The organism is Massilia eburnea (genome assembly GCF_009720745.1).
In the GTDB taxonomy this organism is placed as follows: Bacteria; Pseudomonadota; Gammaproteobacteria; order Burkholderiales; family Burkholderiaceae_D; genus Rugamonas; species Rugamonas eburnea.
The window spans coordinates 56,268-112,025 of sequence record NZ_WNKX01000001.1 but is presented as its reverse complement, the minus strand read 5'-3'; the positions used below and the strand labels follow the sequence as shown (position 1 = coordinate 112,025).

Below are 55,758 nucleotides of genomic sequence, written 5' to 3'. Positions count from 1 at the left end.
GCCAGCACCGGCAAGGCCACCTGCATGGTGCCGCCGATCAGCACCGATACCAGGCCCCAGTAGGCGAAGCAGGTGCGCATTTCCACATCGCGCCACACGGCCATCAAGCCTTCGCCGACGGCGTGCAGCACGTTTTTCGGCACGACTGGCGCAGCGCCTGGCAAAGGCAGCACGCGCGACAAGGTCCATGCGGAGATGACGAAGCTCAGGCTGTCGAAGGCGAAGGCGAGGGCCAACGCACGCATGCCGCCGTCGCTGCCGGCTTCGCCAATTGCCAGCAGCAGCGCTGCCAGCAACGGGCCGGCCAGCATGCCGACCTGGCGCACACCCATCATGGCGCCATTGGCAGCCTGCAGCAGTTCGCCCGGGATGGCGCGTGGCATGATCGAACTGCCGGACGGGTAAGCAAATGCCTGCGCCAGGCCGATGCCAAGCGACAGTGCATACACCAGGGGCAGCGTCGCCGCGCCGGTGAACGTGAGCACGGCGAGGGCGCCGACCAGCAGCGCGCTGGCGTGCTTGGTCAACATCAGGACGCGCTTGGCCGAGTAGCGGTCCACCACGGCGCCGCCAATCAGGATGAAGATTGCACGTGGCACGCCGAGCAAGGCAAGCACGAGGCCTAGCGAGAGCGGGTCGCCAGTCAGTTTCAACACGAGCCAGGGCAGGGCGATCAGGGTGAACTGGTCGCCAAGCATGGAGAGGATGCCGCCGGACATCAGCCAGCGGAAGTTGGCATTGGTTTTAAGCGTCGGTGTCATTATTGAGGTCCGATCAGGTTGGCGAGAACAGCGTTCAACGGCGCCAGTTCCTCGTCTTTCGAGTGCCGCAGCAAGTCCGCTGCGTATTCGGTCGCGGTGCGCTGGGCATTGTCCAGCAGTGCATGGCCGGCGGCCGTGATGACGGCGTAGCCGACGCGCGCATCGCGTTCGTCGGCCTGGCGCGCCACCCAGCCGGTCTTCTCCAGCGGCAGCAGGGTGCGGGTGACGCCGGAGGCGGTCAGGCCAAGACGCTCGGCCAGGTCGACGCGGCGCAGGCGGCCGCCAGGCGCGTTGGCCAGGCTTTGCAGCAGCATGAAGTCGCCGAAACTGAGGCCGTGGTGGCCGCCCAGGACGGTGTCCAGGCGGCGAATAATGGTGGCGTGGGCGCGCGCCAGGCGCAGGCAGAATTCGAGTGCGTTATCCATGATTATTCATTGAAGGATGCTTGAGTGATCAAGTATATCGAAACTTCTTGCCGCGCGCCATAAAATCTTTTAATCGGCGTCAGCGGTAAACTAGAGACATGAATCAGCGCAGATCATTCCTCAAGAGTTCCGTCGCGCTGGCATCGGCGCTGGCCCTGCCATCGCTGGCGCGCGCCGCCATCGCAGCGCCGCACGAACGCAGCCTGCGTTTCTACAACACGCATACCGGCGAGACGCTGCGCACCATGTTCTGGGCCGAAGGTCAGTTCATTCCCGCGGCCCTGCAGGACATCAACCACCTTCTGCGCGACCATCGCAACGACAAGGTCGCCACCATCGATCCGGAATTGATCATGCTCCTGGACCGCGTCAGCTCGCAGTTCAGCAACAACGAAGTGATCCACGTGATTTCGGGCTACCGTTCGCCGGAGAGCAACAAGATGCTGCACGAATCGACCGGCGGCGTGGCCAAGCACAGCATGCATATGGAAGGCAAGGCGATCGACGTGCGCATACCGGGGCGTGACCTCGAGCGCCTGCACCAGGCCGCGCTGGCGTTAAAAGGCGGCGGCGTTGGCTACTACCCCGACTCGCAGTTCGTGCATATGGACACGGGCCGCGTACGTCACTGGTGACCAAGCAAAGGGTAAGGATTAACGGGCTTTCCCTGCCACCAGTTCTTGTCCGGCCCCAGTTCAAACATGGCAAAGTGCAGGTGCGGCGTGGCAGGATCGGCGTTGCCGGTGGAGCCGACATAGCCAATCACGTCGCCGCGTTTGACCTGCTGGCCTTCTTTCAAGTTGCTGGCGTAATGATCCAGGTGTGCGTAGTAATAAGAGAATTTCTCGCCTGGATCGAACTGGTAGATGGTCAGCCCGCCAGGTTTGCTGGTGAACAGCTTGGCGATTCTGCCATCGGCAACCGCGTACACCGGCGTGCCGTTCGGCGCGGGAATGTCGAGCGCCTCGTGTTTGCGTTCAGCGCCGCGCGGCTGGTTGTAGGTGTCCTGCAGCTGCGCCGATTTCACTCCCGCGACAGGGATCAGCAGCGAAGAACCGCTGCCGCCGGCGGCCAGTCCGCCCGTGCCGCTGCTGTCGGCTGCCTGCATCCCGGCCAGCGAATCGCCGGCCGACTTGCCCGGGCCGGGAACCGTGGGCGCGGGGCCGCCGGCGGTGCGCTGCTGTTCGTCCGGTTGCGCCTGGGCCGGCGTAAGTGGCGGCGATGGCGCAGGCGAACGCTCCGTGGCGGGCGGGTTGGCAGTGATGGCAGCCGGCGGTGCAGCCTGGCGGCCGATGGGAGTGGAGATGGATGCGGTGTCGTGCTGGTTGAGCGGCACGCGGCTTAACAGCAGCAGCGTGCCCCCGACACCAAGCACGATGCCGATGATCAGCGTTCCAAATACGCCTTGTGGTCTCATGATGGCCTCCGTCATTCCTGCAGCACGGCTGGCGTCCCCGGTTTGATGGCATCGGCGACGCGGATCACGTCCCAGTTGGTAAGGCGGATGCAGCCGTGCGACTGCGTTTTGCCGATTTTGCCCGGTTCGGGCGTGCCGTGGATGCCGTAATGTTCCTTCGACAAATCGATCCACGCCACGCCAACCGGATTATTCGGCCCGGCGGGAATGGTGGCCTTGCTGTCGCCCGGCCGCGCATCCCAGAATAGTTGCGGGTTGTAGTGGAAGGTCGGATTGCGCGATACGCCGTTCACCTTCCAGTTCCCGACCGGCAGCGGGTCGTGATCGCTGCCTGTACTTGCCGGCATTTGCGCGATCACCTTGCCGCCCGCATCGAGCAAGCTCACTGTGCTGTCGCTGCGGTCCACGACAAGGCTGGCGGCTTGCGGTAAGGGCTGCGAGGCGCCGACATTCGGCACGGTGATCTGGGCGCCGGCCTGCTCGATATCCTTGCCGGGATTGAGCTTGCGCAGCAGGGCGGGACTGGCGTGGAAGCGCTCCCCCAATGCCTCCGCCGCGCTGGCAAACCCCAATGCCTGAAGCTTGGCCTTGTCGGCCATTTCCTCCGGCACTGGCGTGAACGGACCGGCGACGTCCGCATCGCTCACGGTATAAGTCGTGAGCACCGGCTGGCCGTCGTCCAGCGCAGCGAGCGTGGCGTTATCCGCCTTGCCTGTCTGCGGCAGCTTATGCGCACGCTGGAAGCCGATCAAGGCCTGGCGCGTATTGCCGCCGGCGGCGCCATCGATCTCTCCAGGCGAAAAGTTGGCCCGGTCAAGCAGCACCTGGGCGCGCACGGCTGGGGAGGGCGAATCCTGGGCAGCGTGCGCGCCCGTGCTGGCTATCAAAAGGGCTATCAGTGCTATTCTCATGGGCGCAGTGTCGCGCCGATTCGCAGCCCATTCCGTTCGCTAACGTACAAAGAAAAAAGGCCGCCGGATTACCCCAGCAGCCTTCGATCAGACAGGGTCTGGCCCTTGGGCCAGACCCAGGTTTGCCGGGTCAGCGGTCACCCCAAGGACGACGCGGCGCATCAGTGCGCTGGCCCTTGAAGCCACCCGCATCGCGCTCACGATTACGGAAGTTGCTTTCGCCACGCTCGCGGAAACCGCCTTCCTTGCGGAAGCCGCCTTCAGCCGGACGCTCAGCGCGGAAGCCGCCTTCGGAGCGGAAACCGCCGCCGTCGGCGCGGTTGCGGAAACCGCCTTCGGCAGGACGCTCCGAGCGGAAGCCGCCTTCATTGCGGTTGCCGCGGAAGCCGCCATCCGAACGCTCGGAACGGAAACCGCCTTCAGCACGGAAGCCGCCTTCATTGCGATTGCGGTAGCCGCCTTCGCTGCGCTCGCGGAAACCGCCTTCCTTGCGCTCGCCGGCAAATGGATTGCCTTCGCTGCGATAGTGGCCGCCTTCCGAACGCGGGTTGGAGAACGAGCGCTGGCCTGGTTTGGCGTTGCGGCCATCGCCCGGCTTCCAGCCTGGACGCGATGCCGAACGCGAAGGCGCTGCACGCTTAGGCTCGAAGCCCTCGATCACTTCGACCGGAATCGGCTGGCGGGTCAGGCGCTCAATGCGGCGCACCAGCATGTTTTCAGCGTGGTTCACCAGCGATACGGCGACACCGTTACGGCCGGCGCGGCCGGTACGGCCAATACGGTGCACGTAGTCTTCAGGGAACTTCGGCAGGTCGTAGTTGAACACGTGGGTGATGTTCGGCACGTCGATGCCGCGAGCTGCAACGTCGGTCGCAACCAGCACCTTCACGTTACCGCGGCGCAGGCCGTCCAGGGTGCGGTTACGCGCGCCCTGGTGCATGTCGCCGTGCAGTGCAGCGGCGGAGAAGCCAGCGATATTCAGGCGGTCGGCGATGGTGTCGGCATCACGCTTGGTGGCGGTGAAGACCACTGCCTGGTCCATGGTTTCGTCGCGCAGCAGGTGATCCAGCAGGCGGTTCTTGTGCGACAGGTCGTCCACGAAGTGCACGCGCTGGGCGATGTTTTCGTGCTTGGTGGTCGCGGTGTTGATCTGGATGACCAGCGGATCCTTGGTGATGCGGCGGGCCATATTGCCCACCACGCCGTCCAGGGTGGCCGAGAACAGCATGGTCTGGCGCGATTCAGGCGTCGCAGCAACGATCTTCTCGATGTCTTCGATAAAGCCCATGTCCAGCATGCGGTCGGCTTCGTCCAGCACCAGGATTTCCAGTTGCGAGAAGTCGATCTTGCCTTGATCCATATGGTCGATCAGGCGGCCTGGGGTCGCTACCAGGATTTCCGGATTGCGCGACAGCAGCTGCATCTGTTTCGGGTAAGGCATGCCGCCGAGGATCGCGACCGACTTGATGTGGCGCAGGTGGGAGGTGTACTTGGTGGTGTTGGTAGTGACCTGCAGGGCCAGTTCACGGGTAGGGGTCAACACCAGCATTTTTGGCTGGGCAGGGCGGAAGCGCGGACGCTCGCCGCGGGCGCGCGCCGACTGGGCTTCCTGCGCTGCGGTCTTGCCTGCGCCGCCGGTGTACGGGGCGCTGGCCAGGCGGTGCAGCGATGGCAGCATGAAGGCCGCGGTCTTGCCGGAGCCGGTTTGCGAGGAAACCAGCAGGTCCTTGCCTTCGATCGCTGCAGGCACTGCCTGCTGCTGGACTGGAGTCGGCGCGGTGTAGCCGGCTTCGGTCAGTGCGTTGAGGATGGACGTGTGGAGACCAAGTGCTTCAAAAGTCATGTATATCTTTCGTAAAAAGCGAAAAAAGCTACGCTAAACCAAAACGAAACGACTCTATTTTGTATAGAAATTTCGGCACAAAAGCTTTGCGCCGGGACGGTGTCATTGAAGACGACACACAGGGCGGGGGGGCTTTTTAGGCGGCATCCGGTGTTTCAGGATGCGGCAGATAGTTTTCGCGAAGCTGCTATTTGTGTTTTTATTTTCAGCTGCGTTGATGTGTTGCAGCGCACAAGCGGTGAATTATACACGGAATCCCGGCCACGCGGTAGCTTTCGTTTGAATTTGCGGCAGAGCAATATTGCATTGTTTGCGAAACGATCATTCGGCATATTAAAGCGACAGGTCGACTCCGCGCGTTTGCTTCATATGCTGCTTCCAGCGTGCCATCAGCGTCCTTCTTTGCAATTCATATGGTTCGCCGATGAACCAGGCCGCGCTAATACGATCCATCCTGAAGTGCCGAAATTCCTGCCGCAGTTCGCACCATGCAGCAAGCAGCCGGACCGTATCGGCGTACCCGATGAGCACCGGCCATATCGTGCGTTCGCTTACGCGCCCTTGTTCGTCGCGATAGCCAATCCGCAGTTTGCGGCCCACGCGTATCCATTCCCGCAATTGCACGGCGTTGAGCACATCGGCCGGCGCCGATTGTGGCGGCGGCGTGGCGCCTGTCGGTTCGGTGATGTATGGGCGCAGGCGCTCCGGTACCGCTGCCGTGATCTTGGCGATCAAGTCGCGTGCCGCCCTTGCCAGCGCTGGATCGCTACGCTGGGCGACCCATTGCGCGCCGAGGACGGCGGCTTCCAGTTCATCTGGCGTCAGCATCAGGGGCGGCATGTCGTAGCGGCGGTCGAGCACATAACCAATGCCTGCTTCGCCGGAAATGGGCACGCGCTGCGCCATCAGGTCCGCGATGTCGCGATAAACAGTCCGCACGGAGGTTTCCAGTTCTTCGGACAGGGCGCGTGCAGTCAGCGGCCGTTTTGCACCGCGCAGGATCTGGATGATCTGGAAAAGTCGATCTGCGCGCCGCATGGCCAATTCACTGCTGACAGGATGGTGGCAGCAGGCCTTTTATAAGATGTTTGAACGCTGCCCACCGAGATAGTGGCGGCAAGATGAATTAACTACCAGAGGAAAAAATGGACTTTGTCTCAACCCGCATTATAACGGACGACATCAAACGGCTTGTTCAATTCTATGAAGACATTGGCCTGAAGGCGACATGGTACACAGAGGAATTCGCTGAGCTGTCGACGCCCGTCTGCACGCTGGCGATTGGCAGCAAGCGCACCATGGATCTGTTCGGAGCAGGCGCTGCGGTTCCGAAAAACAATCAATCGCTTATTCTCGAATTTCGTGTAAGCGATGTCGATGAGGTTTTCAGCCGCCTCGGCACGATTCTCGACGATGTTGTGCAGGCGCCGACCACACAGCCATGGGGAAACCGTTCGCTGCTGTTCCGCGACCCGGACGGCAACCTGGTGAACCTCTTTACGCCAGTCAGCCCGGAGGCGATTCGCAAGTATTTGAATTGAGGGATCTTCAACTTCCCAGCCGCTGCCGGGCAGTCATGGGGCAACTGAGAAATCGAGGGTCTGCTTACCGATCCATTGTCCTTCGAGCTTGTCGCCTTTGATGGTGGCGCGGATCAGCGGTTTGGGCGTATCGATGCTTTCGGACTCGGTCAGCTCGACGGTGTTGCCGTTCACCTGTCCGCGCAGGGCGATGAGTTTGCGGTATTTGTTGTAGAAGTATTCGCCGGTCACCGCGCCGTCGATGCCTGGAGCAGACAATGTCAATGTGATCGCCGCCTGTCCCACACGACCTTGCAGGAATTGCTGATAGGGCTCCGCCCGGCGCTTTACCGGCGGGCCATCCATCAGCAAATATCTTCCATAGGGAGTGATATGCGGCGCGAGGTCGGTGTTCTTGTAACTCACTTCCTGTTTGTCGACTTCGTCCAGCGCGTGCATGGCGTGGTTGCTGCAGCGCTGGTACAGGAAGGTAATGGCGCCGTACTCAATTCTCACCGGCGCATTCTCCAACTTGAAGTCGCTACCGTAATCGGGAGACTGCATCGATTCCATGCAGTGCCGGTACATGGCGATGGTATCCATGATGCGTGCTTCCTCGTCATCCTGCCTGCCGTCAGTCCTGGGCTGCGGCCAACTCGTCGAGATATGGTTCTTCTTGCGGTGGGCGGTGCCAGCCCGGTTCAAGCCGGCAATCGCCTGCTGGTATTGGGCCAGACGTTTCGCCAGGTTCTGCTTGAATAGTTTTGCGCCGCCCGCCGGGGTAAATATGTCCGACGCTAAAATCGCACGCCCGGTAACAGCGTCGAAATTGTACTGATCCCAGCTATGCTCGCAATAAGCGCCGCAGACCTCGGAATCGATTTCAAGGGCCAGCACCCGCTGGTCGTCGCGCGTTACCTTGAAGCCGAAGTCATTGACGCCCATTTCTTCCTGCTCTTGGGTTTCAACGACCCTATCGGTGTATTTGGCTGGAGCAGGTTGCCCTGTCAGGGCCAGAAAGACGGAATGGTTGATGCGAGCATCGCGCCGCGGATCGGCGGAGACGACATAAGGCAAAGATCCGCGGTATGCGACGGTCTTGATGTCAATCGGTGCTGGCTGTGCTGCACCAACATAAGCCGGCAGCGCGGCGGCGAAACAGGCGAAGAATGCGCGCACGTCGAAATTACTCTTCATTGGAGGGAGGGATTCGTTGCGGTTTCGGCTTGATGCCTCGGTGCGCCAGCGCCTCGCGCAGCAGGAACTCGATTTCCGCGTTCACGCTGCGCAAGTCCTGGGCGGCCAGGCGTTGCAGTTCCTCCCACAACGCCGGGTCGATCCGCAGGGGAAATGCTTTTTTGCCGGGGCTTGCCATCTTTGCTTAGTTATACAGGGTGCCTGTGTTGACGATAGGCTGGGTTTCCTTGTCGGAGCACAGGACCACCAGCAGGTTGCTCACCATTGCTGCCTTGCGCTCGGAATCCAGCTCCACGATTTCGCGCTCGGCCAGGCTGTTCAAGGCCGCTTCGACCATGCTGACGGCGCCGTGCACGATCTTCTGGCGCGCGCTGATGATGGCCTCGGCCTGCTGGCGGCGCAGCATCACTTGTGCGATTTCCGGCGCGTAGGCTAGATGGGTCAGCTTGGCGTCCACGATTTCTACGCCGGCGGCGGCAATGCGCTCGGTCAGTTCGGCCTTCAGCGCGTGGGCCACTTCATCCATGCCGGAACGCAGGGTGGTCATCCCTTGCGGCAGGTCCTCGCCTTCATCATAGGCGTATTGGGAAGCAAGGTGGCGGATCGCCGCTTCAGCCTGCACCGCAACGTAGCGCTCGAAGTCATCGACATCGAATACTGCTTGCGCGGTGTCGCGTACGCGCCAGACGATGGCGGCGGAAATCTCAATCGGGTTGCCGCGCTTGTCGTTCACCTTCAAGGTCGGTGCGATCAGGTTGCGGGCGCGCAGCGACAGGCGCTTCTTGATATACAGAGGGAAGGCCCAGCGCAGGCCTTCGCTGCGGTCGGTGCCGATGTAATGGCCGAACAGCATCAGCACCGCGCTTTCATTCGGCTGCAGCATGTAGAGGCCCGGTGCCAGGAAGATCGCCGTTACCGCGCACACGGCTGCGAGACCTGGCTGGAAGGCGCGCAGCATAAGGAAGGCAAGAATCGCCAGCGTAATCACTACGATCAGGGCCAGGTAGCCGCTGTAAGACGAGAACTGCTTTTCGTTGCGGGTCATGATCATTCCTATGTGAGGTAAATCAAAGTGATATCACTTTAGTCTCACTTTTTGGCGTTGTCAAATTATTCTCTGTTCATGGGCGAATTTAGTGTTTGGGCAGGATCTGATCGCGGTCGAATACTGCAATACTCCGCTCCTTTACTCGGCCATGTTCGTTGTCGGCGATATAGCTGGTCACTCCATAGTAATAATCACCGTTTTTGAAGTAGAGCTCGTTGAGCTCGCTATTGTCAGGCTTTGAAATGGCCTGGTTGAATTCGAATTTTTGCAAGGACTCAAACGGAAGGGCGGGATAAATCAGCTCGATATGCTTGCTCGTTCCGAACCTGTATTCCAGTCTGGGTCTTTCGAAGTCGCGGACGTCGCCGCAAACTGAAGCCGTCTTGTGCGAGCCCGCAACGGGGCAGCTGAAGTAGGTCTTCTCGTTCGTTTGGCAGAGCGGCTGGGCCGTCGCAGAGTGCGCTAATAAGAACAGCAGTAATCCTTGCAAAATGTGGCGAATTTTAGCTCTCCTTGGGGGATCAGGGTGACTTGCTGATGTATCGCAGGTACGTAAACGAAGAAAGCCGCCAGGTGGCGGCTTTCATTTGGCGGAATGCGAGGATTACTCGTAATCGCTCGAGTTCAGGCCCATCACGTGCGAGAAGCCGCCGTCGACGTACATGATGTCGCCGGTGATGCCGGAGGACAGGTCGGACAGCAGGAACGCTGCGGCGTTACCCACTTCTTCGATGGTCACGTTGCGGCGCAGCGGTGCGTGGCCGGCGGCGAAGCCGAGCAGCTTGCCGAAGTCCTTGATGCCGGAGGCAGCCAGGGTCTTGATCGGGCCGGCGGAAATGCCGTTCGAGCGGATGCCGTGCTGGCCCAGGTTCTCAGCCAGGTAGCGCACGGAAGCTTCCAGCGATGCCTTGGCCAGGCCCATGGTGTTGTAGTAGGGGATCGCACGAACCGCGCCCAGGTAGGACAGGGTCAGCACGGAGGAACCTGGCTTCAGCAGCGGCAGGGCGGCTTTCACCATGGCCGGGAAGCTGTATGCCGAAATATCGTGGGCCACGCGGAAGTTTTCGCGGGTCAGGCCGTCCAGGAATTCGCCGGCGATCGCTTCGCGTGGGGCGAAGCCGATGGCGTGCACGAAGCCGTCCAGGCTGTCCCAGCTCTTGGCCAGGTCGGTGAACAGGTTGGCGATTTGTTCGTCGCTGGTGACGTCACAGTCGAAGACCAGGTTGCTGCCAAATTCTGCCGCGAATTCAGTGATGCGGTCTTTGAAGCGCTCGCCAACGTAGGTGAAAGCCAGTTCGGCGCCTTCGCGGTGGGCAGCCTTAGCAATGCCGTAAGCGATGGAACGGTTGGACAGGACGCCAGTAATCAGGATTTTTTTGCCTTGCAAGAAAGCCATATCTACTCCAATGGGGTTATACCGCAAGAACGGGATTGTAAACGTCAGGACGCCAGCCCTGCAAGTTTGGCAAGGGCTGGCGTGCCGTAAAAACGTTTAATTGCTCCGGTGCGACTTCGATTTGCCAGCTTCGTCACGCTTCACGCGTGCCTTGACCATGCTGACCGCAGGCTTGGAATCGCTGCGGGAAGAGGATGCTTGACGGTAGTTGCTGCGTTTTGGCGCACGTTCGGTATCTACCGCCAAGGCGGCGTTTTCGATGATGTCAGCCGAGATATCCGGGCCAATCGCAGCGGAGGCGGTCGGCACCAGGATGGTGGAACCGGCTTTCAGTACCGATCGCTGCGGAATATTGTTGGCCTGGCGGATTGCATCCGGCGTGGTGCCAAACTTGCGGGCCAGGGAAGCAATGCTTTCGCGGGCGCTGGAAATCTTGTGCGTGGTCCAGCTCGACAGTGCGTGGGTCCAGGAGGCCAGGTTGGCGGCGAACTTGGCGGCATTCTCGGTCGGCAGCAGGATCTTGGTCTGCTCGTTGCCGGTAATGACGGGCTTTTTGAACTGCGGGTTCAGGGCTTTGAATTCGTCGACCGAGATTTCAGCAAACTTGGCGGCCAGCGCCAGGTCGATATCGCGGGTCTTGTCGATCGCGGTGAAATACGGCTCGTTGTCGATCACCGGCAGGTGTACGGCGTACTGGGCCGGGTTGGCGACGATATTCTTCACCGCCTGCAGCTTCGGCACGTAGTTGCGGGTCTCGGCTGGCATCAGCTCGGACAGGCTTTCGAAATCGGTCGGCTTGCCGGCAGCGCGGTTGCGTGCGACAGCCTTCTGCACATTGCCTTCGCCCCAGTTGTAGGCGGCCAGGGCCAGCTGCCAGTCGCCGAACATGGTGTACAGGCGCTGCAGGTAGCTCAGGGCGGCATCGGTGGAGGCCAGTACGGAACGGCGGTCATCCTTGAATGCGTTCTGCTTCAGGTCGTAGTCGCGGCCGGTGCCCGGCACGAACTGCCAGAGGCCCGCCGCGTTGGCGTTGGACAGGGCTTGCGGGTTGAAGGCGGATTCGATGAACGGCAGCAGGGCCAGTTCGGTCGGCATATTGCGCTTTTCCAGCTCTTCCACCACGTGGTAGAGGTAGAGCGAGGCGCGCGCCGTGGTGCGGTCGATATAGTCCTGGCGGTCGGCGTACCACTTGATATGCTTGGCCACCAGGGCGTTGTTCACGTCCGGAATGGCGTAACCGGAACGGATGCGGCCCCAGACATCGGTTTCCTTGTAGTCTTCTACGGCAGGCTGCAGCACAACGGATTTCGGCGCTTCAGCGGCTGCAAAAGCGGAGGCTGCTGGTACCGCGGCGCTCAGTGCCAGGGCGATCAGGACAGCATTTTTGATTCGATCTTGCATAGTGTTTCGCAGTTGTCGTGAAGAAACAAAGGACGGACTATCTAAGCCGGGAGTGTAGGGTCGAACGCCGGTCGAGTCAAGAAAAAATTCGCTATGTGACTGATTTTCTTGGATAAATATGTCGAACTGGCTATATAATTGGCTCCTTGGATAACGTTTTTTGGATGTATAAATGAGCAATGCCCCAGTGGATTATGAGGCCGTGATCGCGGCTACCGAGCAATGGCTGGAGAAGGCCGTGATCGGCCTGAACCTGTGCCCCTTCGCCAAGGCCGTGCACGTGAAAAAGCAGGTGCGCTATGTGGTGTCGGAGGCTTCTTCGCCGGAAGAATTGCTGGAAGACTTGATCAAGGAGCTGGAATTCCTGGCTGCTGAAGATCCGGAAGTCGTCGATACCACCTTGCTGATCCACCCGCTGGTGCTGCAGGATTTTGAGGATTACAACGAATTCCTGGACGTGGCCGATGCTGCGCTGGAGGAGCTGATGCTGGATGGCGAGCTGCAGGTGGCCAGTTTCCATCCGGATTACCAGTTTGCCGATACGGACAAGAACGATATCTCCAACTACACCAACCGTTCGCCTTACCCGACCCTGCACCTGCTGCGCGAGGCGTCGATCGACCGTGCGGTGGAGGCGTTCCCCGAAGCGGCCGATATCTTCGAAAAGAATATCGAGACCATGGAAAAGCTCGGCCATGAGGGCTGGGATAAGCTGGGTTTGCAGGTGAAGTGATGGCGGACGATAAAGTACCTGAGCGGCCGGATACGCCTTGCGTGGCGGTTTGCTCGACCACGTTTGATGAAATTTGCCGGGGGTGTGGGCGGACTTATATCGAAGTCGCGCACTGGGTGGCGATGAGTGCGGAGGAAAAGGAGAAGGTTTGGCAGCGGATTTTGGCGCAGGGGTATCCGCGGCGCAACACCTGAAAACCGGTAGATCGGCCGGATGGCCGTCCCGTCTGATCCGCAGGGTCAGACACCCCGCGGCGGTTGAATAGATGGTGCCTGACCCTGCGGGTCAGGCATCGGTTTACCGGTTTTACTCAGCCTTCCAAGACCCAATAAAGTCCTTCTTGCCAATATCCAATCCATTATGGCGCAGGATGTTGTAAGCCGTAGTCGCATGGAAAGTGAAATGCGGCAACGCATAGTGCATCAAATACTCCTGCCCCACCCACTGCTTGGCCTTTTCCCCGCTACCGGTAGTCACCGAGCGCTGGGCCGAATCCTCGATCGCCTGGCGCGGCAGGGAATCCAGGAAAGTCAGCGTGCGCTGGATGCGCAGTTTCAGTTCACCAATGGTCTTTTCAGTATCTTCATAAGAAGGCACATCCGCCCCCGCCAGACGCGCGCCAGCCCCTTTGGCGAAGTCGGCGGCAATCTGGATCTGGCGGGTGAAAGGCAGCATATCCGGGAACAAACGGAATTGCAGCAGGGCATTCGGGTCGATTTTTTTCGCTTCAATATGTGCCTCGGTCTTGTCGAGGATGGCCAGCAGGCTGCCCAGGATCTGGCGGAACACTGGAATCGAAGCGGAATACATGGAAAACGACATAGGGAAACTCCTCTGATATAGAGTGGCGATGATAGCAAGTTACGTGCATAATTGCTGCTGGATAATCTTTTTCCACCAGACCCGCTTTGATGGCTCGGAATTTTTATAACAAACTAAGGTCCCGCCTGAGCGCACTGTATGGCTTGTCCATTTATGGCGCCTTGTTACTAGTGGTATTCGGCGGCCTGGTGATTCCTGCGATTATCGGCTCTTATCTGCTGATCGGCGTGCACGAACAGAAATCGGCGCAGACAGCCCTCAACGAATCCCTGCAGCGCAACGCCGACATCCTGGCCCTTGGCATGCAGGAATCCCTGTGGAATATGAATGCCGATTCGGCCCATTCGCTGGTCGAATCGGTGATGCGCGACCGTTCGGTGCTGCAGGTGCAGGTTACCGGCCAGGCCGATACCCAGTTCATCCACGTGGAAGCGCCCAAGCGCGCCACCGGCAACATCGTGCGCGCCGAGCGCGAGATCACGGTGCGCGGGGAAAAGATCGGCAAGATCATGGTCGAAATGGACGACGCGCGCAGCCAGCAGGAGCTGCGTGAGAAGCAGCTGTCCTATGTCTTCGTGCTGGCGGCCCAGCTGACCGTTTCGCTGCTGCTGATCGTGCTGTTCCTGAACCAGCGCCTGCTGAAACCTTTACGCAAGCTGATGCGCTTCTCGGATCGGCTGTCGCACGGCGATTTCGAAACCCGCATGGAATTGAGCGGCAGCGACGAATTGGGCCGCCTGGCCGGCCAGCTCGACCAGATGCGGGTGGCGATCAAGCACCTGTTCGAAGACATCGCCCAGCGCGAGGAGCGTTTCCGCACCATCGTGACGCAGGTGCCGGGCGCCGTGTTCCGCTTCCGTCCCGATGGCCCGATTGATTTCGTGTCCGACGCCATCGAAGAAATTTCCGGCTACTCCGCCGCGCAATTCATGCGCAGCACCACGCATGCCTGGGCCAACCTGATTTGTCCGGAAGACCGCAAACGCCAGCGCCGCTGCGTCGTGCAGGCGATCCAGGACGGCAAGCCTTACGAGATCGAATACCGCATCATGGACTCTACCGGCACTGAGCGCTGGGTCGCCGAAAACGGCCAGCCGCAGGCGGCGGAGGCGGGCGGGGCGCCGTGGGTGGACGGCATCATCTACGACATCAGCCAGCGCAAGCACAACGAGATGCGCATCGAAGCCCTGCTGGCGGAGCAGAGCGCGATCCTGGACAATGTGATGTTCGGCGTGATGTTCGTGCGCCACCGCACCATCGTGTCCGTGAACCGCCGCTGCGAAGAGCTGTTCGGCTACGAGCCGGGGCAGATGATCGGCGCTTCCACCGCCATCGTGTTCCCGACCGCTTTCGATTTCGAATCAGCCGGCGCGCGCCAGTATTCCACCCTGGGCAGCGGCGAGTACTTCAGCGAGGAACGCAATTACCGCCGCAAGGACGGCTCGCTGTTCTGGTGCATGGTGTCCGGCTGCGCCATCGACCAGAACCGCCCGAACGAAGGCTCGATCTGGGTCTATGCCGACATCAGCGCCCGCAAGGAAGCGGAAGAAAAACTGCGCCTGTCGGCCACCGTCCTGGAGCACATCGCCGACGGCGTGATGGTGATCGACGACAAGGGTACTATCGTCGCCGTCAATCCGGCCTTCACCCAGATTACCGGCTACACGGAAATCGAAGCCCTGGGCCACGACGTCGGGCTGACCCGTTCCGGCCGCCATGACGACGGCTTCCACGCCCAATTGTGGAAGGAGCTGGTTGAACATGGCTACTGGCGCGGCGAAATCTGGAGCATGCGCAAGAGCGGCGAGCTGTTCCTGGAGTGGCTGACCCTGACCGCCGTGCGCGACTTGCGCGGCGCCACGACCCACTATGTCGGCGTGTTCAGCGACATCACCCTGGTCAAGGAATCGCAGGAAAAGCTGGACCACCTGGCGCACCACGATCCGCTGACGCAACTGCCGAACCGCCTGCTGTTCCACGACCGCCTGCAGCACGCCATCCAGCGCGCCACGCGCGGCAACGAGCAACTGGCGCTGCTGTTCATCGACCTTGACCGCTTCAAGAACGTCAACGACACCCTGGGCCACCATATCGGCGACGAGCTGCTGAAGCAGGTGGCGCATGCGCTGACCGAAAAGCTGCGCGAGGGCGACACGCTGGCGCGCCTGGGCGGCGATGAATTCATCGTCCTGCTGGAGGATGTGGAGGGCCAGTACGGCGCCGGCCAGGTGGCGGAAAAACTGGTGGGCATGTTCGAACATCCGTTCATGGTGGCCGGGCACGAGCTGTTCGTCACTTGCTCGATCGGCGTGTCGGTGTTCCCGACCGACGCCAGCGATTTGAATATGCTGATCCGTAACGCCGACGTGGCCATGTACCAGGCCAAGGCGCGCGGCCGCAACGGCTACCGCTTCTACCAGCCGTCCATGACGGGCGAGGGCGTCGAGCGCCTGCGCCTGGAAACCTATCTGCGCCGCGCCATCGAAAAACAGGAAGTGTTCCTGAACTTCCAGCCGCAGGTGGAGATCGATACCGGCAAGCTGCTGGGCGTGGAAGCGCTGGTGCGCTGGAACCACCCGGAACTTGGCCTGGTGCCGCCGGTGCGCTTCATCCCACTGGCGGAAGATACGGGCTTTATCGACCAGCTGGGCCAGTGGGTGCTGTACGAAGCCTGCCGCCAGATGGTGCGCTGGGACGAAGCCGGCCTGAATGTGCCGAAGATGGCGGTCAACCTGTCGGCCCGCCAGTTCGAGCGCGGCAGCATGGTCACCCGCGTGGCCGATATCCTGCGCGAAACCGGCCTGGCGCCGAACCGCCTGCAGCTGGAGGTCACCGAGTCCGTGATCATGAACACCGGCGATGCGCTGGCCTTCATCAACGACCTGCATGCAGTGGGCGTATCGCTGGCGATCGACGATTTCGGCACCGGCTATTCCTCGCTGGCCTACCTGAAGCAGATGCCGGTGCAGACGCTGAAAATCGACCGTTCCTTCATCAAGGATATTTCGACCGACGCCAACGACGAGGCGATTGCCATTGCCATCATCCAGTTGGGCCGCAGCATGAACCTGTCGGTCATCGCCGAGGGCGTGGAGACGGAACAGCAGGCGGCCTTCCTGCTGCGCCATGGCTGCAACCAGGCGCAGGGTTTCTATTACAGCCGCCCGGTCATGCCGGACGATTTGCTGCAGCGCTGGCTGCCATAACGAGAGTGCCATGCTGACACCGAAAAAGATTTCCCGCCGCCGCTTCCTGCTAAGCGGGGTTGCCGTTGCCGGCGCCATGGTGGTTGGCTGGGGCGTGATGCCGCCGCGCCAGCGCGTGCGCGGCACCGCGGCGCTGCCGCTGGAAAACGGCGCCGTTGCGCTGAACGGCTGGATCGCCATTGCGCCGGACGGCAGCGTGCAGCTGGCCATGCCGCGCGCGGAAATGGGGCAGGGTGTGCATACCGCGCTGTCCATGCTGGTGGCGGAGGAACTGGATGTCGCGCTGGATGCGATCACATTGATCCAGGCGCCGGCCGACAAGATCTACGCCAACCTGGCCGTGATGCGCGAGACCTTGCCCTTCCATCCGGACGACACCGGCCGCACGCGCGCCTTCGCCAGCTGGATGCTGGGCAAGGTGGCGCGCGAGATGGGCGTAGTGATCACCGGCGGATCTTCCAGCGTAAAGGATGCCTGGACCTCGATGCGCGAAGCCGGCGCCACAGCGCGCGCCATGCTGGTGGCGCAGGCGGCCCTGGACTGGAAAGTGCCGGCGGAGCAGGTGCGCGCCGAAAATGGCGTGCTGTATCACGACATCAGCAAGAAATCGCTTGGCTACGGCGCCATTGCGGCGCGCGCGGCGCTCGGCCAGCCGGGCAAGGTGACGCTGAAGGATCCGCACAGTTTCCGGCTGATCGGCACCAGCGTGGGGCGCCGCGATTCGCGCATCAAGTCCGAAGGCACTGCAACGTACGGCATCGACGTGCGGCCGGAAGGCATGGTCTACGCCGCGGTGCGCATGTCGCCCGTGGTAGGCGGCAAGATCGCCGGCATCACGCCGACCGAAGTGGTAAAGATGCCGGGCGTGCTGGCCGTGGTCGATTTTTCCAACGCCATCGAAGAGCATTATGGCGCCGGTGCAGGCGTCGCCGTGGTCGCAAGAAGCTTCTGGCAAGCCAAGCAGGCCGCCGCCGCGCTGCCGATCCGTTGGGACGAGGGCGCCAATGCCAAGCTTTCGAGCGAGGCTATTTACGCCTCGCTGTCAAACGCGCTGGAAACCGACGACGGCGACAATTACCATCAGCGTGGCGATATGGCGCATGCGGCCAGCGCGCTGCGCACCGTCAAATCGCTGTACCGCGTGCCTTACCTGGCGCATGCCTGCATGGAGCCGATCAACTGCACCGCGCAGGTCAAGGATGGCAAGGTTACCGTGTGGGTGGGCACCCAGGCGCCGACTTTCGCCCGCCGCGCGGCGGCCCGGGTGGGCGGCGTCAGCGAAGCCAATGTCATCCTGCATGAACACCTGCTGGGCGGTGGTTTCGGGCGCCGCCTGGAAATGGACATGGTGGCGCAAGCCGTCGCCATCGCACGCGAAGCGAAGGGCTTGCCGGTGCAGGTGATCTGGACCCGCGAAGACGACACCACCCACGATGTGTACCGTCCCGCCGCGCTGGCGCGCATGACGGCCGGGCTGGATGCTGCCGGCAATATCATTGCCTGGGAAGCGAAGACGGCCGGCGGTGCGCTGACCCACCAGTTCACCAAGCGTAACCTGGGCATGCCGGGTGCTGGCCCGGACCGTTCGACCGCCGAAGGCGTGTACGACATGCAGTACGAGATTCCGAACCAGTCGATCAACCACGTGGTGGTCGATGGCCCGGTCGCGCTGGGCAACTGGCGCTCGGTCGGCCATTCGCAGAACGCTTTCTTCAAAGAGAGCTTCGTCGACGAAATGGCCAGTGCGGCCGGCAAGGATCCGGTGGAATTCCGCCGCACCATGCTGCTGAACCACCCGCGCCACCTGGCGGTGCTGGAGGCGGCCGTCACCAAGGCGGGCCAGGCGCCGGAAGGCCGGGCCCATGGCGTGGCGCTGCATCAGTCCTTCGGCACCATCGTCGCGCAAGTGGCGGAAGTATCGGTGCAGGACAAGCAGATCCACGTGCACCGCGTGGTATGCGCGATCGACTGCGGCATTGCCGTCAACCCGAACATCATCGCGCAGCAGGTCGAATCGGCCGTGGTGTACGGGCTGTCGGCGGCGCTGGGCGGCGAAATCACCATCAAGGACGGCAAGGTCGTGCAAAGCAATTTTGCCGACTATCCGGTGCTGCGCATGAATGAAGTGCCGATGGTGGAAACGGTGATCGTACTGAGCGCTGAGCCGCCGGAAGGCGTCGGCGAACCCGCCACGCCGCCAATCGCTCCGGCCGTGGCCAATGCCGTATTTGCGCTGACGGGCCAGCGCTTGCGCAGCCTGCCGCTGCGACTAGCCTAACAATACGCGCAGGTTGCAATCCTGCTGCCATTGGCGCCGTTCTTCGGTGGAGGCGGCCTGGCGCGCCAGTTCCTCGTCACTGAGTTCGGCCTGCGATTCGATCAGCCGGTGGGCGACATTCGGGTCAGGCAGCATGGTGCCGAAGAAGGCCACGTGCTCGTGGCGCTGGATCAGCAGGGTGGGAAAGTTCTCGACATCAAGGTCGCCCACCAGGTCCGCATGGTCTTCGATATCGACCCACAGGAAGTATTTATCCGGGTGGCGGCTGGCCAGTTCCTCGAATACCGCGCGGTAGGATGCGCAGGTGCCGCACCAGGCGGCGCACAGGCAGGCCACGACCAGGTGGTCTTGCGCCAGCGCTGCAGCCACTTCGGCGCGGTTGTCGGCATGTAGGGTAGTGCTGTGCATGGGGTGCTATTGTACATGCCCACAGGGTAAAATACCGGCCATGGCTACCATTCTTGCAATCGAAACATCCTCCGAAATGGCTTCCTGCGCCTTGCTGCGCGGGGAGCGCGTGTATTTCCGCGAATCGTCCGGCGTGCGCACCCATTCCCAGGCCGTGCTGCCCATGATCCAGGAATTGCTGGCGGAGGCGGGCATCGTCCTGCGCGATTGCGATGCGATTGCTTATGGCGCCGGTCCCGGCTCCTTCACCGGCGTGCGCACCGCATGCGGCATCGCCCAGGGCCTGGGTTTTGGCGCCGGCTTGCCGCTGCTGCCGGTTGTGACGCTGGACGCCATGGCCCTGGCTTGCCGCGAGCGCCACGGCGCCGATGACGTCCTGACCGTCCTCGACGCCCGCATGAACGAAGTCTATTGGGCGCAGTACCGCTTTGAAGGCGGCCAGCCGGTCGCCGTACTGCCTCCAGCCCTGTCCGCGCCCGATGCGGTGGCTCCGGCAGGTCCGGCGCGTGCCTGCGGCAACGGTTTTGCTGCTTACGCCGAAGCATTTGCGGGCAAAGCCTTTGCCGATGGCGCCGATGGCGAAATCATGCCCCATGCGGTGCAGATTGCGCAGCTGGGCCGCGTTGCCTTCGCCGCCGGCCATGCCGTGCCTGCCGCGCAGGCGCAGCCGCTTTACCTGCGTAACAAGGTGGCCTATACCAAGGCCGAACGCGAAGTGATGAAAGCGGCGCAGGCATGATGCAGCAGACTTGGGATCTGGCCCGGCTGATTTACGAGCCGATGCAGGAAAGCGACCTCGATGAGGTGGTGGCGGTGGAACAGGAGGTTTATCCCTACCCGTGGAGCCGTACCAATTTCGCCGATTCCCTGTCGCAGGGCTACCACGCCTGGGTGCTGCGCGCGCAGGACCGCGAGCTAATGGGCTATTTCCTGGTGATGGGGATTGTCGACGAAGCGCATTTGCTGAACGTCGCGGTGTCGCGTTCCTGGCAGGGGCGTGGCGTGGGGCGCCTGCTGGTGAACCAGGCCGTCGCCTTGTCGCGCGGGCTGGGCATGGAGTCGATCCTGCTGGAAGTGCGGCCTTCCAACGGCCGCGCGCTGGAAATCTACCAGCGCTACGGTTTTTCTGAAATCGGCCGCCGCAAGGGCTATTACCCTGCGGCCAATGCAACCCGCGAGGACGCTATCGTGATGCGTTTTGGGCTATGAGTGATCGTCGTAACGCTGTCTTCCTGGACGAGATGGGCGTAGGGCCGCAATGGCGCTTGCGCAATCGCCCCGCATCCGCGTCCGCCGGCGCCTACGCTTATGCCGACGTCGACGTTGACACCGGCGTCCCGGCCGGCTACGCGGCCTCGCCCGAAGCCGGCCCCGGATCCGCGCCCCAGCAAGCTGCCACACCCCAATCAGCGGCCCAGCACCCTGGCGCCCAGCCCGCTGCCGACGCGCAGCGCATGGCAAATGCGCAGCCTGCACAGGGCGCCGCGCACTACGAGCCGACCGCGCCATCGCCCGCATCCGCGACCGCCACGCACCAATCCCCGGCCGCCGCTGCCGCACGCGCCGCGTCCGCAGCGCCGGTAGGTCTCGCCGACGCGCGCCAGGTCCCGCCAACCGCAGCAACCGCGCCTGGCCGTGCCGGCGACGCGCGCCAAGCGCCTCCGGCCGCAGCGACAGCCCATGGCCATGCCGACGACGTACGCCAAGCCCCGGCTGCACCGAATGCGCCAGCCGCGCCAACGCGCGTCCCCGGCACGCCGAGCATCGCCTCGACAGGCGAGGACATGTCCTGGTTTGACGACGCCCCGACGCCGGAATACAAGCCGCAGCGCAAGAAAGTAGCGGCGCCCGAGCAGCCCGCCGCAGCGCAGCCGCAGCGTCCTGCCCCAGCCGCGCAAGCAATGCAGCCCGCCGGCCCGGCAATGCCGCCGCGCGCCGCAAGCGCGCCACCGCCCGCCATGGCCGACGATGTGCCGGCCTTCGACGACATCCCGATGGACGAACCGCCATCCTGGTTCGACGATGAGCAGCAGGCAGCTCCCGTCACCGCACGCCGCGACGCGCCTGCGCCAGGCGGCGGCGAGCCAGCCTCGCACGTTCCCGGACCAAGGCCAGGCCGCGTCACCGACGAAGAAATCGCCCAGATGGACTGGCCGGCCCTGCAAGCCGCCGTGTCCAGCTGCACCCGCTGCGCACGCTGCGAAACCCGCCAGCAAGCCGTTCCCGGCCGCGGTGACGGGAAGGCGACCTGGATCGCCCTCGACACCGCGCCGGGCCAGGCCGAAGACGCGGAAGGCTACCAATTCGCCGGCGACCCGGGCTACCTGCTCGACAACATGCTGAAAGCCGTCGGCCAGACAACGGAGAAGGGCGCCTACCTCACCAGCCTGGTGAAGTGCCACGCTCCAAGCGCGCCAAGCGCCGAAGAGCTGCAAGCCTGCCGCCCCTACCTGCAGCGCGAGCTGGAACTGACGCAGGCCAAGGTCATCGTCGCCTTCGGCCATACCACCGGAAAAGGCCTGCTGGGCGGCGCCGCACGCGGCCGCATCATGCTGCATGGCGAAATCCCGGTCGTCGCCACCTACCACCCGGCCGACCTGCTGAAAAAACCGGAAGAAAAGGCCAAGGCATGGCAGGACTTGTGCCTTGCCAAAGCCGCCCATGCCGGCCGACGCTAGGACATTCCACCGCAAATGGGGCCACCTCGCGCGGCCCCACGTCCGCGCGCTGGCCTGGCTGCTGGACTCGCCCGACCTGCTCGATCCCGGTAGCCCGCACTGGCACGGCAAGATCGCCACGCTCGGCCCCGTTTCGCCCGCCGTGGCCAACTGGCTGGACGACCTCGACGCAGACCCATCGCCGCTGGACGCGGCGCTTGGCAACCGCTTCTACACCCGTCTCGGCCTGTACGCCGAAAAGCTGATGGCCTTCTACTTCGCCCAGCGCGGCACGCTGGCCGCCCACGGCCTGCAAGTCCGCGACGGCAAGAACGGCACCATCGGCGAATTCGACTTCCTGCTACGTGAAGAGGGCCGCGCAAGCCTGCGCCACATCGAATTCGCCACCAAGTTCTATCTGCTCGACGGCGATCCGGATAGCGGAAACTACAACCGCCTGGTCGGCCCCAACCTGGCCGACACGCTTGGGCTGAAAATGCGCAAGATCTTCAACGCGCAGCTGCAACTGGCCCAGCATCCCGCCGCGCAGCAGGCCCTGCCCGCGCCCGTCACAAGCGCCCAGGCATTGGTCAAAGGCTGGCTGTTCTATCACGCAACCGAAGCCGCGCCGCAAATCGAAGGCATCTCGCCGGACCACTGCCGCGGCTATTGGCGAACGCACAGCGAGCAGGCCGGCGCTGCTGGCGAGCGGTTCATCGTCATGCCGCGCCTGCAGTGGCTGGCGCCCCTGCGCACATCGCTTGAGCGCAGCGAAGCCACGCCAACGCCGGCACCGCTCACGCGCGGCGCATTGCTGGACGTGCTGGCGGAAAAATTCGCCATCGATCCCGGCCCGGTATTAGTGGCAACCGTGCAGGAAGAGGGGGCCTGGCTGGAAGAAGTGGAACGCAGCTTTGTGGTTCCGGATGACTGGCGCGCCCGAGCCCAGGCGCGCCGAGGAAGCGGGGCCTTGCCCGCTTAGTGTTTGTGCTCGCCGATCAGCGCGAGAGAATCCTGCACGCGCTGGTTGGCCGCATGCAGCGCCATGATGGCCAGCATCGATCCCGCCAGGAATAAGCCGAACAGCACGATGATGGTGTTCAGCGCCAGGCCAAGCTTTACCATCCCGGCATAGACAGCCAGCATCGTCAGGATGGAAAGGTTCTCATTGAAGTTCTGCACCGCGATTGAATGGCCTGCGCTCATCAGCACGTGGCCGCGGTGCTGCAGCAATGCGTTCATCGGCACTACGAAGAAGCCCGACAGCGCCCCAACCACCAGCAACAGGACGTAGGCAATGCGCAGGTCGTGTACGAAGATCATCGACATCACGATCACGCCCATCGCGATCCCCAGCGGGATCACCGACAGCGCCTTGCGCAAGGTGATGAAGCGGGCCGACATCACGGCGCCCAGCGCCACGCCGACCACCACGATGGCAACGGTGCTGGTAGCGCGATTGAGCGGCATACCCAGCGACTGCCTGGCCCATTCCAGCACGATGAACTGCAAGGTCGCGCCGGCGCCCCAGAACAGGGTGGTCACGGCCAGCGAGATCTGGCCAAGCTTGTCGCGCCACAGGATGCTGCAGCATTCCGCGAAATCGCGCACCAGCAGGAAAGGATTGCGTTCCTGGCGCTCGTAGACATAGCCGGTATCCGGGATACGCAAATTGAAGAGGGTCGCAAGCAGGTAAATCATGCCCACCCACGCCAGCGCAATCTCGCTGACCGTATCGAAGCCAGTGTCGATGCCCGGCACGTCAAACGCCAGCAGGGCCGCCGATACCGGGCCGCCGATCAAGGCTCCGCCCAGCGCAGTGCCGAGGATGATGGAGCTGACGGTCAATCCTTCGATCCAGCCATTGGCGGCCACCAGTTTTTCCGGCGGGAGCAGTTCGGTCAGGATGCCGTATTTGGCTGGCGAGTAGATGGCGGCGCCCAGGCCGGCGACGGCATAGGCGGCCAAAGGATGCACGCCGTAGAAGAACAGCCCGCAGCCGAAAATCTTGATCATGTTCCCGATCAGCATGACGCGGCCCTTGGGCAGCGCATCCGCAAAGGCGCCGACAAAAGCCGCCAGCAGCACGTAGAACAGGACAAAAGTCTCCTTGAGCATCGGCGTCATCCAGGCCGGCGCCTTCATGGTGCCCAGCACGTAGATTGCGACGATCAGCAGCGCAGCATCGGCCAGCGACGAGAAGAACTGCGCCGCCATAATGGTGTAAAAGCCTCGTTTCATTGCGCTTAGTGCTTATGCTCTCCGATCAGGCTGAGCGAGTCGTGCGCGCGCTGGTTGGCAGCATGCAGGCGCATGATGCCCAGCATGGAGCCGGCGACGAACAGGCCAAACAGCACGATGATTGTATTCAGGCCCAGATGCAGCTTCACCATCAGCGAATACACCGCCAGCATGGTGAGGATGGACAGGTTTTCATTGAAATTCTGTACCGCGATGGAATGGCCTGCGCTCATCAGCACGTGGCCGCGATGCTGCAGCAGGGCGTTCATCGGCACCACGAAGAAGCCGGACAGCAGGCCAACAAGCAGCAGCAGGGGATAGGCCAGGAGCAGGTCGTGCACGAAGACCATGCCCATCACGATCACGCCCATGGCGACGCCGAGCGGCACCACCGACAGCGATCGGCGCAGGGAAACGAAGCGCGCCGACATGCCGGCGCCGATGGCCACGCCGACCGCCACGATGGCGATGGTGCTGGTAGCCTTGTTCAGCGGCAGGCCGAGGGACTGCTTGGCCCATTCCAGGACGATGAATTGCAAGGTGGCGCCGGCGCCCCAGAACAGGGTGGTCACCGCCAGCGAAATCTGGCCCAGCTTGTCGCGCCAGAGGATGCTGCAGCAGCCTGCGAACTCGGTGATCAGGCGCAGCGGGTTGCGCTCCTGGTGCTCGTAGACGTAGCCGGTGTCCGGAATGCGCAGGTTGAACAGCGCCGCCAGCAGGTAAGTTGAACCAACCACGGCCAGGGCGATCTCCTCGGTCGTATCGAGGCCGGTTTCAATGAATGGCATGTCGAAGCGCAGCAGGGCTGCGGCGACCGGTCCGCCGATCAGGGCGCCGCCCATGGCAATGCCGAAGATGATGGAGCTGACGGTCAGGCCTTCGATCCAGCCGTTGGCGACCACCAGCTTTTCCGGCGGCAGCAGCTCGGTCAGGATGCCGTATTTGGCCGGCGAATAAACGGCGGCGCCAAAGCCGACTACGGCATAAGCGGCCAGCGGGTGCACGTGATAGAAAATCAGCGCGCAGCCGAAGATCTTGATCAGGTTGGAAATGAACATGACCCGGCCTTTCGGCAGGGCATCAGCGAAAGCGCCCACAAATGCTGCCAACAGCACGTAAAACAGCACAAAAGTCAGCTTCAGCAATGGGGTGACCCATGCCGGAGCTTGCATGGTCAGCAGCAGGTCGATTGCCACGATCAACAGAGCATTGTCTGCCAGCGACGAAAAGAACTGCGCGGCCATGATGGTATAGAAACCACGATTCATTCAGGACGCCAGATAATTATCTCGGGATGCTTTATACCATGGAAAGTAAGGTTTCCCAAGAATCCGGCCAGCATTCGGCTGGCACAAAAGGTAGAATGCTGCATTCTTATTCTGCCGGTTTTTGTCATGCCAAGGCCCATCGTCGCCCATATCCATCTCGCTGCAATGCAGCATAACCTGGCCCGCGCCAAAGCCTGTGCGCCGGGCGCCAAGGCCTGGGGCGTGGTTAAAGCCAATGCATACGGTCATGGTTTGGAGCGCGGCATGCGCGGTTTCGCTGCAGCAGACGGCCTGGCGCTGATCGAGCCGGACAACGCGGTTCGCCTGCGCGAGCTGGGCTGGACCAAGCCTATCCTTCTATTAGAGGGATGGTTCGACAGCGCGGACTTGCTGGCGATGGCAGAACATGATATCGAGGGCTCGGTGCATTGCGTCGAGCAGTTGGAAATGCTGGAGCGCACCCCGCTGGCGCGCCCAATCAATGTGCATTTGAAGATGAATACCGGCATGAACCGCCTTGGTTTCAGGCCGTCGGACTATGCCGCCGTGCATGCCCGCCTGCGCGCCATCCCGCACGTTGGCAGCATTACCCTGATGACCCACTTCGCCAATGCCGACGAGCTGCACCACCCCTGCATGCCGCTGGCCGAGCAGGTGCGCCGCTTCAACGCAGGGGCGGCCGGCCTGCCCGGCGCGCGCAGCCTGTGCAATTCAGCCGGCATTCTGCACATGCCGGAGCTGGGCGACAGCCTCGCCACCGACTGGATCCGCCCCGGCATCATGCTGTATGGCGGCACCCCGGGCGGTAAGAGCGCCGAGGAATTCGGCCTCAAGCCGACCATGACACTGACTAGCGAATTGATCGGCGTGCAGGAAATCGGCCCTGGCGATTACGTGGGCTATGGCAGCCGCTTCAAAGCCGAGCAGGCCATGCGTATCGGCGTGGTGGCCTGCGGCTATGCCGACGGTTATCCGCGCCACGCACCCGTCGATACCCCGATCCTGGTCGATGGTGTCCGTACTCGCCTGGTCGGACGCGTTTCGATGGACATGCTGACCGTGGACCTGAGCAATGTGCCGAACGCCCGCGTCGGCAGCAAAGTGGTGCTGTGGGGCGAGGGCATGCCGATCGACGAGGTCGCAACGGCTGCCGGCACCATCGGCTATGAATTGATGTGCGCCCTGGCGCCGCGCGTGGCCGTGGTCGAGGCCTGATTACATGGCCAAGGCAAAGACCAATTACACCTGCAGCGAATGCGGGGGCATCAGCAGCAAGTGGACCGGCCAGTGCTCGTCCTGCCAGCAGTGGAACACCATGGTGGAGACGGTAATCGAAGCCGCCGGCGCCAACCGCTTCTCGCAAGCCCAGCACCAGTCGCTGGCGCAGACGGCGCCCGTGCTGTCGCTGCAGGATATCGAAGCGCTGGACGTGCCGCGCTTCGGCACCGGCATTGAAGAATTCGACCGCGTTCTGGGCGGCGGCCTGGTGGCGGGCGGCGTGGTGCTGATCGGCGGCGATCCCGGCATCGGCAAATCGACCCTGCTGCTGCAGGCGCTGGCCAATATGTCCAAGGTCAAGAGCGTGCTGTATGTCAGCGGCGAGGAATCCGGCGCCCAGATTGCGCTGCGCGCCAAGCGCCTGGCGGTCGATGCCAAGGAATTGAAGCTGCAGGCCGAAATCCAGCTCGAGAAAATCCTCGGCACCCTGGCCGACCTCAAGCCGCAGGTGGCGGTGATCGACTCGATCCAGACCCTGTATTCGGACGCGCTGGCATCGGCCCCGGGCTCGGTGGCCCAGGTTCGCGAATGCGCGGCCCAGCTGACCCGCTTCGCCAAGATGAACGGCACCACCATCATCCTGGTCGGCCACGTCACGAAGGAGGGCTCGCTGGCCGGCCCGCGCGTGCTGGAGCATATCGTGGACTGCGTGCTGTACTTCGAAGGCGACAACCATTCCAGCTTCCGCCTGGTACGCGCCATCAAGAACCGCTTTGGCGCCGTCAATGAGCTGGGCGTGTTTGCCATGACGGAGAAAGGCCTGAAGGGCGTTTCCAATCCATCCGCATTGTTCCTGTCTTCGCACGAAAACCAGGTGCCCGGCTCCTGTGTGATGGTGACGCAGGAGGGAACGCGCCCACTGCTGGTGGAAGTGCAGGCCCTGGTCGACACCAGCCACCTGCCGAACGCGCGCCGCCTGTCGGTCGGCCTGGAGCAGAATCGGCTTGCCATGCTGCTGGCCGTGCTGCACCGCCATGCCGGTATCGCCGCCTTCGACCAGGACGTGTTCATTAACGCCGTGGGCGGTGTGAAGATCACCGAGCCGGCGGCCGACCTTGCGGTGCTGATGGCGATCAACTCCTCGATGCGCAACAAGGCGCTGCCGAACGGTTTCGTCGTCTTTGGCGAGGTTGGCCTGGCAGGCGAGATCCGTCCTGCGCCGCGTGGCCAGGAACGTTTGCGGGAGGCGGCCAAACTTGGCTTCTCGATCGCCATGATTCCGAAGGCGAACGCGCCGAAGCAGCCGATCGAGGGCATGACGATTATTGCTGTTGAGCGCATCGACGACGCTTTCAACCGCCTGCGCGAACTGCAGTGATATAGATTTTTACGAAATATTAGCTACAATATCAGCCTCGAACTCAACCATTCAACGGGCAAGAAATTGTTAGTAGATTCAAGGCAAGGTGCACGCAAGATCCTTCGCGTGCGGGCAATGATTGTGATGGACGGCGGCCACCCGATGGCTGCGCGGACTTTCGATCTCGGCCTGGCAGGCATTTCCCTGACCTCCGAAAATAAGGTCACGGTGGGCGCCACCGGCCAGATCGTGTTTGAGATGCTTGTCGATGGCAAGCCACAAATCGTCAACACGCGCGGCAAGGTCAACAATTGCATCTTCAGTGGAGACGAGTTCAAGATCGGCTTCACCTTCCTGCCCCTTGACAACGAAGCAGCCGGAGCAATTACCAAGTTCATGCGCTAGACTGAAGGCATGGACATGTATGTGAGCAGCCTGCTGAGTACGCTGTATGGCTCCTCGCTGGCACTGGGTAATGCCAGCGTCGCCGGGACGCCATCGACCGATGTGCTGGCTCAGGTGGAGCAAACCCTGGCGCCGCAGCGCGCCGCTGCAGCCCAGCTCAACGCAAGCATCAGTCTCAGCCAGGCACGCTTCTCCGGCCTTGGCCAACTCAAGTCAGCCTTGTCGGTGTTCCAGGATCTGGCGGAAAGCCTTGCCGGCGCCGGACTCAGCACACGTGGTAGCTCCTCATCCAGCGATGTGCTCAGTGTGACGACCGGCGCTACTGCGGAAGCCGGTTCGCACGATGTCAGCGTCAGCCAACTGGCCCAGCAGCAAATCCTCGTCAGCCAGGAAGTGGCTTCTCCCGATACGCCGCTCGGCACCGGTTCGCCGACCGTGATCCGTATCGGCACGGGCGAGACCAGCAAAAGCATTACCATCAATAGCCAGGACAATACCTTGCAGGGCATCGCCGATGCGCTCAAGGAAGCGGGCTTTGACGCCAGCCTGGTACGTTCGCCCACGGGCACCGCGCTGGAACTGCGCAGCGCCAGTGGCGAGGGCAACAATCTCAGCGTCAACGTGGCGGGCGACGCCACGCTCCGCGGTTTTTTCGCAGGGCTGGAGCAAACCCAGTCGGCGCAGGATGCGATCCTGACGGTCGATGGCAAGAGCGTCAAGAGCGCCGATAACAAGGTCGAGGGCGCGATCAAGGGCGTCACCCTGAACCTGAATGACGTCGGCGACACTACGGTTACGGTGGCGCAGGACGATGGCGAGATTGCGAAGAATGTCGCGGCCTTCGTCAAGGGCTTCAATGCTTTGCAGGATCGCCTGGATAGCCTCACGAATGGCGCGCTGAAAGGAAACTCCGCACTTGCGCAGGTGCGCACGCAACTGGACCAGCTGGTGCGTTCTGCGGGCGGCAGCAGCGACGAATTGGCCAACGACGGCCTGACGGTCAGCAGCAATGGCCGCCTTCAACTCGATACGAAAAAACTCAATGCCGCCATCGCGGCGGATCCCACTGCATTGGCCAAGCTGTTCACGGACGAGGGCAGGGGGCTGGCGGATGCACTGGGCTCGCGGCTTGAATCGTTGGATGGACAGCGCAGCGTGGTTGGTTTCGCCCTGACGCAGGCTGACAACGAACTCGAAACCCTGCAAAGCCGCCGCTCGTCATTCGCGCAGATGCTGACGGTCCAGGCACAGGCCCTGGTGCAGCTGTATAGCCAGCAAAACGAATTCGGCGGCGCTTCTTCGATCCTCGACCTGTTTGCCTGACCCAAAAAGACTGAAGGCTCCAACGACAGAGTCCCGAAGGCGCTGTCGTGGAGCCTCGCTTCTGTGAAGCGCAGTGCTACTCGTGGTAGCGGTCGACCAACCTATGATGTCCGCCGCGATATTCAGCAATAACTTCGAACGCGATCAACGCGATCATTGCACCGAATATGCCCATGGTGAACAGTACCCACATAACTAACCAGCCAGCGTTTCTGAAGGCTGCTCCCTAGAGTTGATACAATTAAACTCTAGCATCCAATTAAGCAATTACAAGCCCAACAGAATTATCTATTTCATGACCAGGTCAGGCTGCATCACCGCCTTCAGGTAAAGGCTGGCGGGATCATCCGGTTCTCGCTGCACGAACCACCACGCAGCGCCTTTTTTCATCTCCCAATCGCTGTCTTCGCCCGTCATCAGCAAGGCGGCGGCTTGTCCCAATGTCGGCTGGTGGCCGACCACCAGCACTGCTTCTTTTGATGCAGGCCAGTTGGCCGCTTTCAGGATATCGCTGGCGTCGGCGCCGGGCGCCAGGTCGGGATGGACTTTGTATTTGCGGCCCAGGCCGGCTACCGTCTGCACCGTGCGCGTGGCAGGGCTGACCAGGATGCGGCAATTTTCAGGCAGCACGGAATCGAGCCACTGGCCCATGCGGCGCGCCTGTTTATGGCCTTTCGGCGTCAGCGCGCGTTCCAGGTCGTCCAGGCCGGGCTGGGCTGGTTCGGCTTCGGCGTGGCGCCACAAGATCAGGTCCATGCTTCCTCCCTCGAGCTGGCTTCAATCCCCGGCCAGATCGGCCGGCGTACCAAGCGACTCCATCAGGTGCTGCTGGGCGCTGTAAGGCTTGACCTTGCCGCGTGGCTTGCGGCGATGGTAATGGCCGTGCTCGTCCAGCTCCCAGGCGTTGGAGTTGTCCTTCAGGTAAGGCGTCAAACCTTCCGCAATCACGCGCCGTTTCAGGCCCCGGTCCAGTACCGGGAACGCCACTTCAATGCGGCGCAGCAGGTTGCGGTTCATCCAGTCCGCGCTGGCCAGCATGACGTCGTGCGCCAGGTCGTTACGGAAGTAATAGATGCGGCTATGTTCAAGGAAGCGGCCGATGATGGAGCGGACCCGGATATTTTCGGACAGTCCCGGCACGCCCGGCATCAGGGTGCAGGCGCCGCGTACGACCAGGTCGATCTTGACCCCGTCCTTCGAGGCGGCGTACAGCGCACGGATCACCGGTTCATCGGTTAATGCGTTGATTTTAGCGATAATCCGGCCCGGACGCCCGGCTTTTGCGATTTTTGCCTCATTCCGGATCGCCTTTATGAGTTGCTCCTGCAACGTGAAAGGCGCCAGCCAGATATGGTTCATGCGCTGCGGCTTGGTCAGGCTGGTCAGGTGCATGAAGACTTCGTTGACATCGCGGCCAAGCTCGGGCTGGCAGGTCAGCATGCCGAAGTCGGTGTAGAACTTGGTCGTGGTCGGGTGGTAGTTGCCGGTGCCAAGGTGGGCGTAATAGCGCAGGCCGCCTTCTTCGCGGCGGATTACCAGGGCAATCTTGGCGTGGGTTTTCAGGCCCACCACGCCGTACACCACCTGGGCGCCAGCCTGTTCCAGCTTGTCGGCCCAGTTGATATTGGCTTCTTCGTCGAAGCGCGCCATCAGTTCCACCACGACCGTCACTTCCTTGCCGCTGCGGGCGGCGGCAATCAAGGCTTCCATCAGGTCCGAGTTCATGCCGGTGCGGTAGACGGTCTGCTTGATCGCCACCACGGCCGGATCGAGCGCCGCGCTGCGGATGAAGTCGATCACCGTCTGGAAGCTCTGGAATGGATGGTGCAGCAGGATGTCGTGCTTGCGGATGGTGGCAAAGATGTCATTGTTGACGGTCTTGGCCAGCACGCCCGGCATGAAGGCCGGGAAGCGCAGCTCAGGGCGCCGCGCCTGTTCCACGATCTCGTTCAGGCGCACCATATTCACGGGGCCATCGACGCGGTACAGGCGGCTCTGGTCCAAGCCGAACTGGTCGAGCAGGAACTGCGACAGCTCGGGCGGGCAATTCTTGGCCACTTCGATCCGCACCGAGCGGCCATACTGTCGGCCCTGCAGCTCGCCTTTCAGTGCCTGGCGCAGGTTCTTGACTTCATCTTCATCGACCCACAGGTCCGAATCGCGGGTCACCCGGAACTGGGAATACGCCATCACGTCGCGCCCTGCAAACAGCTCGGAAATATGGGCGTGGATCACCGAGGACAGCAGGACAAACGATACCCCGCCGTCTTTCGACAGGTTGTCCGGCAGGCGGATCACGCGCGGCAGCACGCGCGGCGCCTTGACGATGGCGATGGCTGTGCCGCGCCCGAAGGCATCCTTGCCGCTCAGGGCGACGATGAAATTGAGGCTCTTGTTAACTACCTGGGGAAAAGGATGGGCCGGATCGAGGCCGATCGGAGTCAGCAGGGGACGTACTTCGCGGTCGAAATACGCCTTGACCCAGGCCCGCTGGGCATCGTTGCGCTGGCTGTGGCGCACGATATTGATGCCCTGGGCTTTCATTTCCGGCAAGACTGCCGTATTGAATATTTCGTACTGGCGCCTGACCAGTTCATGGCACTCGTTGCTGACCCGTTCCAGCGTCGCCGCCAGGGTAGGGTGGGTGGCCAGGTCGCCGTCGACGCTGGCGGCGGCCAGCAGGCTGGCGACCCGTACTTCGAAGAATTCGTCCAGATTGCTGCTAACAATGCACAAGTAACGCAGGCGTTCGAGCACTGGGATGGTGGCGTCTTCGGCCTGGGCCATCACACGGCGGTTAAACGCCAGCTGTGACAGCTCCCTATCAAGGAATGCTGTTTTCATAGCGAATAGTGTATTTTGGAAATATGACAAGTATGTGACAGTGTCCTACAACTAATTTTTACGTGTCATAAAGGTGTCATATTCGAGTCATAAACTGCGCAGCATTCAACCCAACCCCTGAAAAGGACCTTTGATATGCGCATGAAACAGTTGTTGACCTCCTTCGTTGTTGGCGCTTCGGCGGCAATGGCTTTCTCGTCCGCCCTGGCTGCGGACATGACCGGTGCAGGCGCAACTTTCCCTTATCCGATCTACGCCAAGTGGGCTGAAGCCTACAAGGCATCCACCGGTAACGGCCTGAACTACCAGTCCGTCGGTTCCGGCGCAGGTATCAAGCAGATCAAGGCCAAGACCGTTGATTTCGGCGCGTCCGACATGCCTCTGAAAGCAGAAGAGCTGGACGCTGACGGCCTGATGCAGTTCCCGGCCATCATGGGCGGCGTGGTGACCGTGGTGAACATCGACGGTATCGCTCCAGGCGCACTGAAACTGACCGGTCCAGTGGTTGCCGACATCTACCTGGGCAAGATCACCGAGTGGAACAATCCAGCCATCACTGCCCTGAACCCAGGCGTGAAGCTGCCAGCAACCGAAATCACCGTGGTGCACCGCGCTGACGGCTCCGGCACCTCCTTCCTGTTCACCGACTACCTGTCGAAAGTGAACCCCGAGTTCAAGACCAAGATCGGCGCCGGCACCGCGGTCAAATGGGTAACCGGCGTGGGCGGCAAGGGCAACGACGGCGTTGCAGCCAACGTGCAGCGTATCAAGGGCGCAATCGGCTACGTGGAATGGGCCTACGCCAAGAAGAACAAGATCGCTCACACCCAGCTGAAGAACAAGGACGGCAACTGGATGCAGCCTGACGACGACAACTTCAAAGCCGCCGCTGCGCACGCTGAGTGGACCAAGACCCCAGGCTTCGGCGTGGTGCTGACCGACCAGGCTGGCAAGAATTCGTGGCCGATCACTGGCGTGTCCTACATCCTGATGCACAAGCAGCAGGCTGATGCGGCCAAGGGCAAGGAAGTCATCAAGTTCTTTGACTGGGCGTTCAAGAATGGCGATGCAGCTGCGGTTGAGCTGGACTATGTGCCGCTGCCAGAGAGCGTTGTGAAGCTGGTGCAGGGTTCGTGGAAGTCGAACCTGAAAGACGCTTCGGGTAAGGCGCTGTACTGATCTTCCCAAGCCCGGCAAACCTGGGTCAGACCCAAGGGGGTGACCCAGTCAGTGCAGCGTGCATCGACAGGTCGGCCCCTTGGGTCTGACCCAGGTTCCCGGGTTTAAAAAGGGAGGAAGCTAAGCGGGGCAGCCTAAGTGCAGGCTTCCCCGGTTAGCTAACCAAAACATAAAATCATGAGTGCAGAAATCACCTCACCAGCTCCCCTCCGTATAGCGGAACCCGCCATCATGAGATCCATGCAATCCGTCGTGCGCAAGCAGCGCATCCAGGACTGGTTCTTCCATAAAATCACGATGGTATTCGCGCTGACCGTACTGTTCGTACTGGTCGGCATTATCATTTCCCTGATCAACGGCGCCTTGCCTGCCTTGAAGGAGTTCGGCCCCGCCTTTATCACCACCGTCGAATGGGACCCGGTCAACGACCAGTTCGGCGCCGCGATCGCTATTGTCGGCACCCTGGCCAGCGCCGGTATCGCACTGCTGATCGCCTTCCCCGTCAGCTTCGGCATCGCCCTGTTCCTGACCGAGGTTTGCCCGGTCTGGCTGCGGCGCCCGCTGGGCACCGCGGTTGAACTGCTGGCCGGCGTGCCGTCGATCATTTACGGCATGTGGGGCCTGTTCGTGTTCGCGCCGATGTTCAGCGAATACGTGCAGCCGGCACTCAAAGCCACCTTCGGCGCTTTGCCGTTCATCGGCGCGCTGTTCAAGGGCCCGACCATGGGCATCGGCATCCTGACGGCCGGCCTGATCCTGGCAGTCATGATCATCCCTTTTATCGCTTCGGTGATGCGCGACGTGTTCGAGATCGTGCCGGCCGTGCTGAAGGAGTCTGCTTACGGCCTGGGCTGCACCCGCTGGGAAGTGGTGCGCAAGGTCGTGCTGCCATACACCAAGACCGGTGTGGTGGGCGGCGTCATGCTGGGCCTGGGCCGCGCCTTGGGCGAAACCATGGCGGTCACCTTCGTGATCGGTAACGCGGCCAAGCTGCCAACCTCGCTCTTCTCGCCGGGAAGTTCGATTGCCTCGACCCTGGCCAATGAATTTGCCGAGGCCTCCAGCAAGCTGCACGTGTCCTCGCTGTTCGCACTGGGCCTGATCCTGTTCATTATTACCTTTATCGTCCTGTCTGGCGCCAAGCTGATGTTGATGGGCTTGTCGCGCAAGGAGGGCGTGAAATGATCCAGACTAAGAACCCTGTTTATCGCAAGCGCCTGTTCTACCATCGCGTCGGCATGGCCCTGTCGGTGGGCGCCATGTCGCTCGGCCTGGCTGCGCTGATGTGGATCCTGGCCACGCTGCTGATCAATGGCTTCGAATCGCTGAACATCCTGATGTTCGCTGCAGACACTCCGGCGCCAAGCAGCGATGGCGGCGGCCTGCGTAACGCCATCGTCGGCTCGCTGATGATGGTAGGCCTGTCCACCCTGGTGTCGACCCCGGTCGGCATCCTGGCCGGCATCTACCTCGCGGAATACGGCGAAGAGAACAAGATCGCCCAGGTCACCCGCTTCGTGACCGACATCATGCTGTCGGCGCCATCGATCGTGATCGGCCTGTTCGTGTACGCGCTGTATGTCGCCAATGCGCACCATTTCTCCGGTTACGCCGGCTCCATCGCGCTGTCGCTGATCGCGATTCCGGTGGTGGTGCGCACTACCGACAATATGCTGAAACTGGTGCCCAACTCGCTGCTGGAAGCGGCCTACGCCCTCGGTGCACCGCGCTGGAAGGTGTCGATGATGGTGCGCCTGCGCGCCGTCAAGGCCGGCGTGATGACCGGCGTGCTGCTGGCGGTGGCCCGTGTTTCCGGCGAAACCGCGCCGCTGCTGTTCACCGCCTTGAACAACCAGTTCTTCAGCGCCGACATGAACCAGCCGCTGGCCAACCTGCCAGTGGTGATCTATCAGTTCGCCATGAGCCCATACGACAACTGGCGCGCCCTGGCCTGGGGCGGCGCCTTGATCGTCACCTTCAGCGTCCTGGCACTGAACATCCTGTCGCGCACCGTGTTCGCACAAAAAGCACCAAAATAACGAGTACAGATCATGACCAAAGCAAGCAAAATCATCGAAATCTCCGGCCTGAACTTCTACTACGGTAAGACGCGCAGCCTGCACAACGTCAACCTGGACATCCACGAGAAGAAGGTGACCGCCTTCATCGGCCCGTCCGGCTGCGGCAAATCGACCCTGCTGCGCACGCTGAACCGCATGTACGACCTGTACCCGGGCCAGCGCGCCGAAGGCGCCATCCGCTACCGCGGCCACAACATCCTGGACGCGGGCCTGGACGTGAACATGCTGCGCGCGAAAGTCGGCATGGTATTCCAGAAGCCGACGCCGTTCCCGATGTCGATTTATGACAATATCGCCTTCGGCGTGCGCCTGTACGAAGACCTGTCGAAGGGCGAGATGGACGAGCGCGTGGAATGGGCGCTGAAAAAAGCCGCGCTGTGGGGCGAGGTGAAGGACAAGCTGACCAAGAGCGGCCTGTCGCTGTCCGGCGGCCAGCAGCAGCGCCTGTGCATCGCGCGCGGCGTAGCGGTGAAGCCCGACGTGCTGCTGCTGGATGAACCGACGTCCGCACTGGACCCGATTTCCACCTCCAAGATCGAAGAACTGATCTCCGAGCTGAAAGAGGACTACACGATCGCCATCGTGACCCACAATATGCAGCAGGCGGCACGCTGCTCCGATTACACCGCCTATATGTACCTGGGCGAACTGGTGGAGTTCGGTGAAACCGACCAGATTTTCATGAATCCTGTGCGCAAAGAGACCCAGGACTACATCACCGGCCGTTTTGGCTAATCAGAAGAAGAGAGAGAAGAGATTATGATGGGCGAACATTCCTCCAAAGCTTACGACACCGAACTCGAAGGCATCCGTTCCAAAGTGCTGCTGATGGGCGGCATGGTTGAGACCATGTTCCTCGATGCGATGACCTGCTTCCGCATCGGCAACCTGGAACGCGCCGAACGCGTGATCGGCGAAGACGCCAACGTCAACCAGCTGGAAGTGCAGCTGGACGACCAGTGCAGCCACCTGATCGTGAAACGCCAGCCGACCGCCAACGACCTGCGTACCGTGATGGCGACGCTGAAAGTGATCACCGACCTGGAACGCATCGGCGACGAAGCGGCCAAGATCGCACGCATCGCCAAGGCCCTGCATGCACGCGGCGCCGTGACCCTGAACCACTATGAAATGGTGCGCACCATCGCCACCGCCACCAGCGACCTGTTGCACGACGCGCTGGACGCGTTCGCCCGCAGCGATGAAAAGGCTGCGCTGGAACTGATCGCCCAGGATGCGGTGATCGACCACGAATACCGTTCCATCATGCGCAACCTGATTACCTTCATGATGGAAGATCCGCGTACAATCTCGGCAGCGCTGGACACGATGTGGGTGGCCAAGGCCATCGAGCGCATCGGCGACCATGCCAAGAATATTGCCGAGTACGTGATCTACGTGGTGGAAGGCAAGGATATCCGCCATACCCACGGAGCGACCCAAGAAGTTAGCAAATAATGGCATCCGACAAAACGACAGTACTGATTGTTGAAGATGAGCCGGCGATCGTCGAGCTGGTAAGGTTCTCGCTGCGCGAAGCGGGCTGGAACTGCGTGGTGGCGCAATCGACGCAAGAAGCATGGGAAGTCATGCAATCTCGCACGCCGCAGCTGGTGCTGCTGGACTGGATGCTGCCCGACCAGAGCGGCCTGCGCCTGCTGGCCCGCATCCGTGGCGACCGCCATTTCGCAGCCGTTCCGGTGATCATGCTGACCGCGAAAAGCATGGAAGAGGACAAGCTGGCAGGCCTGAACGGCGGCGCCGATGACTACATCACCAAGCCGTTCTCGCCGCGCGAACTGCTGGCCCGCGCTCGCGCCCTGCTGCGCCGCAAGAGCCCCGAACTGGCCGAAACCCAGCTCAAGGCAGGTCCGGTGGTGCTGGACCCGGTCAGCTGCACAGTGTCGATGAACGAGAATAAAATTGATATCGGCCACGCCGAGTACAAGCTGCTGAAGTTCTTCATGGCCCACCCGGAGCGTGTTTTCTCGCGCAGCCAGCTGCTGGACAAGGTGTGGGGCGACCATGTGGTCATTGAAGAGCGCACGGTGGACGTCCATGTGCTGCGCCTGCGCAAGGCGCTGAAGGATGCCGAGCACCTGATCAAGACGGTGCGCAGCGTGGGATATATGCTCACTGAGAAACCATGAATCCAAAAGTCGTATTCTGGGTACCGGTCGGGATCCGGCTGGCCTTCCTGCTGGGCGGGGCGGGCCTGGTGTGGTGGTGGTTCGGCGTGGAAGCCGGCGTGGCGGCGGCATTCGCCGGCGTCCTGGCGGCTGTTTTCATCCAGCTGAAATACCTGTACCAGCTGAGTGAGTGGCTGGAAAAGCCGGAATCGGGCCGCCTGCCGGACGGCTGGGGCGAATGGACCGATATCTTTGCCCGCCTGTACCGCCTGCGCCGCGACGATGAAAAAAACCAGGCCGAACTGACCGAATGGCTGGCCCGCTTCCGCCAGGCCATGCACTTGCTGCCGGACGGCGTGGTGATCATGGATGACGTGCTGTTCCTCGAATGGTGCAATCCGGCCGCCGAAGAACACCTGGGCTTGCAGCAAGCGCGCGACAAGGGCATGCGCGTCACGAACCTGGTGCGCAGTCCCGACTTCATGGATTACCTGATCCTGGGCCGCTACGACCAGCCGCTGACGCTGAATTTCCGCGGCCGCAAGCTGGTGGCGCACATTATCCCGTTCGAGAACCGCCGCCAGATCCTGGTCACGCACGATATCACTGAAACCCAGCGCGCCGAGATGATGCGCCGCGACTTCATTGCCAACGCTTCGCACGAGCTGCGCACGCCGCTGACGGTGATCGCCGGCTTCCTGGAAATCGCCGCTTCGATGGAGCTGGACCCGGAAACCCGTGCCGCCCATCTCAAGCTGATGACCGAGCAAAGCCACCGCATGCAGCACCTGATCGAAGACATGCTGACGCTGTCGCGCCTGGAGTCGGTCGACCATCCGATGCGGCCGGAACACGTGAATATTCCCGCCTTGCTGGAGCAGGTGCTGCACGAAGGCCGCGCGCTCTCGGGCGGCAAGCACGACATTTCACTGGAAGTGCATGGCGGCGACGTCATGGGCAATATGGACGAATTGCACAGCGCGTTCGGCAACCTGGTCTCGAATGCGGTGCGCTACACGCCGGCCGGCGGCGCCATCCGCCTGCGCTGGGAAGACACGCCGACCGGCGTGCAATTCCAGGTGCAGGACACCGGCATCGGCATCAGCCCCGAGCATATTTCGCGCCTGACCGAGCGTTTCTACCGCGTCGACAAGAGCCGCTCGCGCGAAACGCAGGGCACGGGCCTGGGCCTGGCCATCGTCAAGCATGTGCTGCTGCGCCACAGCGGCAAGCTGAATATCAGTTCCGAGGCGGGGCAGGGCAGCACCTTTACTGTCAGCCTGCCAAAATCCCTCGTATCAACTAACGTAGAACCAGCGCAAGCCGCCTAGCCGGCTTGAGGTACAATCTGCTCGCCCTAAAAACACGAGCAGACCAACCTTTACATGCAGCTAAAACGTTTTGCCTTTGCTATCCTGGCCGCCGCAGCGCTGGCCGGGTGCCAGACCAACCCAAATACCGTCACCACCGAGCTGCCGCCGCCGATCAAGTCGACCGACGTGCCGCTGGTTTCCGTTGAGCCGCCGGTGCAGCAGCCGGTGCAGCCGCCTGCGCCGCCTGTCCAGCGCAAGGTGAAGATCGGTCTCGCCCTGGGCGGCGGCGCCGCGCGCGGCTTTGCCCATATCGGCGTGATCAAGGCGCTGGAAGCGCAGGGCATCGTGCCCGATATCGTGGTCGGCACCAGTGCCGGTTCCGTGGTCGGCGCCCTGTACGCGGCCGGCAATGACGCCAAAGCCCTGCAGAAAATGGCGGTCGACCTGGACGAATCGGCCATTTCCGACTGGGCGCTGCCCTTGTTCAGCAAGTCTTCCGGCGTGCTGAAAGGCGAGGCGCTGCAAGCTTTCGTCAACAAGGCGGTGCACCAGGCAACCATCGAAAAACTGAAGATCCCGTTCGGCGCCGTGGCATCGGACCTGAAGACCGGCCAGCCTATCCTGTTCCAGCGCGGGAATACCGGCATGGCGGTGCGCGCCAGCTCGGCCGTGCCGGGCGTGTTCCAGCCGGTGAAGATTGGCGACCATACCTATGTCGACGGCGGCCTGGTGGCGCCCGTGCCCGTGCGCTTTGCCAAGGAAATGGGCGCCGAATTCGTCATCGCGGTCAATATCTCGACCCAGGCCGAGGCGCAGGCGACCAATTCTTCGCTGGAGGTCATCATGCAGACCTTCTCCATCATGGGCCAGCGCATCAACCAGCTCGAGCTGCGCGATGCCGACATCGTGATCCAGCCGCCGCTGGGCAAGATGGGTTCAGCCGAATTCACCAACCGCGCGGGCGCCATGCTGGCGGGCGAGCGGGCAACCATGGCCGTCATGGCGCAACTGAAGCAGAAGCTGAAGGCACGCCGCGAAACCCCGGCCCCATAATAAAAATTTGCAAGGAAAACGAGACATGATCACCAAGCCAGTACTGTCCCTGGACGACATCAAGAAGATTGCTGCCGCCGCCGAAGCGGAAGCCATCAAGAATAACTGGGCAGTCACCATTGCCATCGTCGACGACGGCGGCCACCTGCTGTGGCTGCAGCGCCTGGATGGCGCGGCGCCGCTGTCGTCCCATATTGCGCCGGCCAAGGCGCGCATGTCGGCCCTGGGCCGCCGCGAGTCCAAAGTGTACGAAGACATGATCAACGGCGGCCGCACCTCCTTCGTCGGCGTGCCGATGGTGGAAGCGCCGCTGGAAGGCGGCGTCAACATCGTGGTGGATGGCCACACTGTCGGCGCGGTTGGCGTATCGGGCGTCAAATCCAGCGAAGACGCGCAAATCGCCAAGGCTGGCATCGCCGCCCTGGCCTGATCCCAGCGGCAAACATTGCTTGTAATTAAGGAAAGATATTCCTAAGATACAAGGATGAAAGCCGCTTTTTCCTTGTTGTTGCTCCTGTCGCTTCCGCTACGGGCGGAGGAGCTGCAGCTATCGGTGATTGCCAGTAATCCAACCCATGAGGAAATCTGGCGGGTGGTGCAGGCCGCTGCCCGGCGCGCCGGCATTCCCGTTGCGGCGCGCAGCGTGCCCGCCGAGCGTGCACTGGCCTTAGCCAATAGCGGGGCCACCGACGGCGATGTCGGCCGCATCGCGGGCCTGGAGCGCCAATATCCCCACCTGGTGCGCGTACCGGAGCCGGTTTACCGCTACGCCGCTTACGCCTTCGCCTACAACAAACTGGAAGTAACAGCCGGGTGGGAAAGCCTGCAAGGGCATGGCATTTGCATCCGGCGCGGCATCAAGCTGTTCGAACTGCGCACCGAGAGCATGCAGCGCCAGATGCTGGACGATGAAAGATCCATCCTGCGCATGCTGCGTAACGGCGGCTGCGACTTGGCGCTGCTGGAGCCAAACAGCCAGGTCGTCAAGGCGGCGATGGCCGCGCGGCCGCGGCTCTACAAATTGCTTCCGCCACTGGAAGTCACACCGCTCTACCTCTACCTGCACCGCAGCCATGCCGCACTGGCGCCACGATTCGCGGAAGCTTTGAAGCAAATGCGCCAGGACGGTACACTACAGAAGATCCTCGACGAATAGGCCCATGAAAGTACTGATTGCACTTTGCCTTATCCTGGTACTGCCGGCCCGGGCGGAGGAGCTGCAGTTGTCCGCCATTTCGCGCAGCACCACCCACGCCGACCTGTGGAAGGCTGCGGAGGTGGCCTTCCAGCGTGCCGGCGTGACAGCCGTGGTGCGCGAGGTGTCGCCCGAGCGCTCCGCCGTGCTGGCCAACGAAGGCACCACCGACGGCGATGTCGGGCGCTCTTCCGGCCTTGAAAAAAGCTTTCCCAACCTGATCCAGGTCCCCGAGCCGATCTACCAATATGCGCCGAGTGCGTTCGCCTATAAGCATTACGATGTGGCAGGCGGCTGGGAATCCCTGCGCTCGCACACCATCTGCATTCGCCGCGGCCTGCGCCAGACCGACCAGCGCACCAAAGACATGGCGCGCCAGGTGCTGGCCGACGAAGCGGCCATGCTGCGCATGCTGGCCGCCGGCGGCTGCGAGATTGCCGTCATGGAGCGCAACAACGCCCTCGCGCGCGCCGCCATGATGGCCGATCCGCCGTTGCTGCGCCTGACGCCGCCGCTGGAAATCATGCCGCTGTATATCTACCTGCATAAGACCCATGCCGCACTGGTACCCAAGGTGGCGGCGGCGCTCAAGCAGATGCGGGCCGACGGCACCATGCACAAGCTGCTCGGCGAAGGGGAGTGAGCATGAAAGTCCTGGCCACCTTGCTCTGCGCGCTGTGTTCGGCGCCCCTGCAAGGCCAGGACCTGCAGCTTTATGTGATTCCCGCTACGCCGGCCCATATCGAGGCCTGGCAAACCGTCGAGGCGGCTGCGCGGCTTGCCGGCATAGGCGTGGCAGCACGCGAACTGCCGCCCGACCGCGGCATGATCCTGGCCAATAAAGGGGAGGTGGATGGCGCCATCGGCCGCAGCGCGCTGGCCGCCAGCGAATATCCGGACCTGGTGCAGGTGCCGGAGGCCATCTATATGTATGAGCCTACCGCCTTCTCTTACCGCAAGCTCGATGTCTCGCACGGCTGGAAGTCGCTGCGCGGCCATACCTTGTGCATGCGGCGCGGCTACACGCTGACCGAAAGGCGCACCAGCGGGCTGCAGCGCCAACGGCTCGATAGCGACGCCTCTTTGCTGCGCATGCTGAGGGAAGGGGGCTGCGAGATTGCGATCATGGACCGCCGCAATACCGTGATCCGGGATGCCGTGGCGGCCGATCGGGATTTGCTGGAGCTCTTGCCGCCGCTCGAGCAAGTCCCGCTATACCTGTTCCTGCACAAACGGCACGCCGCCCTGGCGCCCCGCCTGGCCGAGGCGCTGCGGCAGGTGAAACATCCCTAGGGTGGCTTGCCGGCGACGGAACTTTGGGTTATAATTCAAAGGTTTAGCCAATTACCATTCGACCGTAGCGCCTACCTCACACATCCATGATCATCTGACCCGCGAGCCCGGCATTGCGCCCGTGCGCCCCGTGGGTTGTCTGAGTGGCGTCGCTACGGTAACTTAACAGGAGTTGCCCTTGCCGCCATTTTTTTCTGGCCCAGCCGTTCCAGCCATCCTGGCACTAGCCGACGGAACTATTTTTAAAGGTATTTCCATTGGCGCTGCCGGTCACACGACGGGCGAAGTCGTTTTCAATACCTCCATCACCGGTTATCAGGAAATCCTGACCGATCCATCGTATTCCCGCCAGATCGTCACCCTGACTTATCCGCATATCGGCAACTACGGTATCAACACCGAAGACGTCGAAGCTTCCAAAGTCCACGCCGCAGGCCTGATCATCCGCGACCTGCCGCTGGTCCACTCGAATTTCCGTTCCAGCCAATCCCTGTCCGATTACCTGAAGGCCGAGAACATCGTCGCCATCGCCGGTATCGACACCCGCAAGCTGACCCGCGTGCTGCGCGAGAAGGGCGCCCAGGCCGGCGCTATCGTGACCGGCGTGCAGGGCAACGAGCCGTCCGTCCAGCAGGCGCTGGAACTGGCGCGCAGCTTCCCGGGCCTGACCGGCATGGACCTGGCAAAAGTCGTCACCACCCCGGAAGTGTACGAGTGGACCGAAACCGAGTGGGAACTGGGCAAAGGCTATGGCAAGGTAGCCGACGCTAAGTTCCACGTCGTAGCGTATGACTTCGGCGTTAAGCGCAACATCCTGCGCATGCTGGCTTCGCGCGGCTGCAAAGTGACCGTGGTGCCGGCGCAGACTTCCGCCGCCTACGTGCTCTCGCTGAACCCGGACGGCGTGTTCCTGTCCAACGGTCCTGGCGACCCTGAGCCATGCGATTACGCGATCGAAGCGACCAAAGTCTTCATGGAGAAGAAGATCCCGGTGTTCGGTATTTGCCTGGGCCACCAGATCATGGCACTGGCTTCCGGCGCCAAGACCCTGAAGATGAAGTTCGGCCACCACGGCGCCAACCACCCGGTGCAGGACCTGGACAGCAAGAAGGTGATGATCACCTCGCAGAACCACGGTTTCGCCGTGGATGCGGATACGCTGCCGGCCAACTGCCGCGTGACCCACGTGTCGCTGTTCGACGGTTCGCTGCAGGGCTTCGCCCGCACCGACGTGCCGGCATTCTGCTTCCAGGGCCACCCTGAAGCCTCGCCTGGCCCGACCGACGTCGCCTACCTGTTTGACCGCTTCATCAACATGATGGAAGCCGCGGAGAAGAAATAAATGCCAAAACGTACTGACATTAAAAGCATCCTGATTATTGGCGCCGGCCCGATCATCATCGGCCAGGCCTGCGAATTCGACTACTCCGGTGCGCAAGCATGTAAAGCACTGCGCGAAGAGGGCTACAAGGTCATCCTGGTGAACTCCAACCCGGCGACCATCATGACCGACCCGGAAATGGCCGACGTGACCTACATCGAGCCGATCACCTGGCAGGTTGTGGAGCGCATCATCGACAAGGAACGCCCGGACGCGATCCTGCCGACCATGGGCGGCCAGACCGCGCTGAACTGCGCGCTGGACCTGCACCGCAACGGCGTGCTGGACAAGTACAAGGTGGAACTGATCGGCGCGACGCCGGAAGCCATCGACAAGGCCGAAGACCGCGCCAAGTTCAAGGACGCGATGACCAAGATCGGCCTGGGTTCGGCACGTTCCGGCGTGGCGCACTCGATGGAAGAATCGTGGGCGGTGCAGAAGGAAGTGGGCTTCCCGACCATCATCCGTCCATCGTTCACCATGGGCGGCAGCGGCGGCGGCATCGCTTACAACGAAGAAGAGTTCGAAGCGATCTGCAAACGCGGCCTGGAAGCTTCGCCAACCAATGAGCTGCTGATCGAAGAATCGCTGCTGGGCTGGAAAGAGTACGAGATGGAAGTGGTGCGCGACAAGGCGGACAACTGCATCATCGTGTGCTCGATCGAAAACCTGGACCCGATGGGCGTGCACACCGGCGACTCGATCACCGTGGCGCCGGCGCAGACCCTGACCGACAAGGAATACCAGATCATGCGCAATGCCTCGCTGGCAGTGCTGCGCGAGATCGGCGTGGACACCGGCGGCTCCAACGTGCAGTTCTCGATCAACCCGAAAGACGGCCGCATGATCGTCATCGAGATGAACCCGCGCGTGTCCCGTTCCTCGGCACTGGCATCGAAAGCCACCGGCTTCCCGATCGCCAAGGTTGCAGCGAAGCTGGCCGTGGGCTTCACCCTGGATGAACTGCGCAACGAAATCACCGGCGGCGCAACCCCGGCTTCGTTCGAACCTTCGATCGACTACGTCGTGACCAAGGTGCCGCGCTTCACCTTCGAAAAATTCCCTGCTGCCGACCACCACCTGACCACCCAGATGAAATCCGTGGGCGAAGTGATGGCGATGGGCCGCACCTTCCAGGAATCGTTCCAGAAAGCCCTGCGCGGCCTGGAAGTGGGCGTGGATGGCATGAACCAGAAGACCACCGACCGCGAAAAGCTGGAAGAGGAACTGGGCGAGCCGGGTCCGGACCGCATCTGGTACGTGGGCGACGCTTTTGCCCAGGGCTTCACCCTGGAAGAGGTGTACAACCTGACCAAGATCGATATGTGGTTCCTGGTGCAGATCAAGGAAATCATTGACCTGGAGCTGTGGCTGGACACCCAGAAGCTGGAAAACCTGGACAAGAACACCCTGTACAAGCTGAAACAGAAGGGCTTCTCGGACCGCCGCCTGGGCTACCTGCTGCAATGCGGCGACACCGCCGTGCGCAACAAGCGCCGCGAACTGGGCATCCGTCCGGTGTACAAGCGCGTCGACACCTGCGCCGCCGAGTTCTCGACCAACACCGCCTACATGTACTCGACCTACGATGAAGAGTGCGAGTCCAACCCGACCGACAAGAAGAAGATCATGGTGCTGGGCGGTGGCCCGAACCGCATCGGCCAGGGTATCGAATTCGACTACTGCTGCGTGCACGCCGCGCTGGCCATGCGCGAAGACGGCTACGAGACCATCATGGTCAACTGCAACCCGGAAACCGTGTCGACCGACTACGATACCTCCGACCGCCTGTACTTCGAGTCGCTGACCCTGGAAGACGTGCTGGAAATCGTCGACCTGGAAAAACCGGTCGGCGTGATCGTGCAGTACGGCGGCCAGACCCCGCTGAAGCTGGCGCTGGACCTGGAAGCCAACGGCGTGCCGATCATCGGCACCTCGCCGGACATGATCGACGCCGCGGAAGACCGCGAGCGCTTCCAGAAGCTGCTGCAGGACCTGGGCCTGCGCCAGCCGCCTAACCGCACTGCGCGCACCGAAGAAGAAGCGCTGGCGCTGGCACAGGAAATCGGCTACCCGCTGGTGGTGCGTCCTTCCTACGTGCTGGGCGGCCGTGCGATGGAAATCGTGCACGAGCAGCGCGACCTGGAGCGCTACATGCGCGAAGCGGTCAAGGTGTCGAACGACTCCCCAGTGCTGCTGGACCGCTTCCTGAACGACGCCATCGAGTGCGACGTGGACTGCATCTCCGACGGCGACACCACCTTCATCGGCGGCGTGATGGAGCACATCGAGCAAGCCGGCGTGCACTCGGGCGACTCCGCCTGCTCGCTGCCGCCTTACTCGCTGTCGCAGGAAACCATCGATGAACTGAAGCGCCAGACCTCCCTGATGGCCAAGGGCCTGAACGTGGTCGGCCTGATGAACGTGCAGTTCGCGATCCAGAAGCAGGATGGCAAAGACGTCGTCTACGTGCTGGAAGTGAACCCGCGCGCATCGCGTACCGTGCCTTACGTCTCCAAGGCGACCGGCCTGCAGCTGGCCAAGATCGCGGCGCGCTGCATGGTCGGCCAGAAGCTGGCGGACCAGGGCATCACCAAGGAAGTCGTGCCGCCTTACTACAGCGTCAAGGAAGCCGTGTTCCCGTTCGTGAAGTTCCCTGGCGTGGACACCATCCTCGGCCCAGAGATGAAATCGACCGGTGAAGTGATGGGCGTTGGCACCACCTTCGCGGAAGCCTTCGTGAAATCGCAGCTGGGCGCCGGCGTCAAGCTGCCGAAGTCGGGCAAGGTATTCCTGTCGGTGAAAGCATCGGACAAGCCGCGCGCCGTGAAAGTGGCGAAAGACCTGGTCGACGCCGGCTTCACCCTGTGCGCCACCAAGGGCACCGCCGCCGTGATCGCCGCCGCCGGCATTCCTGTCACCCCGGTGAACAAGATGTCGGAAGGCCGTCCGCACGTGGTCGACATGATCAAGAACCACGAAATCGTCCTGGTGATCAACACCGTGGAAGAGAAGCGTACCGCGATCCACGACTCGCGCAGCATCCGTACCTCGTCGCTGGCGGCCCGCGTGACCACCTACACGACCATCGCGGGCGCGGAAGCGGCGGTCGCCGGTATCCGTCATCTCGACGAATTGCGTGTGTACGATTTACAAGGCCTGCATAAGTCTTTAAACTAAGACCCGGTAAAGTAGTACGCTTGACAATATAACCACAGAGCCCGCGCTGCAGCATGGCGCGGGCTCTGTGCTTTTCAGCAATTTAACGTTAGAGACAGACATGAATACCGTTCCACTGACTAAATTCGGCGCCGAACTCCTGAAAGAAGAGCTGCACCAGCTCAAGACCAAGGAGCGCCGCATTGTCATCGATGCCATCGCCGAAGCGCGTTCGCACGGTGATTTGTCCGAAAACGCGGAATACGATGCCGCCAAAGAGCGCCAGGCTTTCGTCGAAGGCCGAATCGCCGAACTGGAAGGCAAACTGAGCTCGGCCCAGATCGTCGACCCGACCACCCTGGACGCGGAAGGCCGCGTGGTGTTCGCTTCCACCGTGGACCTGGAAGACCTGGAATCGGGCCAGAAGGTCAGCTACCAGATCGTCGGCACCGATGAAGCCGACCTGAAAATGGCCAAGGTGTCCGTCACCTCGCCAATCGCGCGCGCCCTGATCGGCAAATACGCCGGCGACGTGGTTGAAGTGCAGGCCCCGTCCGGCCCACGCGAATACGAAATCCTCGAAGTCCGCTACGTTTGATGGTGCTGGCTAAGGTACGCCTGCTGGTGGCCGCCCTGTGGGCCGGCAGCCTGTGGGCGGTTGGCTACCTGGTGGCGCCGACGCTGTTCATGTCGCTGGACCGGGTGCTGGCTGGCTCGATTGCCGGGCTGATGTTCCATGCCGAAGCGATGCTGTCGCTGGGCTGCGGGGCGGCCATGGGTGTGCTGCTGTTCTTCGGCACGCGTGACTGGACGCCGAAGCGGCGCCGTTCGGTGCTGCTGATCGTGGTGGCGATGGTGATGTGTACGGTGGTCAGCCATTTCGGCCTGCAGCCGATGATGGCGGCGGCGAAAGCTTCTGGCGACGGCAGCTTTGGCAAGCTGCATGGGATGTCGAGCAGTATTTACCTGGTGCAGAGCCTGCTGGCGGGCTGGCTGCTCTGGAAGCAGTAAAACCGGTAACCCAGCCGGATGGCCGTCCCGTCTGACCCGCAGGGTCAGACACCTGGCCTGCGGCAGCCGCGTATAAGTGTCTGACCCTGCGGGCCAGACACTGGGGTGCCGGTTTCAGGCAGCCGACTTCTTGGTGCCAACCTTCTTCTTGACGCGCTTGATCGTGCCGCCAGCGGTAACACGTTCATTACCCTTCAGCAGTACCTTGGAAACCGACGGCTTCTTGGTGCCCGAAGCGCTAGGCTTGACGATGGTCACCATGCGCATGCCCTTGCCAGCCTTGCCGGAAGAGGATTTCTCAGCGTCGACTTTAGGACGATACAGCACCAGCAGCTTGCCGATATGCTGCACCGGCGCCGCGCCAGTCTTCTCGCAGATGGTTTCGTACATTTCGATGCGGGCTTCGCGGTCATCGCCGAAAACGCGCACCTTGATCAAGCCGTGGGAGTCCAGGCCGAGCTCAATCTCCTTCATCACGGAAGGGGTCAGGCCGGATTCGCCGACGAGGACGATAGGTTTCAGGCCATGGGCTTCGGCGCGCAGGACGCTGCGTTCGGCAGGGGTAAGGTTCAGCATAGTTATTTTTGGATAGGTTCTCTTAAAGGCAGTATTCTACGCTAATGGCTAAGAACAAAATAAACAAAAACTGGTTGCACGACCACATTAACGATCCTTATGTACGCGCTGCCCAGAAGGATGGCTATCGCGCCCGCGCTGCCTACAAGCTCAAAGAGATCGATGAAGACGAAAAGCTGATCAAGCCCGGCCAGGTCATCGTCGACCTGGGCTGCACCCCCGGTTCCTGGGGCCAGTACACCCGCCGCAAGCTGGCGGGCAAGGAAGATGGCGGCATCAACGGCACCATGATCGGCCTGGACATCCTGCCGATGGAACCGATCGCCGACATGCACTTCATCCAGGGCGATTTCCGCGAACAGGAGGTGCTTGACCAGCTGGCCGAAGTGCTGCAAGGCCGCAAGGCGGACCTTGTTTTGTCCGATATGGCGCCCAATCTGTCAGGTATTGCCGTGGCCGACGCCGCGCGCATGGAAGACCTGATTGATATCGCCATTGATTTCAGCCAGCACCATATGAAGCCAGGTGGCGCTTTACTGGTGAAATGTTTCAAGGACATGGGATTCAGCCAGATCGTCGAGAAATTCCGCCGCGAATTCAAGACCGTGGTCCAGAAAAAACCGAAAGCCAGCCGCGATAAATCGTCCGAAATCTTCCTTTTGGGGCGCGGACTGAAAAATCCGGTGGAATAATGTTATTTTGGCCCTTGATTTGACTGGAAAAACCCACATATCCGGCGCAGGAGTGTGCACCATTGGGCCTGTCTGTAGCATGGCCCGGGTTAAACGAGTAAAATCGGATTTCTGCTACAGGTAACTGGTGCGCTCGCGCATCCAAGGAGTTTTCGTGAATAACATGTTTTCTAAATCGGCTATTTGGGTCGTCGTGGCCTTGCTGTTATTTATGCTGTTTAAGCAATTTGACAGCCACAGCATGAGCGGCGGCGTAAAGGCCATCCAATATTCCGACCTGCTGGATGAGATCAAGGCAAAGCGCATTAAAGAGGTAGTGATCGAAGGCTCCGCCATCACGGCTACCAAGCTCGACGACTCCAAGGTACGTACCACCTCCACCTTCCTGGACCGCGGCCTGATCGGCGACCTGCGCGACAACGGCGTGCGCTTCGACGTGAAGCCGCCTGAAGAGCCAGGCATCCTGCAACAAGTATTCGTTTCGTGGTTCCCGATGCTGCTGCTGGTCGGCGTATGGATCTTCTTCATGCGGCAGATGCAGGGCGGCGGCAAGGGCGGGGCGTTCTCCTTCGGCAAGTCGAAGGCGCGCATGCTGGACGAAACCAATAACACCGTGACCTTCGCCGACGTGGCCGGTTGCGACGAAGCCAAAGAGGAAGTGACCGAGATCGTCGACTTCCTGAAAGACCCGACCAAGTTCCAGAAACTGGGCGGCCGTATTCCACGCGGCGTACTGATGGTTGGCCCTCCAGGCACCGGTAAGACCCTGCTGGCGCGCGCCATTGCGGGCGAAGCCAAGGTGCCGTTCTTCTCGATTTCCGGTTCGGACTTCGTTGAAATGTTCGTCGGCGTGGGCGCATCCCGTGTCCGCGACATGTTCGAGAACGCCAAGAAGCATTCGCCTTGCATCATCTTCATCGACGAGATCGATGCCGTGGGCCGCCATCGTGGCGCCGGCATGGGCGGCGGTAACGACGAGCGCGAACAGACCCTGAACCAGCTGCTGGTTGAGATGGACGGCTTTGAAGCTTCGTCCGGCGTGATCGTGATTGCAGCGACCAACCGTGCCGACGTGCTGGACAAGGCGCTGCTGCGTCCAGGCCGTTTCGACCGCCAGGTCTCCGTGGGCCTGCCGGACATCCGCGGCCGCGAACAGATCCTGAACGTCCACATGCGCAAGGTGCCGATCAGCACCGACGTGAAAGCCGACATCCTGGCACGCGGTACCCCGGGCTTCTCCGGCGCCGACCTGGCCAACCTGGTCAACGAAGCCGCACTGTTTGCCGCGCGCCGCAACAAGCGCCTGGTCGACATGATCGACTTCGAAGATGCGAAGGACAAGATCTTCATGGGCCCGGAACGCAAGTCCATGGTGATTCGCGAGGAAGAGCGCCGCAATACCGCTTACCACGAGTCCGGCCACGCCGTGGTGGCCAAGCTGCTGCCGAAGGCTGACCCGGTCCACAAAGTGACCATCATGCCGCGCGGCTGGGCATTGGGCCTGACCTGGCAGCTGCCTGAGCACGACAATATTTCCGGCTACAAGGACAAGATGCTGGAAGAGATTTCCATCCTGTTCGGCGGCCGTATCGCGGAAGAGATCTTCGTCGGCCAGATGTCGACCGGCGCTTCCAACGACTTCGCCCGCGCCACCAAACTGGCCCGTGCCATGGTCACCAAGTATGGCATGTCCGATGCGCTGGGCGTGATGGTGTACGAAGACAGCCAGAACGACGGCTGGCTGGGCGGCGCCAACAAGACCATCTCGGAAGCGACGCAGCAAAAGGTCGATGCGGAAATCCGCACCATCCTGGATTCGCAGTACGCCCTGGCGCGCAAGCTGCTGGAAGAGAACCGCGAAAAGGTCGAAGTGATGACCAAGGCCCTGCTGGAATGGGAAACCATCGATGCAGACCAGGTGAACGACATCATGGCTGGCCAGGAGCCGCGCCCTCCGAAGGCCGGCACCACCATCCGCAAGCAGCCGGGCAGCGACGGTGGCTCCGGTTCCAACCCGAATCCGAACGCTACTGCACCAGCCTGATCAAACCCGGTAAACCTGGGTCAGACCCAAGGGTCTGACCCTCAACGGTTTCGCGGCCACGAGTATTGGTTGTGGGCTTTTGATCTTCGTCGAAAATCAAAGTCCAGAACCAACCCCGCGCCCATAGCACACCAGGGGTCAGACCCTTGGGTCTGACCCCGCCTCACCGGGTTTAAAAAAGTCATCAAACCCATGCCCCAACACAAGTTCGGCCGCTTCAACTTCCCAAGCACCAGAGCGCTGGTCATGGGCATCCTCAACGCCACCCCCGACTCCTTCAGCGATGGGGGCCAGTTCGCCAGCCTTGACTATGCGATCACCCACGCCGAGCAAATGATCCGCGACGGCGCCGACATCATCGACATCGGCGGCGAGAGCAGCCGCCCCGGCGCCCCGGCAGTGGGCCTGGACGAAGAACTGCGCCGCGTCATGCCCCTCATTTTCGCCCTGCGCGATTGCGGCAAGGCCATCAGCGTTGACACCTATAAACCGGAAGTCATGCGCGAAGCGGTCCTGGCTGGCGTCGACATGATCAACGACATCAACGGTTTCCGCGCCTCCGGCGCCATCGAAGCCGTAAAAGATAGCGATTGTGCGTTGTGCGTGATGCACATGCTTGACAATCCTACAACAATGCAATCCAACCCCGAGTACAATGACGTCGTGCGCCAAGTCACGGATTTCTTGGCCGAACGCATTGCCGTCCTGACCGCAGCAGGCATCGACAAGGAGCGCCTGTGGATCGATCCCGGCTTTGGTTTCGGGAAAACGGTTGAACACAATTACGCGCTGCTGAAAGCCGGCAAGCAGATGGTGGCCGAGCTCGGCGTGCCGCTGCTGGCAGGCTTGTCGCGCAAGTCCATGATCGGGGCGGTCACCGGCAAGCCGGTGGAACAGCGCCTGGCCGGCAGTATTGGGGGCGCATTGGCAGCAGTCGCGCACGGCGCCCAGATCGTCAGGGTGCATGATGTAGCAGAGACCGTCGACGCACTGAGAGTGTGGCAAGCGGCTCATTAAGAAAGGAAGAAGACTCAATATGGCACGTAAATATTTCGGTACCGACGGTGTGCGCGGCTTGGTTGGCCAGGCGCCGATTACCCCCGACTTCGTCATGCGCCTTGGCTATGCCGCAGGCAAAGTGCTGGCCAAGTCGGCCAACTCCGGCACTGCCCGTCCGGCCGTCCTGATCGGCAAGGACACCCGTATTTCCGGCTATATGCTGGAAGCCGCTCTGGAAGCCGGCTTCTCCGCCGCCGGCGTCGACGTGAAGCTGGCCGGCCCAATGCCGACCCCAGCCATTGCCTACCTGACGCGCGCGCTGCGCCTGCAGGCTGGCGTAGTGATCTCCGCCTCCCACAACCCATTCCAGGACAACGGCATCAAGTTCTTCTCCGACCAGGGCACCAAGCTGCCTGACGCCGTTGAGCTGGACATCGAAGCGATGCTGGAGCAGCCAATGGAATGCGTGTCGCCAGAAAAGCTGGGCCGCGCCCGCCGCCTGGACGATGCCCAGGGCCGCTATATCGAATTCTGCAAAAGCACCTTCCCATACGAGCTGGACCTGCGCGGCCTGAAGGTGGTGGTCGATTGCGCCCACGGCGCCGCCTACAATATCGCCCCGCACGTCTTCCACGAACTGGGCGCGGAAGTGGTCGCCATCGGCAACAAGCCGGACGGCCTGAACATCAACGACGGTGTCGGCGCCACCGCGCCGAAAGCCATGGCTGCCGCCGTGCTGGAGCATAAGGCCGACCTCGGCATCGCCCTGGATGGCGACGCCGACCGCCTGATCATGTGCGATGCCAGCGGCCGCCTGTACAACGGCGACGAGCTGCTGTACGTGATGGTGATGGACCGCCTGGCCAACGGCGGCGTGGCTGGAGCAGTCGGCACCCTGATGACCAATATGGCCGTCGAGGTAGCGTTCAAACAGAAGGGTATCGGCTTTGCGCGCGCCAAGGTCGGCGACCGCTACGTGCTGGAAGTGATGCAGGAAAAAGGCTGGATCCTTGGCGGCGAAGGCAGCGGCCACTTGCTGGCGCTGGACAAGCACAGCACCGGCGACGGCATCATCTCGGCGCTTCAGGTGCTGTCCGCGCTCAAGCGCAGCGGCAAGACCCTGGCCCAGATTGCCGGCGAGGTGACGCTGTTCCCGCAAACCCTGATCAATGTGCGTGTGCCGGCCGGCTTCGACTGGCAGAAGAACGCCGCTATGGTCGCGGAAAAAGAAAAGGTGGAAGCCGAGCTGGGCGATACCGGCCGCGTGCTGATCCGCGCCTCCGGCACCGAGCCTCTGATTCGCGTGATGGTCGAAGCACGCGACGCCGACAAGGCCCAGAGCATGGCGCGCCGCATCGCCGACAAAGTTGAGACGGCGCTGGCAGCGTAAAGTTGCCGCAGTGACATTGACGCATGATGCCTCGCCGGGGTATTATTCGTTTATCGGAGTGTAGCGCAGCCCGGTAGCGCACCTGCTTTGGGAGCAGGGGGTCCAAGGTTCGAATCCTTGTACTCCGACCAGGAATTTCCTTGAGCGGGTTGTCTTCGGACAACCCGCTTTTCATTTGCGGCAACGCTTTTCATCGCCTTGCCCGCGTCTCTGCCCTTAGCTCAGTTGGATAGAGCATCGGCCTTCTAAGCCGAGGGTCGCAGGTTCGATTCCTGCAGGGCAGGCCAATCAATTACAAATCAAAAGTCCAGCAAGGATTGCTGCTTTTCAGCGGCAGGTTTCTTCTTGGCGACCGGGCGTGGGTCTTCCCACGCATTCATCAGCCGGTGTGGGTAGGGATTGAGGAAGGCTCGGGCAAACTCGGGATCGCGGCAGGACAACCAGTCTCTGTAAGCCTCCGGTGGCACGACGACCAGCGTGCGCTTTTCGTCATCCGGCTTATGGAAGCGCTTGAGCAGGGGATGTTCGTCAGCGTTGATGGTGAGCTGAGTGAAGGAGTGGCTGATGCGTCCGTCCGCTTCTTCCCAGCTGCGCCACATGCCTGCCACGGCGAAGGGGCGCTTGTCGGCCATGGCGATCTGCCAGCGCACGGCCTTGCCGGATTCATAATTCGGCTCGTAAAAGCCGGTCATCGGCACCAGGCAGAGCTGGCTGGATTTCCAATATCTGCTGTAAGAGCGCAACTGGCCCACGGTTTCACTGCGGGCGTTCATGGTGGTCAATGATGGCATCGAAGCCGGCACGTGCCGGCGCGGTACGAAACCAAACGAGGCCACCACGCATTCCGGCTGGCCGTCCAGGCCAAGGCGAATGATGGGGGCGTCATAGTCTTTCCAGGTCTCGTCGGGCCATTCCAGGCCTTCCAGGTTGGACAGGTCAATGTCCATCAACTCTTGAAGCAGGTCGCGCGAAGTGGGGCGGTAATTGGTGCACATGGGGCTATGCTAACCGGAAAGGGCTTGCTAAACTACTGTATATGCATACAGTCAATCGAAAGCCGCTGACAGCTGAACAGTTGCGCGAAATCTGGCTGCGTAACCAGAATGCCGACATGCTTGCCGTGCTTTGGGAAGTCAAGCGCCTGCGCGCCCTGGTGGTGCGCGCCAGCCACTTGCACTGGACCTTCCGCGAAGAATTGAAAGGCGAGCCCTGCCTGGAGGAAGATCGTCCCTTCGCGACTTCGCGGGAGCTGCGGCGGCGCGCCAATGCGATCCGGAATGCGGACTAATGCAATAGGGCGGTCGGCCCTGGGCGAAAACGGTATTCTTGAATATCGCGCTTTCGGGAGCCGGCCATGTTTAACGGTTTTATCTTTGCCACAGGGATTGAAAACAGTTATCCAACCATCGAAGGCGGCCGCGTCCGCATGGACGAGATGGAAAAATGCGGCCATTACAAATATTGGCGCACCGATTTTGACTTGGTGGAGCAACTGGGCATTCGTGCGTTGCGTTTTGGCCCGCCGCTTCACCTGAGCTGGACGGGCTCCGGCAAATACGACTGGTCGTTCGCGGATGAAAC

56 protein-coding genes and 2 tRNA genes (2 of these 58 running past the window's edge) are annotated in these 55,758 nt (G+C 61.8%); 38 read left to right on the top strand and 20 right to left on the bottom strand.

Going from position 1 to position 55,758, the window contains the following annotated elements:
• Window positions 1–761, bottom strand: partial view of an MFS transporter gene (locus GM658_RS00570; RefSeq protein WP_155452070.1) — the 5' portion only. Its footprint begins 487 nt before the window's first position; the window shows 761 of its 1,248 coding nt (coding positions 1–761); its start codon is at window positions 759–761; its stop codon lies beyond the left edge, outside the window.
• On the bottom strand, window positions 761–1,186 hold the full coding sequence (locus GM658_RS00565) for a MarR family winged helix-turn-helix transcriptional regulator (protein WP_155452069.1): 426 nt from the start codon (window positions 1,184–1,186) through the stop codon (window positions 761–763). The genes GM658_RS00570 and GM658_RS00565 overlap by 1 nt, the downstream gene beginning before the upstream one ends.
• A gap of 98 nt (window positions 1,187–1,284) precedes the next feature.
• Here GM658_RS00565 and mepK point away from each other — a divergent pair, with 98 nt between their 5' ends.
• Window positions 1,285–1,821, top strand: a complete 537-nt coding sequence (gene mepK / locus GM658_RS00560) for a peptidoglycan L,D-endopeptidase MepK (protein WP_155452068.1) — start codon at window positions 1,285–1,287, stop codon at window positions 1,819–1,821.
• Here the strand turns inward: mepK and GM658_RS00555 are convergent.
• The 4 genes from GM658_RS00555 to GM658_RS00540 all read right to left on the bottom strand — a co-directional run bounded on the left by GM658_RS00555 (window position 1,812) and on the right by GM658_RS00540 (window position 6,395).
• Window positions 1,812–2,603 carry a M23 family metallopeptidase gene (locus GM658_RS00555; RefSeq protein ID WP_155452067.1) on the bottom strand — a complete coding sequence of 264 codons (792 nt, stop codon included), beginning with the start codon at window positions 2,601–2,603 and terminating at the stop codon, window positions 1,812–1,814. The genes mepK and GM658_RS00555 overlap by 10 nt on opposite strands.
• A gap of 11 nt (window positions 2,604–2,614) precedes the next feature.
• Complete coding sequence (locus GM658_RS00550) at window positions 2,615–3,490, bottom strand: L,D-transpeptidase family protein (RefSeq protein ID WP_229416697.1); 876 nt, start codon at window positions 3,488–3,490, stop codon at window positions 2,615–2,617.
• Between the two features lie 154 nt (window positions 3,491–3,644).
• Window positions 3,645–5,357 carry a DEAD/DEAH box helicase gene (locus GM658_RS00545; RefSeq protein WP_155452065.1) on the bottom strand — a complete coding sequence of 571 codons (1,713 nt, stop codon included), beginning with the start codon at window positions 5,355–5,357 and terminating at the stop codon, window positions 3,645–3,647.
• 333 nt (window positions 5,358–5,690) lie between these two features.
• Window positions 5,691–6,395: a helix-turn-helix transcriptional regulator gene (locus tag GM658_RS00540; protein WP_155452064.1), complete on the bottom strand. Its 705-nt coding sequence runs from the start codon at window positions 6,393–6,395 to the stop codon at window positions 5,691–5,693.
• 107 nt (window positions 6,396–6,502) lie between these two features.
• On the opposite strand from GM658_RS00540, the gene GM658_RS00535 reads away from it, so the two are divergent.
• A complete protein-coding gene (locus tag GM658_RS00535; RefSeq protein WP_155452063.1) occupies window positions 6,503–6,898 on the top strand; it encodes a VOC family protein in 396 nt (131 codons plus the stop codon).
• A 33-nt stretch (window positions 6,899–6,931) separates the two neighbouring features.
• Here the strand turns inward: GM658_RS00535 and GM658_RS00530 are convergent, their stop codons facing one another.
• From GM658_RS00530 to GM658_RS00505, 6 genes are all read right to left on the bottom strand, one after another.
• Entirely contained in the window at window positions 6,932–8,074 is a 1,143-nt protein-coding gene (locus GM658_RS00530) for a hypothetical protein (RefSeq protein ID WP_155452062.1), read from the bottom strand.
• Window positions 8,064–8,252: a type II toxin-antitoxin system antitoxin gene (locus GM658_RS00525; protein WP_155452061.1), complete on the bottom strand. Its 189-nt coding sequence runs from the start codon at window positions 8,250–8,252 to the stop codon at window positions 8,064–8,066. The genes GM658_RS00530 and GM658_RS00525 overlap by 11 nt, the downstream gene beginning before the upstream one ends.
• Before the next feature lie 6 nt (window positions 8,253–8,258).
• Complete coding sequence (locus GM658_RS00520; protein ID WP_229416696.1) at window positions 8,259–9,119, bottom strand: SPFH domain-containing protein; 861 nt, start codon at window positions 9,117–9,119, stop codon at window positions 8,259–8,261.
• A gap of 88 nt (window positions 9,120–9,207) precedes the next feature.
• Window positions 9,208–9,612: a hypothetical protein gene (locus GM658_RS00515; RefSeq protein ID WP_155452059.1), complete on the bottom strand. Its 405-nt coding sequence runs from the start codon at window positions 9,610–9,612 to the stop codon at window positions 9,208–9,210.
• Between the two features lie 114 nt (window positions 9,613–9,726).
• The gene (gene fabI / locus GM658_RS00510) at window positions 9,727–10,518 is read right to left on the bottom strand and encodes an enoyl-ACP reductase FabI (RefSeq protein WP_155452058.1); all 792 of its coding nucleotides are present in this window, start codon (window positions 10,516–10,518) and stop codon (window positions 9,727–9,729) included.
• Between the two features lie 96 nt (window positions 10,519–10,614).
• On the bottom strand, window positions 10,615–11,919 hold the full coding sequence (locus tag GM658_RS00505) for a transglycosylase SLT domain-containing protein (RefSeq protein ID WP_155452057.1): 1,305 nt from the start codon (window positions 11,917–11,919) through the stop codon (window positions 10,615–10,617).
• 172 nt (window positions 11,920–12,091) lie between these two features.
• On the opposite strand from GM658_RS00505, the gene GM658_RS00500 reads away from it, so the two are divergent.
• Both GM658_RS00500 and GM658_RS00495 read left to right on the top strand, forming a co-directional pair.
• On the top strand, window positions 12,092–12,652 hold the full coding sequence (locus GM658_RS00500) for a DUF1415 domain-containing protein (RefSeq protein ID WP_155452056.1): 561 nt from the start codon (window positions 12,092–12,094) through the stop codon (window positions 12,650–12,652).
• A complete protein-coding gene (locus GM658_RS00495) occupies window positions 12,652–12,846 on the top strand; it encodes a DUF1289 domain-containing protein (RefSeq protein WP_155452055.1) in 195 nt (64 codons plus the stop codon). Before GM658_RS00500 ends, GM658_RS00495 begins: the two co-directional genes overlap by 1 nt.
• A 112-nt stretch (window positions 12,847–12,958) precedes the next feature.
• Here the strand turns inward: GM658_RS00495 and GM658_RS00490 are convergent, their stop codons facing one another.
• Complete coding sequence (locus GM658_RS00490) at window positions 12,959–13,474, bottom strand: DUF1993 domain-containing protein (RefSeq protein WP_155452054.1); 516 nt, start codon at window positions 13,472–13,474, stop codon at window positions 12,959–12,961.
• Window positions 13,475–13,563: 89 nt separating this feature from the next.
• On the opposite strand from GM658_RS00490, the gene GM658_RS00485 reads away from it, so the two are divergent.
• Window positions 13,564–16,680: an EAL domain-containing protein gene (locus GM658_RS00485; protein WP_155452053.1), complete on the top strand. Its 3,117-nt coding sequence runs from the start codon at window positions 13,564–13,566 to the stop codon at window positions 16,678–16,680.
• Window positions 16,681–16,690: 10 nt separating this feature from the next.
• Window positions 16,691–18,958 (top strand): xanthine dehydrogenase family protein molybdopterin-binding subunit, encoded by a 2,268-nt coding sequence (locus GM658_RS00480; RefSeq protein ID WP_155452052.1) that lies wholly within the window; start codon window positions 16,691–16,693, stop codon window positions 18,956–18,958.
• Here the strand turns inward: GM658_RS00480 and GM658_RS00475 are convergent.
• The gene (locus GM658_RS00475; RefSeq protein ID WP_155452051.1) at window positions 18,950–19,366 is read right to left on the bottom strand and encodes a thioredoxin family protein; all 417 of its coding nucleotides are present in this window, start codon (window positions 19,364–19,366) and stop codon (window positions 18,950–18,952) included. The genes GM658_RS00480 and GM658_RS00475 overlap by 9 nt on opposite strands.
• Before the next feature lie 40 nt (window positions 19,367–19,406).
• Between GM658_RS00475 and tsaB the strand changes: the two genes are divergently transcribed.
• The 4 genes from tsaB to GM658_RS00455 are packed head-to-tail and all read left to right on the top strand — an operon-like array spanning window position 19,407 to window position 23,005.
• Entirely contained in the window at window positions 19,407–20,105 is a 699-nt protein-coding gene (gene tsaB / locus GM658_RS00470; RefSeq protein ID WP_155452050.1) for a tRNA (adenosine(37)-N6)-threonylcarbamoyltransferase complex dimerization subunit type 1 TsaB, read from the top strand.
• Window positions 20,105–20,575, top strand: a complete 471-nt coding sequence (gene rimI, locus GM658_RS00465; RefSeq protein ID WP_155452427.1) for a ribosomal protein S18-alanine N-acetyltransferase — start codon at window positions 20,105–20,107, stop codon at window positions 20,573–20,575. The genes tsaB and rimI overlap by 1 nt, the downstream gene beginning before the upstream one ends.
• Window positions 20,572–22,044 carry a uracil-DNA glycosylase family protein gene (locus tag GM658_RS00460; RefSeq protein ID WP_155452049.1) on the top strand — a complete coding sequence of 491 codons (1,473 nt, stop codon included), beginning with the start codon at window positions 20,572–20,574 and terminating at the stop codon, window positions 22,042–22,044. The genes rimI and GM658_RS00460 overlap by 4 nt, the downstream gene beginning before the upstream one ends.
• Window positions 22,028–23,005: a DUF1853 family protein gene (locus GM658_RS00455; RefSeq protein WP_155452048.1), complete on the top strand. Its 978-nt coding sequence runs from the start codon at window positions 22,028–22,030 to the stop codon at window positions 23,003–23,005. The genes GM658_RS00460 and GM658_RS00455 overlap by 17 nt, the downstream gene beginning before the upstream one ends.
• Here the strand turns inward: GM658_RS00455 and lplT (GM658_RS00450) are convergent.
• Entirely contained in the window at window positions 23,002–24,264 is a 1,263-nt protein-coding gene (gene lplT / locus GM658_RS00450) for a lysophospholipid transporter LplT (RefSeq protein ID WP_155452047.1), read from the bottom strand. The genes GM658_RS00455 and lplT (GM658_RS00450) overlap by 4 nt on opposite strands.
• Window positions 24,265–24,269: 5 nt before the next feature.
• Complete coding sequence (gene lplT, locus GM658_RS00445) at window positions 24,270–25,532, bottom strand: lysophospholipid transporter LplT (RefSeq protein ID WP_155452046.1); 1,263 nt, start codon at window positions 25,530–25,532, stop codon at window positions 24,270–24,272.
• A gap of 126 nt (window positions 25,533–25,658) precedes the next feature.
• On the opposite strand from lplT (GM658_RS00445), the gene alr reads away from it, so the two are divergent.
• The 4 genes from alr to fliD all read left to right on the top strand — a co-directional run bounded on the left by alr (window position 25,659) and on the right by fliD (window position 29,838).
• Complete coding sequence (gene alr, locus GM658_RS00440) at window positions 25,659–26,747, top strand: alanine racemase (protein ID WP_155452045.1); 1,089 nt, start codon at window positions 25,659–25,661, stop codon at window positions 26,745–26,747.
• A gap of 4 nt (window positions 26,748–26,751) precedes the next feature.
• Window positions 26,752–28,128, top strand: a complete 1,377-nt coding sequence (radA, locus tag GM658_RS00435; RefSeq protein WP_155452044.1) for a DNA repair protein RadA — start codon at window positions 26,752–26,754, stop codon at window positions 28,126–28,128.
• Between the two features lie 66 nt (window positions 28,129–28,194).
• Window positions 28,195–28,515, top strand: coding sequence for a PilZ domain-containing protein (locus tag GM658_RS00430; RefSeq protein WP_155452043.1), 321 nt, complete (start codon window positions 28,195–28,197; stop codon window positions 28,513–28,515).
• A gap of 9 nt (window positions 28,516–28,524) precedes the next feature.
• Window positions 28,525–29,838, top strand: a complete 1,314-nt coding sequence (fliD, locus tag GM658_RS00425) for a flagellar filament capping protein FliD (RefSeq protein ID WP_155452042.1) — start codon at window positions 28,525–28,527, stop codon at window positions 29,836–29,838.
• Window positions 29,839–30,126: 288 nt separating this feature from the next.
• Here fliD and sixA read toward each other — a convergent pair whose 3' ends face one another.
• Together sixA and ppk1 are read right to left on the bottom strand one after the other, a co-directional pair.
• Window positions 30,127–30,594, bottom strand: a complete 468-nt coding sequence (gene sixA, locus GM658_RS00420) for a phosphohistidine phosphatase SixA (protein WP_155452041.1) — start codon at window positions 30,592–30,594, stop codon at window positions 30,127–30,129.
• A gap of 21 nt (window positions 30,595–30,615) precedes the next feature.
• The gene (ppk1, locus tag GM658_RS00415) at window positions 30,616–32,682 is read right to left on the bottom strand and encodes a polyphosphate kinase 1 (RefSeq protein ID WP_155452040.1); all 2,067 of its coding nucleotides are present in this window, start codon (window positions 32,680–32,682) and stop codon (window positions 30,616–30,618) included.
• Between the two features lie 135 nt (window positions 32,683–32,817).
• Here ppk1 and pstS point away from each other — a divergent pair, with 135 nt between their 5' ends.
• From pstS to GM658_RS00335, 16 genes are all read left to right on the top strand, one after another.
• Window positions 32,818–33,861, top strand: a complete 1,044-nt coding sequence (gene pstS / locus GM658_RS00410; protein ID WP_155452039.1) for a phosphate ABC transporter substrate-binding protein PstS — start codon at window positions 32,818–32,820, stop codon at window positions 33,859–33,861.
• Between the two features lie 231 nt (window positions 33,862–34,092).
• On the top strand, window positions 34,093–35,046 hold the full coding sequence (pstC, locus tag GM658_RS00405; protein WP_229416695.1) for a phosphate ABC transporter permease subunit PstC: 954 nt from the start codon (window positions 34,093–34,095) through the stop codon (window positions 35,044–35,046).
• Window positions 35,043–35,900 (top strand): phosphate ABC transporter permease PstA, encoded by an 858-nt coding sequence (gene pstA, locus GM658_RS00400; protein WP_155452037.1) that lies wholly within the window; start codon window positions 35,043–35,045, stop codon window positions 35,898–35,900. The genes pstC and pstA overlap by 4 nt, the downstream gene beginning before the upstream one ends.
• A gap of 12 nt (window positions 35,901–35,912) precedes the next feature.
• The gene (pstB, locus tag GM658_RS00395; RefSeq protein ID WP_155452036.1) at window positions 35,913–36,677 is read left to right on the top strand and encodes a phosphate ABC transporter ATP-binding protein PstB; all 765 of its coding nucleotides are present in this window, start codon (window positions 35,913–35,915) and stop codon (window positions 36,675–36,677) included.
• Between the two features lie 24 nt (window positions 36,678–36,701).
• On the top strand, window positions 36,702–37,400 hold the full coding sequence (gene phoU, locus GM658_RS00390) for a phosphate signaling complex protein PhoU (RefSeq protein ID WP_155452035.1): 699 nt from the start codon (window positions 36,702–36,704) through the stop codon (window positions 37,398–37,400).
• Window positions 37,400–38,092, top strand: coding sequence for a phosphate regulon transcriptional regulator PhoB (gene phoB / locus GM658_RS00385; RefSeq protein ID WP_155452034.1), 693 nt, complete (start codon window positions 37,400–37,402; stop codon window positions 38,090–38,092). Before phoU ends, phoB begins: the two co-directional genes overlap by 1 nt.
• Window positions 38,089–39,402, top strand: coding sequence for a phosphate regulon sensor histidine kinase PhoR (gene phoR, locus GM658_RS00380; protein WP_155452033.1), 1,314 nt, complete (start codon window positions 38,089–38,091; stop codon window positions 39,400–39,402). The genes phoB and phoR overlap by 4 nt, the downstream gene beginning before the upstream one ends.
• Window positions 39,403–39,456: 54 nt before the next feature.
• A complete protein-coding gene (locus tag GM658_RS00375; protein WP_155452032.1) occupies window positions 39,457–40,437 on the top strand; it encodes a patatin-like phospholipase family protein in 981 nt (326 codons plus the stop codon).
• A gap of 25 nt (window positions 40,438–40,462) precedes the next feature.
• Entirely contained in the window at window positions 40,463–40,867 is a 405-nt protein-coding gene (locus GM658_RS00370; RefSeq protein WP_155452031.1) for a heme-binding protein, read from the top strand.
• A 54-nt stretch (window positions 40,868–40,921) separates the two neighbouring features.
• Complete coding sequence (locus GM658_RS00365) at window positions 40,922–41,593, top strand: substrate-binding periplasmic protein (RefSeq protein ID WP_155452030.1); 672 nt, start codon at window positions 40,922–40,924, stop codon at window positions 41,591–41,593.
• 4 nt (window positions 41,594–41,597) lie between these two features.
• Complete coding sequence (locus GM658_RS00360; RefSeq protein WP_155452029.1) at window positions 41,598–42,275, top strand: substrate-binding periplasmic protein; 678 nt, start codon at window positions 41,598–41,600, stop codon at window positions 42,273–42,275.
• Between the two features lie 2 nt (window positions 42,276–42,277).
• Window positions 42,278–42,925 (top strand): transporter substrate-binding domain-containing protein, encoded by a 648-nt coding sequence (locus GM658_RS00355; protein WP_155452028.1) that lies wholly within the window; start codon window positions 42,278–42,280, stop codon window positions 42,923–42,925.
• A 178-nt stretch (window positions 42,926–43,103) separates the two neighbouring features.
• Window positions 43,104–44,267: a glutamine-hydrolyzing carbamoyl-phosphate synthase small subunit gene (carA, locus tag GM658_RS00350; RefSeq protein ID WP_155452027.1), complete on the top strand. Its 1,164-nt coding sequence runs from the start codon at window positions 43,104–43,106 to the stop codon at window positions 44,265–44,267.
• The gene (carB, locus tag GM658_RS00345; protein WP_155452026.1) at window positions 44,268–47,486 is read left to right on the top strand and encodes a carbamoyl-phosphate synthase large subunit; all 3,219 of its coding nucleotides are present in this window, start codon (window positions 44,268–44,270) and stop codon (window positions 47,484–47,486) included.
• 100 nt (window positions 47,487–47,586) lie between these two features.
• Window positions 47,587–48,063, top strand: coding sequence for a transcription elongation factor GreA (gene greA, locus GM658_RS00340; RefSeq protein ID WP_155452025.1), 477 nt, complete (start codon window positions 47,587–47,589; stop codon window positions 48,061–48,063).
• Complete coding sequence (locus GM658_RS00335) at window positions 48,063–48,476, top strand: DUF4149 domain-containing protein (protein WP_155452024.1); 414 nt, start codon at window positions 48,063–48,065, stop codon at window positions 48,474–48,476. Before greA ends, GM658_RS00335 begins: the two co-directional genes overlap by 1 nt.
• Before the next feature lie 114 nt (window positions 48,477–48,590).
• Here GM658_RS00335 and yhbY read toward each other — a convergent pair whose 3' ends face one another.
• The gene (yhbY, locus tag GM658_RS00330; protein WP_155452023.1) at window positions 48,591–49,052 is read right to left on the bottom strand and encodes a ribosome assembly RNA-binding protein YhbY; all 462 of its coding nucleotides are present in this window, start codon (window positions 49,050–49,052) and stop codon (window positions 48,591–48,593) included.
• A gap of 44 nt (window positions 49,053–49,096) precedes the next feature.
• Here yhbY and GM658_RS00325 point away from each other — a divergent pair, with 44 nt between their 5' ends.
• The 6 genes from GM658_RS00325 (at window position 49,097) to GM658_RS00300 (ending at window position 54,464) form a co-directional block, all read left to right on the top strand.
• A complete protein-coding gene (locus tag GM658_RS00325) occupies window positions 49,097–49,744 on the top strand; it encodes an RlmE family RNA methyltransferase (RefSeq protein ID WP_155452022.1) in 648 nt (215 codons plus the stop codon).
• Window positions 49,745–49,898: 154 nt separating this feature from the next.
• The gene (gene ftsH, locus GM658_RS00320; protein ID WP_170298614.1) at window positions 49,899–51,788 is read left to right on the top strand and encodes an ATP-dependent zinc metalloprotease FtsH; all 1,890 of its coding nucleotides are present in this window, start codon (window positions 49,899–49,901) and stop codon (window positions 51,786–51,788) included.
• A gap of 192 nt (window positions 51,789–51,980) precedes the next feature.
• Window positions 51,981–52,805 (top strand): dihydropteroate synthase, encoded by an 825-nt coding sequence (folP, locus tag GM658_RS00315; protein WP_155452021.1) that lies wholly within the window; start codon window positions 51,981–51,983, stop codon window positions 52,803–52,805.
• Window positions 52,806–52,824: 19 nt separating this feature from the next.
• Window positions 52,825–54,177, top strand: coding sequence for a phosphoglucosamine mutase (gene glmM, locus GM658_RS00310; RefSeq protein ID WP_155452020.1), 1,353 nt, complete (start codon window positions 52,825–52,827; stop codon window positions 54,175–54,177).
• A 54-nt stretch (window positions 54,178–54,231) separates the two neighbouring features.
• Window positions 54,232–54,308: transfer RNA gene (locus GM658_RS00305), tRNA-Pro, on the top strand.
• Window positions 54,309–54,387: 79 nt separating this feature from the next.
• Window positions 54,388–54,464 (top strand) — tRNA-Arg (locus GM658_RS00300).
• A 12-nt stretch (window positions 54,465–54,476) separates the two neighbouring features.
• Here GM658_RS00300 and GM658_RS00295 read toward each other — a convergent pair.
• Window positions 54,477–55,172 (bottom strand): SOS response-associated peptidase, encoded by a 696-nt coding sequence (locus GM658_RS00295; protein ID WP_155452019.1) that lies wholly within the window; start codon window positions 55,170–55,172, stop codon window positions 54,477–54,479.
• A gap of 41 nt (window positions 55,173–55,213) precedes the next feature.
• On the opposite strand from GM658_RS00295, the gene GM658_RS00290 reads away from it, so the two are divergent.
• Both GM658_RS00290 and GM658_RS00285 read left to right on the top strand, forming a co-directional pair.
• Complete coding sequence (locus GM658_RS00290) at window positions 55,214–55,465, top strand: hypothetical protein (RefSeq protein WP_155452018.1); 252 nt, start codon at window positions 55,214–55,216, stop codon at window positions 55,463–55,465.
• A gap of 66 nt (window positions 55,466–55,531) precedes the next feature.
• Window positions 55,532–55,758, top strand: the 5' end (the start) of a protein-coding gene (locus tag GM658_RS00285; RefSeq protein ID WP_155452017.1) for a family 1 glycosylhydrolase. Its footprint extends 1,081 nt past the window's final position; only the first 227 of its 1,308 coding nucleotides appear in the window; its start codon is at window positions 55,532–55,534; its stop codon lies beyond the right edge, outside the window.

Coding starts and splice junctions, on each gene's coding strand:
- GM658_RS00565 (WP_155452069.1), bottom strand. CDS start 1,186: ATGGATAACGCACTCGAATTCTGCCTGCGCCTGGCGCGCGCCCACGCC.
- mepK (WP_155452068.1), top strand. CDS start 1,285: ATGAATCAGCGCAGATCATTCCTCAAGAGTTCCGTCGCGCTGGCATCG.
- GM658_RS00555 (WP_155452067.1), bottom strand. CDS start 2,603: ATGAGACCACAAGGCGTATTTGGAACGCTGATCATCGGCATCGTGCTT.
- GM658_RS00545 (WP_155452065.1), bottom strand. CDS start 5,357: ATGACTTTTGAAGCACTTGGTCTCCACACGTCCATCCTCAACGCACTG.
- GM658_RS00540 (WP_155452064.1), bottom strand. CDS start 6,395: ATGCGGCGCGCAGATCGACTTTTCCAGATCATCCAGATCCTGCGCGGT.
- GM658_RS00535 (WP_155452063.1), top strand. CDS start 6,503: ATGGACTTTGTCTCAACCCGCATTATAACGGACGACATCAAACGGCTT.
- GM658_RS00530 (WP_155452062.1), bottom strand. CDS start 8,074: ATGAAGAGTAATTTCGACGTGCGCGCATTCTTCGCCTGTTTCGCCGCC.
- GM658_RS00525 (WP_155452061.1), bottom strand. CDS start 8,252: ATGGCAAGCCCCGGCAAAAAAGCATTTCCCCTGCGGATCGACCCGGCG.
- GM658_RS00520 (WP_229416696.1), bottom strand. CDS start 9,119: ATGACCCGCAACGAAAAGCAGTTCTCGTCTTACAGCGGCTACCTGGCC.
- fabI (WP_155452058.1), bottom strand. CDS start 10,518: ATGGCTTTCTTGCAAGGCAAAAAAATCCTGATTACTGGCGTCCTGTCC.
- GM658_RS00505 (WP_155452057.1), bottom strand. CDS start 11,919: ATGCAAGATCGAATCAAAAATGCTGTCCTGATCGCCCTGGCACTGAGC.
- GM658_RS00500 (WP_155452056.1), top strand. CDS start 12,092: ATGAGCAATGCCCCAGTGGATTATGAGGCCGTGATCGCGGCTACCGAG.
- GM658_RS00495 (WP_155452055.1), top strand. CDS start 12,652: ATGGCGGACGATAAAGTACCTGAGCGGCCGGATACGCCTTGCGTGGCG.
- GM658_RS00490 (WP_155452054.1), bottom strand. CDS start 13,474: ATGTCGTTTTCCATGTATTCCGCTTCGATTCCAGTGTTCCGCCAGATC.
- GM658_RS00485 (WP_155452053.1), top strand. CDS start 13,564: ATGGCTCGGAATTTTTATAACAAACTAAGGTCCCGCCTGAGCGCACTG.
- GM658_RS00480 (WP_155452052.1), top strand. CDS start 16,691: ATGCTGACACCGAAAAAGATTTCCCGCCGCCGCTTCCTGCTAAGCGGG.
- GM658_RS00475 (WP_155452051.1), bottom strand. CDS start 19,366: ATGCACAGCACTACCCTACATGCCGACAACCGCGCCGAAGTGGCTGCA.
- tsaB (WP_155452050.1), top strand. CDS start 19,407: ATGGCTACCATTCTTGCAATCGAAACATCCTCCGAAATGGCTTCCTGC.
- rimI (WP_155452427.1), top strand. CDS start 20,105: ATGCAGCAGACTTGGGATCTGGCCCGGCTGATTTACGAGCCGATGCAG.
- GM658_RS00460 (WP_155452049.1), top strand. CDS start 20,572: ATGAGTGATCGTCGTAACGCTGTCTTCCTGGACGAGATGGGCGTAGGG.
- GM658_RS00455 (WP_155452048.1), top strand. CDS start 22,028: ATGCCGGCCGACGCTAGGACATTCCACCGCAAATGGGGCCACCTCGCG.
- lplT (WP_155452047.1), bottom strand. CDS start 24,264: ATGAAACGAGGCTTTTACACCATTATGGCGGCGCAGTTCTTCTCGTCG.
- lplT (WP_155452046.1), bottom strand. CDS start 25,532: ATGAATCGTGGTTTCTATACCATCATGGCCGCGCAGTTCTTTTCGTCG.
- alr (WP_155452045.1), top strand. CDS start 25,659: ATGCCAAGGCCCATCGTCGCCCATATCCATCTCGCTGCAATGCAGCAT.
- radA (WP_155452044.1), top strand. CDS start 26,752: ATGGCCAAGGCAAAGACCAATTACACCTGCAGCGAATGCGGGGGCATC.
- fliD (WP_155452042.1), top strand. CDS start 28,525: ATGGACATGTATGTGAGCAGCCTGCTGAGTACGCTGTATGGCTCCTCG.
- sixA (WP_155452041.1), bottom strand. CDS start 30,594: ATGGACCTGATCTTGTGGCGCCACGCCGAAGCCGAACCAGCCCAGCCC.
- ppk1 (WP_155452040.1), bottom strand. CDS start 32,682: ATGAAAACAGCATTCCTTGATAGGGAGCTGTCACAGCTGGCGTTTAAC.
- pstS (WP_155452039.1), top strand. CDS start 32,818: ATGCGCATGAAACAGTTGTTGACCTCCTTCGTTGTTGGCGCTTCGGCG.
- pstC (WP_229416695.1), top strand. CDS start 34,093: ATGAGATCCATGCAATCCGTCGTGCGCAAGCAGCGCATCCAGGACTGG.
- pstA (WP_155452037.1), top strand. CDS start 35,043: ATGATCCAGACTAAGAACCCTGTTTATCGCAAGCGCCTGTTCTACCAT.
- pstB (WP_155452036.1), top strand. CDS start 35,913: ATGACCAAAGCAAGCAAAATCATCGAAATCTCCGGCCTGAACTTCTAC.
- phoU (WP_155452035.1), top strand. CDS start 36,702: ATGATGGGCGAACATTCCTCCAAAGCTTACGACACCGAACTCGAAGGC.
- phoB (WP_155452034.1), top strand. CDS start 37,400: ATGGCATCCGACAAAACGACAGTACTGATTGTTGAAGATGAGCCGGCG.
- phoR (WP_155452033.1), top strand. CDS start 38,089: ATGAATCCAAAAGTCGTATTCTGGGTACCGGTCGGGATCCGGCTGGCC.
- GM658_RS00375 (WP_155452032.1), top strand. CDS start 39,457: ATGCAGCTAAAACGTTTTGCCTTTGCTATCCTGGCCGCCGCAGCGCTG.
- GM658_RS00370 (WP_155452031.1), top strand. CDS start 40,463: ATGATCACCAAGCCAGTACTGTCCCTGGACGACATCAAGAAGATTGCT.
- GM658_RS00365 (WP_155452030.1), top strand. CDS start 40,922: ATGAAAGCCGCTTTTTCCTTGTTGTTGCTCCTGTCGCTTCCGCTACGG.
- GM658_RS00360 (WP_155452029.1), top strand. CDS start 41,598: ATGAAAGTACTGATTGCACTTTGCCTTATCCTGGTACTGCCGGCCCGG.
- GM658_RS00355 (WP_155452028.1), top strand. CDS start 42,278: ATGAAAGTCCTGGCCACCTTGCTCTGCGCGCTGTGTTCGGCGCCCCTG.
- carB (WP_155452026.1), top strand. CDS start 44,268: ATGCCAAAACGTACTGACATTAAAAGCATCCTGATTATTGGCGCCGGC.
- greA (WP_155452025.1), top strand. CDS start 47,587: ATGAATACCGTTCCACTGACTAAATTCGGCGCCGAACTCCTGAAAGAA.
- GM658_RS00335 (WP_155452024.1), top strand. CDS start 48,063: ATGGTGCTGGCTAAGGTACGCCTGCTGGTGGCCGCCCTGTGGGCCGGC.
- yhbY (WP_155452023.1), bottom strand. CDS start 49,052: ATGCTGAACCTTACCCCTGCCGAACGCAGCGTCCTGCGCGCCGAAGCC.
- GM658_RS00325 (WP_155452022.1), top strand. CDS start 49,097: ATGGCTAAGAACAAAATAAACAAAAACTGGTTGCACGACCACATTAAC.
- folP (WP_155452021.1), top strand. CDS start 51,981: ATGCCCCAACACAAGTTCGGCCGCTTCAACTTCCCAAGCACCAGAGCG.
- glmM (WP_155452020.1), top strand. CDS start 52,825: ATGGCACGTAAATATTTCGGTACCGACGGTGTGCGCGGCTTGGTTGGC.
- GM658_RS00295 (WP_155452019.1), bottom strand. CDS start 55,172: ATGTGCACCAATTACCGCCCCACTTCGCGCGACCTGCTTCAAGAGTTG.
- GM658_RS00290 (WP_155452018.1), top strand. CDS start 55,214: ATGCATACAGTCAATCGAAAGCCGCTGACAGCTGAACAGTTGCGCGAA.